Origin of the sequence: Nostoc sp. DedSLP03, assembly GCF_034530815.1 — a bacterium.
Lineage (GTDB): Bacteria > Cyanobacteriota > Cyanobacteriia > Cyanobacteriales > Nostocaceae > Nostoc.
Genome location: NZ_JAVRCK010000008.1, coordinates 81,536 through 139,206, shown reverse-complemented (window position 1 = coordinate 139,206; position 57,671 = coordinate 81,536). Strand labels below are relative to the sequence as shown.

Sequence of the window (57,671 nt, the reverse complement as noted above, 5' to 3'; positions counted from 1 at the left end):
CTAGGGCAAAGTTTTCTAAAATGATTTTGTCAAAGCTAGACCTTTGAGAGTTGATTTCCAGGTTGTTACCATTCTGGGTGAGGCTCAAGTTTCGAGCAGTGAAGCCACTATAGTTTTGGAAATTTAGGGTATCCACTTCGGCTATGACTGCTGCTGTCGGGTTTGTTCCTTTACCTACTCCACTAAAATCGGCGATCGTATTAATGAAGTTTGAGTTCTCATCAAAAAAAAATATATCTTTGCCACCGCCACCAGTTAGGGTATCGTAGTAATCGTTGTAATTTAAAGTACCCCGTAGGGTGTCGTTACCGCTGGTTCCAATGATAATTGTCATAAGTTTTTCCTACCTGAATCGATTTTTTGAGTAATTTTAGTTGTCAATAATCATAGAATATGGCCAAGATTGGTTTTGAATTACTTGCGTGTCCTCTTGGGCAAATGTAAGGGCATCTCCAGGGCGAAGCAAGCAAATCGGTACAGGAGAAGCGATCGCTCCATCTTTGCGGGTTCCAGAGCGCACAGTTGCTACCTGGCAAACATGCTCTGGGGTGGGATCGACTGCCATAATATGTGCTTGCGATCCATCAAGACAAGGACCAAGACCGCGCTGCCAATACCAAGGCGCACCGCCATCAGAGTACGGTACAATTCGTTTGGCATTCCAAATTTCCGCTACGTCAATTAAATCATCGGCATCGCACATCATCTTTTGGCGGACTTGCCAGCTGTTCTGTGGCACAAAAGGAAGATAGCGAGCGACTGATGAAAAGAGATACTGAATTGGATACAGTCCGAAACCTCGATATCCACCAAATAAAGTATCAAGGGAACCATAACGCTCTAAGGCTACGGCTGCGAGTTTTTTGACATCTCCAAGGCAGTCAGTCCCGGAATCTGCGGTGAGCGCAACACGGCGATCGCAATACTCAATTAAATAAGTGTTGCCTTCATTGCGAATCTCTGGGTGGAGGGCTTGAGCAACCGTTGGCTGTTCCCCGTAGAAGGGCAGGGCAATCACTCGCATTCCACCAATTCGAGTTTCGTCAAACCAGCGTAGTGTATGAATATTTTCAAATCCAAGCTGACGCAGCCGCAACGCCATATCAATTGCCAGTACAGATTCTCGCTTCACTTCGGGAACAAAGATTGGTGTGTTAGCAACAACTCGCAGCAAGGTTCCTAAATCAAAATGATCGGGGTGAGAATGGGTGATAAATACTGCATCGGGTTGTCCCATTTCCTCTAAGCTCAGGGGTTGGTAGTTTGGCGGATAAACTTCAGACTTGGGCAATAGAAATGGATCGAAGAGAATGCTAAAGTTGCCATCACTGAGCCGGAGGGTGGAGTGACCGACAAAAGTGGCATGGCCTAGTTGCAGCTTGACGGATAATTCGTTGACTTCAACCAGTGCGCCACAATCATCTAATGCGTTCCATAACTCGCGAGCAATGGTCGTAGTTGGAGCATTACTTCCTTGTTGCCATTCTCCTAGATACAAAGCAAGCTCAGATAGGAGATTGGCAGATAATTTTTGGATGACGATAGTTTCGCCAATATTACGTTCCAGCTCAAGGGCAACGGGTTTAATGGCTTTGGGATCGGGATATAGCCAATCCTCCAAAAGAACATTAGGACGCTGATACAAATTTGCCAGACCACCCGAAACCATTGTCTGTGTCAGTAATTCACGCGCATGAGCCACAACATTTGCAAGACCATATCGATTGCGGTGTGCTGTGATGCTGGCGCAGTAGCGACGGATGGTGTTGTCACATTGTCCAGTCACAGCACTACCAAACTTGGTTTCGTCCTGATAGATCAGTTGAAATTTAATGCTGCTGCTTAATCTTTGACGGATCATAAGCAAGTGATAAATTAAAAGTAAAAAATCTACAATTTAACGTTATACGGCGCTGTACGCCTATTTCTCCTTTCTTAGAACTGACGCAAGACATCTCTGAAACCCTTATTCTCCTCCGTGTCCTCTGCGTCCTCTGCGGTTCGATTTTCGGAAATTTTGTTTCTTTTTCAGCCAGCCACCTTGAGAATCGGCGTTTCATTTCTACGCGGCGACCAGCCATGTTCGGTGCGGGCAAAGGGTAAGGCAAGTTCTGCCATATAATGCTGCCCTTTGGAATCAACTAGCCAAGGTTGATTGACCAACTCTTCTACAATTAACCATTGGGTGTGTTTTTGTAAGTCTTTTTTGAAAAAGGACTCTAGGGCTAAAGGGCTGTCCCGATGTAAAAGCAGTGAAGGTTTATCCTCTATTTGCAAATTGAGTAGCATCGGCCAGCCATACTCAGCAGCTAATTGCTGCCATCTGGCAAAGCGCTCTATTTCAGTCAATTGGGCGAGTTCTGCTAAGACTTGCCCACTCAAAACTGTCCGCCGAGGACGCACGATCGCTTCTTTTGGTAACTGAATACGAGGAGTAAAACGAGGTACAGTCAGTTCAATCTGCATTGGCACTGTGGCAGCGCGAAAGATTGCCATCGGATTATCTTGAAAAGTAGTCCAAAGTAACTGCTCACAGATGGGATCGCGGGCATTAACCGCAGCCAAGGAAAACCAAAACACTGCAACAGGTTTTAGCGAAGCCGATCGCAGTTTTAAAAAAGGCAACTGTGTTTTGGGATCTAGAAAGATTTCTGCATCGACTAGGGATAAACTATCTTGACTCGCGCCCCACAACTCAATTGGAAGAATGTTGAAATTAGGACGAGCTAAAACATTTGGGTTTGGCTCAAAGGGACTTTGTAATTCTGCAACCTGAATTTGATGTTGGCTGGCTAAACAGTCAAGCTTCTGTTGAAACCAAGAATATAATAAATTATTTCCATTGAATAAGTCTTGAAATCGGGCAAAGATTGGCACTGGATCGTCACTAATCCCGTGAACTACCAGTTGGAAAGACTCAAATACACCCGCGAATAAGCAACCGAAAGGAGCTGTGGACAGAGCCGATGGCGAATTACTGCCAGATTCGAGAACGACTACCTCTTGATTTTGCGACAGCGATCGCTCCCACGCCTCCAACCGAGCGATCGCTTCAGGGTGACGATGAGCTGTTCTCATTTCGGAAACCAAGGGAGATTTGAGATCGCCAAGTGCAATACCCGCCGCAAATTCCTGTTTCAGCCGCTCGCGAAACGCCATCCGCATTGCCGAGGCTGGACTCGCGCCCTGAATCCAGCAACGCTCGTAGTCTGCGAGTGTTTGCAGTAAGATGTTTTGCTGCGCCTCATCGATGCCAATGCGAAACGGTAGCCCTAAATCACAGTGCAGCACTAGATCGGATAGCTGAAGGAGTGAAACACCAAGGGCTTGGGCGAGTTCTTGAATATAGGTCTTTGCTTGTTGTAGATAATCCGCAAGTGCATCTAAAGATATAAAATCAAGCTTTGCCGCCAGAGTATCGCAAAGGGAATGCAGTTCTTGAATAGCACTGTTCCAAAGACCGCGATCCGGTTCAATCAGCTTGTCTGCCGCAACTGCTAATGCTTGCCAACAATTTTCAAATCGCTGGGGCAGGTCAAGTCCGCCTAAAAGCACACCTCCATCAATGAAGAGATGTAGAATATCTTGTATTGTGGCTGCATGGTTCCAACGAGGTGAGGCTGCTACTGTTTTGCTTAGTTCGTCTAATGTCCCTAGCTCCAATTTCGTCAGTTCTTCCAAGAGGATGTCTACAATTTCCTGAGACTCGATTTCGCGCTGCTCAACTAATCCATCTGGAGTGCGTCCCCAAAACCGCCAAGAACCATCTGCTTGTCGCTTCAAGGTAGGATTCAATCGCCAAGTTGCACGTTGACGATAAATTGAACGTTGAGCTAGCGATCGCAATATTGTTTGAAAAGGACAAAGGTCGGGTGTAAATGAATACTGAGCCGCTCCCCGATCGTGCTGCGCCGTCTTGGTAAACTCAACTAAACTTACACCAGCCCATAAACCATAAGGCGTAGTTCGTCCCGCAGCGCGCGCTAGGTAACGATACAGCGCCGTCTCCAGATGGCGAATTTTTTTAGTGCGTTTTCCCTGCCTTTGGAAAGCTACACGCTGCACCTCCGTGACCAGGGAAGGATTAGATAACAGCAGGGCTTTCATAAACCATGAATCTGCTGCGGTCATCTGCCAAAGCTGCTGGCGATCGTCTTCATGCACCTGTTGATAGGCTGTTGCATATTCTTTCCAGATATCAGCATCCTTTGTACGGCTGGCTGCTAACGCTAGGCTTGCGAGTTCTTGATTGCCAAAACTTTGAATACTCTCAATTGGCCAAGCAGCAGCCCGCAAAATGCCTACAGGGGCAAGCTCAAATTGTTTGCTGGGATGATTCATCAATCGTTGATATCTCGTCGCGAGCGGGCATATCTAGCTGTAGCCACGCGGCGATGATTGGTGAGCAGTGGCTCGATCGCCCTAGTGTAATGTTGCTCCAACTTCAGTACTGCGGTAAAATCTCGCATTACAGCTGAGTATCCCTCAAGACTCAATCCTGCTTCCTTTAACCATTGCTCTGTATCTTCGCCATCAAGCAAATCAAACTGCTCTCGAAAAGAGTCAGACATTGTTTGAATTTCCGCATCAGAAATCTTCAGCCCCAAACGCTCTGCTTCTTTAACTGCTAAATAAGCCAGTAGAACTTTTTTACTCATCACTTCTTCGTTCTCACCTAAGCGGGTGAGAATCTGAATATCATCGCTACTTTCAAGGGAATTTGATGCTTTCTCCAACTCATCATCAGCCAATTCCGACTCAACCAGAGAAGTTTCTCCAGTTCCCAAATGACGCAGATAGTAAGTAAGTGGGTCTGATGGAAAATCTTCGGGTATTTTCGGCCACTTAGGAGACTCGAAACGATTATTGCGTACACAAACGACTTTTTCATAACTACGAGCCTCACCCGCCAGCCAAAAAATTAGCCCCGGCATTTTACCCGTCATCACATCGTCAACAGCTTGTCCGGCGATGTGGGTAAAGAAGTTTGCTTCTGGATGCTCACCCGCTAACACGGAAAAATCCTGTAAGCGAAAATCAATGGCATAATTTAGCCGTTCTCCATCTCCAGCATGAACCACCAACTGCCAAACAACCTGTTCGATGGGGAAACTAGCCCAACTGCTATCAGCTTGTTTGACTTTTTGTTTGAGCCATGAAATAAAAGATCCTGCTAGCAATGCATCCAGTTTTCGTTGCAAAGTACGCCGTTCTTCAGGTGTGGACAATCCTGTAAGAGTGCTGATATCAATTGGTTCCCAACGCAACTCAAAAGATGGCTTTGCCCGAACAAAATCAGATGACTGTTCGTGTCGCTGCGGGGATTGCCCAGATCGCAGCTCGATCGCATCACCGGGACGCACCGTTATTGCTCGTTCTGGGGAACCAAGCCGACGCTGCAACAAGCGAACTGTTTCCTCTGAACTTAAGGGAAAGGCATAACGGTTAAACCAGGCGTGGCGACCGCTAAAGCACAGACCGGAAGCATAAGGGAAAACCAACGCAGGGTTGCAAGCACAGGCTGCTTCCAACCAACTAACTACCCCTTGTCTATCGAAGGTTGCTCCCATACCGTGCTGATAGCCCATACTGGCACGCACTACCGGCTGATACTTAGTTGAAATTAGATCGATCGCACCGTATTCTTGGGTGATTCGTTCGCCAATTTCCGCCGTTACTTCTGCATCTGCCATGTGCCAGAATGTGCCAGTTGCATCTCGAACTAACAGCCCAAACTCCGGTTCTTCGTGGTCTGAAGGCGTGGGGAGCAAGTAAGTTTGTCCAAGAGCGATCGCTTGCCAAGGCTGACAGATAATTATTTTTGAGAACCCAATCTTTTGCAGCTGTTCGATTAATGCCGGTTCATCCGCAGTAATTACGGGCAGTTCGCGCGGCAGTTTCTCGAGTGTTTCTAAGTGAAAGTGATCGAAGTGTCCATGAGTCACCACCAAAGCTGTTAAGTTTGGCAGTTTGTCCAACTCAAATACCCGACCAGGATAGTACGTAAGCGTGCCCCCGACGAGTGTATCCGAAAAGCATGGATCGAGCAAGATACGTTGATCGATAGTTTCGATGTATAAAGCAGCATGACCACAGATAGTGACACGCATGAGAATTGTTTCCGTAGCTGTACTGTCAAAAAATCCTAGCCGATTTAAACAGCAAAAGATGGAAATGTTTAAAGAAGTTAAGAACTAAATATCAATTGCTAAGATTGGTAGCAAATAATTCCTAAATTCCATTAAGCTTGCATACTCTAATATAGAGCATTACTGAGATTAGATAGTTCTCATTAACATTTCTGGCCATACGTGTGGAAAAGACAATACACAATGTTGTAGTTTTTGGCGGCGGGAGTGCTGGATTTCTCTCTGCCTTAGCGTTGAAGGTGAAGATGCCAGCTTTGAACGTGGTCGTCGTCCATTCCACAACCATTCCGATTATTGGAGTGGGTGAAGCGACTACCGCTTGGATACCTTGGTTCCTGCATCAGTATCTAGAATTAAATCGAGAGCAATTTTATGAAGAAACACAACCGATTTGGAAACTAGGAATTAAGTTTATTTGGGGAGATTCTAGCCAGTCTCACTTCAACTATCCTTTTGTGACTCATCTGGCAGATAAACTCAGTGTTTTGAGCAAAAGCACTGCTTACTATTGTCTTGATTCCACAACAGAATCGAGCCTTTATTCACTGTTGATGGAGCAGTGCAAGTCACCTTGCTTCCGCAGAGAAAATGGCGATTTCGTAGTTGATGAACGCTTTGGATACCATATTGAAAATGTTAGTTTCGTTTCTTATTTAGAAAGAAGATCAACAGAAATTGATATCAAGATTATCGATCAACCTGTTGTAAATATTGAAGTCGCCGAAAATGGCTATATTCGCCAACTCAAGTTTGATGATGGCACAATGCTGGCTGGCGATCTATTTGTCGATTGTTCTGGTTTTCGCTCGGCGTTGCTAGGAGAGATTCTGCAAGAACCTTTTTGCAGTTTTGCCAGCAGCTTGTTTTGCGATTCTGCGGTCACAGGCACATGGATGCGAGATGATGCAATCAACCCTTTCACAACTGCCCAAACCATGCAGAGTGGGTGGTGTTGGCAAATTGATTTGCCGGATAAAGTCAATCGTGGTTATGTATATTCATCGGCTTTTATCAATGATGATGATGCTCTGCAAGAGATGAAACGCCACAATCCTTTGATGAGCGATCGCCATAGTATTGTGAGGTTCAAGTCAGGGCGACATCAACGATTCTGGGTAAATAATGTCGTCGCGGTGGGCAACGCTTCCGGTTTCGTAGAACCTTTAGAATCAACAGGATTACACATGATTGGTGAAACCATCAAATCTGTGTGCGATGTGTTGATTGATTCCGACCAGCAACCCACCCCAGCCTTAATTAATCTTGTGAATCGAGCGATCGCCCAAAAGTGGTATGATATTCGTGATTTTTTATCGATTCACTTCAAATTCAATCGCCGAGTAGAATCAGAATTCTGGCAACACTGCTGGCATCAAACGGATATTGGTGATGCCGAAGCAATAGTAGATTTTTTTCAACACAATGGCCCATCAAGCCTTGGTCAAATTCTGCTCCGTTCCAATAGTGTTTTTGGATACAACGGTTATCTGAATCTGCTCATCGGTCAACGAGTGGCTACGAAGTATCAAAGCCACAATGACAGCTTAGATTTAGATCGTTGGCGACAAATCCAAAATTATTTCACGAAGCAGTGTGCTAACGCCTTATCAATCCATGAGGCGATTCAGGTTGTTAAAGAAAGAAAATGTCAATGGCTGACTTCATAAATACCATTCCCCAGGTGCCTCGCGTTAACCCTAATGCCCATTTAATCCTCAGTGAAACGGGTGAGATTTGTAGCTGGGTGGGCGGCGAAGTGTTCGCCCTCGAAGGCATTAGCCCCAGCACCATCCGCAGACTACTGGCGCTGATCGATGGAGTGCGATCGCTTGAGACAATTTATGCTGAACTTGCAAATTATGACGATCGCAACTACTTACATGAGATCGTCTTGGCTTTAACTAAGTTGCACGTCTTAGAGGAAGTAGTAACTGCAACTGCACCCCCAAATTCTGACTCGAAATTGCCAATAGTTCCCGAACAAGTACGGCAAAAGGCGATCGCTATCTTAGGCAATCACCAGTTACTCGATACTCTCAATCAAGCCTTTACCGCGAATGGTTTTCAAAATCACCGCGCTTTCTCATTCACAGATTTTGCTTCTTGTCAAACGCCGGAATTTCTCGCTCTCCAGCAAGAACGGATACTTCTCAATGGCTCTTGGAAAGTGTCTGCAAATAGTCTAGAGGCTGTAAGTGTTTCTGCGTTATGCGAACTCTTTCAAGAATTCGACTTTGTAATCTGTGCTTTGGAAGGCGTACCGTATCAAGCCCTATTCGATGTCAACAAGTCAGCCCTAGCCAGTGGCACACCGTGTTTATTTGTCACTGCTTCCCCAGAAACAGCACTCATCGGCCCAACAGTCATTCGGGGTGCAACTGCTTGTTTTAGTTGTCGAGTCATTACCTTAGAAGCGATTCCATCGGTTTTACAGGATATATTGCCGCAACTGTCAACCCCCATCCTTAACCAGGCAGATAGTCCACTTTTGCCTTCCATAGCGCAGGTATGTATTGAAGAAGCGATTTCCATCTTAGGTTTGAACTTAACAGCAACTCGCGCCACCAGCGTTGTAAAAATTAATCGGCAAGGCGAGCGCACTGTTAAGCGGCTGCTTCCTAGCGGTGAATGTCAGCAGTGTACATCGCAATTAGATCGACCGTTGGGAGTGTTGCAACGAAATGCGATCGCTGCGGCTGCTCAAGAAATCGGTCGGATCTGGCCGAACTCACCCAATGCTACAATCCGTGCAGCAGCCGATCCTTGCAAAACGGTGGGCATTTTGGGTGGCGGTACGGCTGGTTATCTCACGGCTTTAGCCTTTCGCGCTCTCAGACCAGACATCAAGGTAACTTTGCTGGAATCAAGTGCTATCCCGGTGATTGGCGTGGGCGAAGCAACTACTCCAGAACTGGTTAAGTTTCTCCATAGTCCCCGCTTTTTAGGGCTAGACATCGTTGATTTTTATCAGCGCGTGCTTCCTACATGGAAGTTAGGGATTAAGTTTCAGTGGGGACTGCCCGGTGATTATGAATTTACATTTCCGTTTCAGCGCGGACGCTTGCTAGAATCGCTTCTCTATGATTCAACGCTGAACAATCAGTCATTAGGGGCAATGCTGATGAGTGGCGATCGCGCTCCGATTTTCGATCGGGGCGATGGGACGCCGTTATCTCTACTTCACCAAATTCGCTGGGCGTATCACCTCGATAATCGGCGGTTTGTTCGTTACCTACAAGAGGAAGCGATCGCTGCCGGAATACAGCATATTGACGTGCAAATTTCTGATGCCCAGATATCTGCCGATGGTGAAACCATTACCCATCTAATCGCTGAGGATGGGCGTAAACTAACTTACGATTTATATATTGATTGTTCCGGCTTTCGCTCGTTGTTGCTAGAGCAAAAACTTGGCTCAAAATTCATAAGTTACCAAGATACCCTCAACACCGATCGAGCGATCGCTGCTACTGTCCCTCATAATGGCACCATTAAACCTTACACTCTCGCCGAAACCATGAATAATGGTTGGTGCTGGAATATACCTTTTGAAGATGCCGATCATCGAGGGTATGTGTTTTCTTCAGCATTTTGTAGTGCCGAGCAAGCCTTAGAGGAAATGCGTGCTAAAAATCCGGGGATGGGCGATCCTTGGCTTGTCAAGTTTCGTTCCGGGCGGCATGAGCATTTTTGGAAAGGCAACGTTGTGGCGATCGGCAATTCCTATGGGTTTGTGGAACCCTTAGAATCCACAGCGATTCACATGATCGTTCTCGAATTGGAACTCCTACTTACCAACTTTCCAGCATCAAAGCAAGATGAGGGCGTGAAATCTGTACTCAACCGCAAAATTAGCGATCGTTGGGATGCCCTGCGTTGGTTTCTCGGAATTCACTACAAGTTCAATCACCGTTTATCCACTCCCTTCTGGCAAGCAGCCAATAGAGACACAGATATCTCTGGCGCATTAGAACGATTAGCATTGTTTAGCGAGCGAGCGCCCTTATCTTATCGAAATTCCCTATTTTATACACTGCATCCACCAGAGTTTTTCTCTGACGATCACTCCTATGACACATTATTAGCTGGGCAACAGGTATCCGCCCGCTTTGTGGAACCCGTGGAAGATTTAGCCACTTGGCAACGCCAACTCGCAATTCTCAAAGGGCTGGCTAGCACTGCCATGCCCCAACATCAAGCCCTTTCCTGCTTGCGCGAGCAACGGCAAGATTTGCTTTACGATTTCGCAAAGCGCCAAGATAGTTGGTTACACACCTGGCTTCCTGCGTAGTGCGGGTAGGGAAAAGGTTAAAGGTTAAAGGGAAAAGGGAACTTCATAACTCAATACGCTTGGGTTAAGCAAATTTATCTGTTAAGACAGGCTGTTCTTGAGCAGGGGAGGCTTCGGGAGCAGGGGGAGAGAAAAAAGCTTAACTCAACTGTATTGCTTCATAAGTAAAGTTAGGGGGTTGATATGAGGACGCTGTATTTCTGAGTTCGTAATAAGCATTTCAGTGCTTAAAAATCAAGGACTAAAGTCCTTACTACGAACTTTTTTACCCTTCAGAACTAATGCAATAGCGTAAGTCCTGACTATTTCCTTTTTAAACAATCGTTAACAATCCTTCTTTGAGCAAACGGCCTACTAATACGATCTTGCTATTGTCGCTGGCAAAATCGGGCAGCGATTTGATCTGAAATGCAGCTTCTGACTCAGCAATGAAGCGGAAAGCTGGCTCAACGTATGCTGGCGCTTCAACTCTGTTTTGGGGAAATTGAATCATCACCACATCCCCTTTTGTGACGGTTGTACAAATCATTCCTTGGCGTTTGACAACGTGAGTATCCAAGTCAATCTGTTGCAACTCGTCCAATTTACTGAAATGGTTATCTGCGAGTGGGGACAGTGAGCCAATGAACTTAATAGTCAGTCGTTCAACTGCATCATCAATATCAACGCTACTAGCGAAGGTTTTGAGTAAATCTTTCAATTGATTTTTGGTCTGCGTCCTGGCATCATCGTCACGCACAAAGCTAACGGGAACTGCTTTGCGAAATTCAACATTTTGCTGCACAATCGATGTCAGAGCTTCCTGAATCAGGTCAACCCAGCGATAAACAGGTATACCGACGGTGATATGAAGTGAGGAAGTATCCAACGTCTTGGCTTCATGTACAAAACCACGCGGGATATATAACATATCACCTGGCTTGAGTTCAACTTCATGATTAGGAGCCTTTATTTGCTCCCGTAATACTTCTTGTGGTAATCGTTGAGCATCTTCTGGCATTGGCAAATCCCAGTAGGAATCATAGGTGCGCCAGAGTTTAGTTCCCGAAAGCTGAAGAACGAAAACATCGTGTGTATCAAAGTGGGGAGGAAATCCTTGAGCAGTTTTAGGGGTTAGGTAAAGATTGACATTCGCGGGATGATGAAGATATTGTTCCAGATTTCTGCAAAGTGTGGCGATCGCTTCCCAATGCTGTTGTAGATGAAAGATACACAAGGTATTTCCTTGATTATAGGCATCATAAAATTGATAAATACTAGGTGATGCATTGGGATTTATAGAGCCTTTCCCCCCTAATTTATTCGCTTGATTAGAAAAATCATCTGCCACTTTCGATACATTAAAGTCAGAATAGCGAATGCCACTAAAGCGAATGAGCGAGTCAACATCTTTCATGGAAAACAGACCTGAATAGTAATCTGTTTCTTTTCGTGAAACAACAAGGCACTGCCGCTCCCAGTATTCTTTAAAGAAGGTTACGGTATCGATAGGCTGAATTAATTTCTCAAAATCAAAGTTAGTGCTAAACATTTTTGGAGTTCCCTCGAAAACGGATGAAAATTTCTTTAATTTTGAATTTTGTTAGCGCAGCGTTAGCGAGTCCGCGAGCGTCATTTTGAATTTTGAATTTTAAATTTTGAATTTTGAATTGAATTCTGCCTTATACTTAGTTCTTTCACAAATTCTTCTGGTTCGCTAAAATCTAGCCAAAAAGCTACTTGGGTAATGTTACATACCTGGGGAAAGGCATTTAACTGACACCAGTTTCTCAGATCGGTTTCCCAGCTTTGTGCTTGTTCAGCCAGATGAACTTTTTTACTTAAAATTGGATAAAATCCAGACAGCCTTAAGGCATCGGGAAGAAAGCACTCAGTGACTGAAAAATAGTTGCTCATGCCTCGCCCCCACCATCGGGGTACATTAACAAATCCCTCTAGCCGCGCGATCGCTTCCATCATCTGAGAAAATTCCCCTGGAGTGAAGGAATTACTTGATAGCCAAGCCGGAAATTCAGCCTCGTTAGTAACTCCCTTTTCTTGGAAAAAATGTTGCGTAATTTTTTGAGTAATGCTGCTTCTCAAACTCGCTTTTGATTGGCTGTTTGTCTGTTCGGCTAAAGCCCAGAGAATAGCAACCTGACGATACAATCTACGTTCACAACTCGCTAATGCAGTTACAATATCTGCATCCGCGTTAGTTGTCTCTTGCTCAAATGAGGAGATATCTTTACCAACAATTATCAAGACAAATTGATGCAATTGCTCAACCTTTTTGGCAAAGGTATCGTCTGCACTATGAAGTTTCAGCAATGCTTGAATCCGACCCAAACGTTCAACTAAGACTGGTATTGCTGAGGCATCCACGTCTAACTCTAGTTCATTAGCATGAGAACTGTAAACGTCAGTTAAATCAGCCTCCAAGGGTTGCAAGTTCTGTTGTTGGGCTACAGCATCACACCAACGAATTAATCCAGCGAGATTACGCAATTGGATGTAAACTCTGCCGAGAAATCGGGCTTCTTGGCTTAATTTTTCAGTCAGAGGCAACCAGGAATATGCTGTCCGTAAGGGACGAATAGCAACTCTAGCTTGAAGTTCCTCTATGAAAATGGACTTGTTGAGTTGAAACTTTACTTGTTGATTAGCAGTAGTACCATCACTTTCTCCAACCATAGCGGCCAGATGTTTCAGCAGTTCAATGGCATCTGACTGTTTTCGATCCACATAGCCACCATTTTGCACAAATTCCAAAAACTGGGCTAAAACCTGGCGATCGCCTCCCTGTACCTCTGCATCAGCCACTGCTTGGCTCAAATGTCGTTGAGTGAAGAACTGCCGTTTTGCACAACTGATAATTAAACTAGCGATCGCTGGCTCAATAATATTTTTGTCTACCGCCAGCTGAACTGTAGCGCGGATGTTTACTAAGGCATCAGTTAAGGGTTGGTATTGGAATTGAGGGCTACTATGCAAAATTGCCACTTCATCATCCCCGATGTACTGTCTTTCTCGGTAGGCTGCAAAAATAGCTCCAAATCCCTCCATGCCAAAGGCTTCAAGTTCAGCGGCTCGAAGCGCACCCATGCTACTTGCCCCAAATACTCGCACTCCTGCTTCTAATGCCCAGAGAATCTCCTTATGCCAAACTGAAGCGCTACGGTCAAAAAAACCGTCAATAATGACAATTACACGCGGCTGTAACCGCAGACAGGCAAGAATATCGCCACAACGCACAGGATCGAGGTAACGGGCCGGTAAGATTTGACTGGCTTGGGTAACAGATAGGGTGGGGCCAAGAAAAATGAGAATTTGACTAGGTTCCAAAGAATTCGAGTGCATATTGAATTTTACAAAGACGAAGGGAGATGCATACCCGGTACAATCACATGCACCACTGGAATGCCATACTCCGGTCGCGTATGATTGACAAAGACAGCTTGCTTAAATCCCTGAGTACTCAAACAATCGAGAATTTGTTGAATTTCTTCTGCAAACGTTGGGGTAAAAGCTAGCTCAGGCTGAGTTTCAAAATCTATCAGGGTAGCAATCGGTCTTTTGCTGCTAGACTCGATCGCTGGGCTACCTGGCATCCTGATGCGTCCAAGGGCATAACTATCTGGATGAATGTCATCTCGGCTACCTGCAATCACCGTTACTCGTGATTGAGCCGCTTCAGTAATCGCCCGTGCTAAAGCAATTTCTTTGGAACTGTGGCATCCCCACCCTGCTGCTGTCGGTCGTCCATGCCAGTTTTCCCGATCGCTAATCAAGCATTTATAGGTAGGTGTTCCGATAGTTGAACTTAAATCAGTAATTACGGCTGTTGCCCCGGCAAGTTCAACTTGATAGAGTAAAGATTGCAAAAGCGGAGACTGGATAGTTTGACTATCAACCAAACAGTTAATCCGTTCCTCCAGAGGTAAGCGCCACCAACGCCACTCAGCTTCGCGCTCAATGACTTCAAATAATCCATGAGCGATCGCTTCTAGTAAATGGTTTCCTGATGCTAGTCCATTGCTAGAAGTGCTGAACAGATTGGTATCGCGTTTTTCAGTTGTGGTGTCTAAATCAAGATACGCCTGTGGTACGTAAACAGGTTCGCCCGTAAATAAATCGGTTCCACAAATCCAATCTAGCGGTATAGCAGGATGATAAAACTGCGATCGCTTACCTGGCTCTAAAACGCTAGGATCGATTGCCTGGTGATGTCGGCAAACTTCCTGATAAGAGGCAACTATCTCTGGTTGGGGGAGGTTTTCTGCATGATAAGACTCCACAGATTCCATCACTGCCGAGATCATCGCCAGCTGAAGTGAAATTCCCTTGCCTTGAGAACCAGAAAAGGCTTTTCCGTTAGGACGAATCGCTTGAGCAACAGGAATACCAATGCAGTCAAGACCAGTAATGTCTGCAACCCGCGTGATGCCAAAAGCAGTCAGAAATTCTTGTAGCTTCTCCCAAGTAGAATTAGGTTCTTCTGTCCGAAACGTGCCATTAAGATTCAGCTTAGGAGCATTCAGATTTTGCCACATTCGCTTGTTTCTTTCCCTAACCATTGCTGAGAGTACTAATAAATACTCAATTTTTAATGTACTTAAGTGTCGATCGGTGTGTTCTATTAAGCACGCGACACATGAAGTTATAATTGCGCCTTTGAAAATTGCGATATCACAATCATTAAAGTAAAAGGTTAGCGTTGCAATTTAGCAACGCCTTCCCTTCACAGATACCGCAAGCCTCAAATCAAGGCTACCAGCAACACATAACTGTCTCTTTAACTGTGGATGAAGCCAGTCCACCAGCTACACTTTCTAACTCATCTTCTGACAATTCTCGGTTAGCTGGTCTTGCTTTAATACCATTAACGCTATTAATAGAACGGATATTCACAGATGGAGAAGCAGTTGACAAACCTAGAACCTTTCTTTCAGCAGAAACCATCACGGCTTTCACATCATCAGCGTTAAAATCAAAACCGTTTGTCTGACCTTGTTCAACAGCGATTCTTGCAAACTCACCTGCTTCCGTAGCATCCAACGCTTCACGTAGCGGCGAATTGGCTGGTTGAGCTAAAAAATTTTCATAGTATTCGACAAAACTTTGCTGAGACATTATCAACTCTCCTTAAGATAAGATACTTGGGCTTTCCCTTGAAGTAGGTAACTAAATCTGAAAGCTGGGTGATTAACTTCAAAAGTATTGTTCCCAATCGCTAGGCAACAGAACAATCACTGAAGTTTTAGTATTGTTAAATACAATAATTGCTTGAAGTATCAGCTAATGTCCAGATCGCTTAAGTCAATTTTTGTAACTAATAAAACATCTTTTTTGTATAAAGAAATACAAAACTTAACATTGAAATTGACAAGTTAGGGCCGCTTGAACCTTAAAATATTCCATAATCATCGTCTAAAAATCTTTAATCTTTTGGCCAATGAATAGATTGTAGGAATTTCATCTTTTTGCATTCTTTTCCTCAAGGGTTCGGATTATCGCTTCAATTAGCCTTCCTGAACGATGCGAATCAAACCCGTGGCGGTGAAAATTGAACATCGCAACTGCGGCTAAGATGTCAACTAGATCCTGAGTCAATTGACCAAGATGCTGGAGATTAAGTAATTCCTTTGCAAGTATGTCGTTAGCTGTGGCATATTTTTGCAATATCTCTGCTTCTGGAAAGTCATACAAAGTTTCGAGAGAAAGTAGTTCAACTGTTGGAATTGTGCCTTCAGGAGGTGTGGAAATTAAAGCCGCTAAACTGTGCCAGGTTGCGAGAATAGCTACCGGATCTGACAGAGTACGGGTAAAGAGATCGTGCAACACAGTTGGCACAAGTAAATCTTTGGAGATAACACCAAGGTTATGTCGATTGAGATAGTCAAGCATGAGCCACAATGAAGTGTCTGCGTCGAAGTGCTGATGAACCAACTTCATGGCTTCTAGTCCGCCAAATCGATCGGTTTCAGGCTCGTAGTCACTAAAGAAAAATAAATTAATCAAATTCTCACGCCGAAGTGCATACATGAGATCGGAGATATCAGCGATCGCTTGTTGCCGTTCCACTGTTGTAAAAAAACGCACCCGAACATCTGGCGGTTTTCTCATAAAGAAGAAACAGCGCAACAAATCATTACTTTGCCAGTAAGTAACTAACGGTTCGAGTCGGGCAAACAGCGCACGGGCACTCGATAGTGCATTACCTTGATGCCTGACGAGTCCCACATTAAGTTGCACCCAATCTCCATTTTCCCAGTCCTGACAACTAGCTTGTGTAGTTGAAGTTGATTCGTCGGTCATGAAATAACTTTTACCACAGTTCAACGGGTCACATCCAGGATTCCCCAACTTCAGCTAAAGCTTGAAGGTGAGTAATGGGTTTTCCGGGACTGGGTAATGAGAAAGAGTCTTTTTTCCAATTTAGTTGGGGTTTGAATTCCCAATCCCCAATCCCCAATCCCCAATCCCCAATCCTCAATCCCCAATCCCCAATCCCCAGTTCACTGATGTTAAATCAAGAAAAGAAAGGTTGACAATAGAAGCTGGCCTAAAGCAGCATTACGGCATATTTAGCAATCAAAAAACGTGGTTCTCGACAACATCGACCGTATCGAAGCACCTCCAGCAGATATCTTTTACCGAGAGTATATTCTGCCCCAGCGTCCAGCGATTATCACCAATCTCTTTGAAAATTCACCACTGCGTCCAATGGATAGCCTTGAAAAGGTAAAAACAGGGCTAACTGACATCCCAGTTCAAATCTGTGCAAATTACATCGCCAATCTGCTAAATTCGACATCCGCTGATGTTCCCCGAATGATGAATTTAGGTGCATATCTTGATTTCCTACAAGCACAACCCACAACTCTTGATATCTGTGTTGAGTATCCTACGCCCCAAAAGCTACTTCAGTTATTGCCTTTGAATTCATACCAACATTTAAATGATGAAAGCGACTTATACTCCAACATGTTTGTCGCTGCCAGCAATAATTATGCTCATTTGCACTATGATGCCGATCAACGTAATGTTTTGTTGTTTCAAGTTTTTGGCACAAAGCGATTTGTATTGATTCATCCGCGTGAAACTCAAAAGCTAGATGCGATCGATCGGCTTAATCTCTGCCGTACCAGTGGTATTTTCCTGGAAAATTTCTCAGAAGCCGAGAAAACGGATTTTCTCCGATATACCAACGCTTATGATGCAGTACTTTATCCTGGTGAAACTATTTTCATGCCAATGATGAACTGGCACTACATTGAGTACTTGGAACCAGCCATGTCAATTGCTTATCGTTTGGGACGCAACGCTTATAATCGGCGATTGGCTAAACTTTTTCCAGCCCCCTCGGTTGATGTTCAGTCCCTATCACTGTTGCTGCAAGACGAGACACAAGCGCGATCGCATCATCTAGAATGGTTAAATAAATTAGAGGCTGTAAGCGATTCATGGTCGGGGAGTGAAAGCGATCGCAGGGACACTTTAAACTACCTTTGCCTAAGAATTCGGGGGCAATATCTTGGTCTTGAGCCGATCAAGAATATTCGAGAGTTGAGAAGACGTGAAGCCATGCTAAGTAAGTCGGTGAAATAAACCAAAATATGTTAGGAAACGTAAATGGGCTTAAAACCCTTACTAATGACAAAAAACAAATGACAGCATCCGCCAGTTAGCTTTAATTGCGCCGACCCACTTAAACACTTGTTTGCTCTGACCGAATTAACCTTGCATAGGAACCATCAAGCTGCAACATTTCTTTGTGCGTACCGCGTTGCACTACTTTACCCTTTTCTAGAACAATAATTTCATCACAGTCGCGGATGGTACTGAGACGGTGAGCCACAATAATGCAAGAACAGCCCCGATAGCGCAGATTTCGGTCAATAATTTTTTCCGTATCAGCATCTAAGGCACTGGTTGCTTCATCCATAATCAGAATTGTGGGATCGTTGACTAATGCACGGGCAATTTCTAAACGCTGGCGCTGTCCGCCACTGAAATTAGCAGCACCCTCAAGTAAGTTACCTTCATACCCTCCAGATAAAGCTAAAATGACTTCATGAATAACTGCATCTTTACAAGCTCGGACTAATTGAGAATTAGACACTGTATCATCCCATAAAGTCAAATTATCTCGGACACTGCCAGCGAACAGAAAAATTTCCTGTTCTACCATTGCCAAAGAATTAGAAAGTATCGCCCTAGTAATTTGCTCTCTGGGAATACCATCAAAGAGAATTTCTCCCGACCAAGGTTGATACAGCCCCGCTACCAATTTGGCAACTGTTGATTTACCAGAACCACTACTACCAACTAGGGCTACTCTCTGTCCTGGTTTCAGTTGAAGACTCAGGTCTTGAATTAGAGGCCCATCTGTCCGTGAGTAGCCAAATGTGACATTTTTTAATTCGACATATCCCTTGAGTTCGCAAGCTGAAGCATACTGTGAGGTATGTAAATTATGATTATCCAATTCGGAATCGGTTGCGTTTTGCAATACATCATCCAGGCGATTTAAGTCTCCTTCTAGTTCCTGTAAGGTACTGCCGAAATTTACTAGAGAGTTGACTGGAGTCAAAAAGCTAGTCATTAAACTTTGGAAAGCAATCAACATTCCAATGCTGAGATGCCCATCCATGACTCGTAGACCACCAATCACTAAAACTGCTAAGGAGCTTAAACTAGTTAAGAAAACAGGTAAAACTCCTAGTACTTGATTAGTAATACCTAACTCTTGCTGACCGTTAATAAATTTTGTATAGTAACCCGACCAACGGGAGAAAAAATCAGATTCCAACGCTGATGCTTTGAGGCTTTCCATACTCTGAAGGGCAGCAATTTCTGTCCCTGCAACTTTGCCTCGGTCTTGGATGATTCGCATATAAATATCTGTGCGTTGTCGGGAAATCCACTGCAAAGTCAAGATATTAATCGCAGCAAAACAGATACCGATCGCAGTCAACACTCCATCATAAGCAAACATGACTAAGGCATAAAATACCACCATGACGGTATCAATTATAGTCCTAGCTAACTGTCCTGATAGTACTTCGGCAACTTTAGTATTGATATTGATTCGACTGCTAATTTCTCCGGCAAATCTTTGGGCATAAAACGCCACTGGCAAGCGAAGAATATGGTGGATGAATTTCCCTGACATTTCCACTGATAATTTGATATTTAGTTTTCTCAGAAAACGTCTTTGTAGTAATGTCAGTAAAACCTGAATAATGACTGTGATTGTCATACCCAAAATCAATGGACGCAACCAGTCTGCGCGATTTTCTACCAAAATGTTATCAACAAAAATTTGATTAAAGACTGGTAAAACTAACCCTGGAATGACTAGAAAAAATCCTGCTAATAAACAATAGAGAATAGCTCCCCAAGAACCCCGCAAGCGGTCAAAGAGTGCGCCTATTAAGCTCGGTTTGCGACCCCCGCGTTGGAATTCTGGGCCTGGTTCCATTACCAGAACAACCCCTGTATAGGCTTCATCAAATTCTTTAAAGGAGACTCGCCTCGGCCCGGTAGCTGGGTCATTGAGATAAACCCAATCTTTTTTAAATCCCTCTACTACTAAGAAATGATTAAAATTCCAGAAAACAATGTATGGCGGACGAAGTTCTTGTAATTGCGCCAATTGCTTTTTAAAACCTTTGGCTTGCATTCCATAGTTTCTCGCAGCTTTGATCATGTTAGAGGCTTTGCTACCATCACGAGAAACACCGCAATTTTGCCGCAGTTCTGCTAAAGGCACAATTTTACGATGGTAGGCCAAAATAATCCCGAAAGCTGCTGCTCCACACTCCACCGCTTCCATTTGCAATAGAGTGGGAGTTTTGATGCGAGAAAAGATGTGACTTGATGCCGTTTCTAAATCTAATAATGGGGCTTTTTGACGTAAGGGATTAAGTTTTTGAATTAAGGATATTAACAGCTGAATCAATTGCACAAGAGCATTCCCCTAAGAGGTTGTTTGAAAAGTATTTTGCTGTGACTTTAGGCACTTGTTGCTCCCCCCTAACCCCCGATAAATTGGGGGAAACTGAAATCAAAGTCCCCCTTTTTAAGGGGGATCTAGAACATTTTGCTCCCAAGAAGAGGACTTTTCAAACATCCCCTAAAACTTCAGTTAATGCCAGTAAATTCTCTGAGAATAGGCAAGACATAAGTAATTGGTGCTTGCTCTGCTACTTTAACCCGAACGCTGGTAGTTGTTCCGGGAGAAATGTTTAATTTTGGCCCCTGGGAAGAAGACCAGCGATAACCGCTAAAGTTGGATGGAGCTAGTTCCATTTCTGTTCGCACTTCTATGTCTCCGCCCCCAGTTAGCAAGATGTTTGTGACTAGATCGGGATTGCCAATCACAGACTTTGCGCCTTCTTTAGTCACAGGTAAGGGAGAAACAGAGGTAACTTTACCGACAATACCGCCAAAGCGTTCTCTTTTCACGGAAGTGGGCGTGATTTGCACGAGCATTCCTGGTTGAATTTGTTTACCATCTTCGACACGAAAGTAGGAGACGGCAATTAGTGAAGTTTTTTTGTCACCAACGTTTAAGGTGACAAGCGGAGTTTTCGGACTAGTAACTTGTCCGACAAAACCAGCCACTTCTAATACACAGCCGCTACTAGGGCTAAGAATTTGACTATTTTCTAATATTTGTTTTTCTAGTTGCGCGATCGCTCGATTAACTTCTTGAATTTGATTAATTTTGGTATTAAAATTTTCTACGTTTTCTTGATCGATACGTTGGCTCTTAGTCTCTAAGTCTTTTAACTGCGCTTGCAGTTCGCCTACAGAACTCAAATTTTGTAAGTATCTCTGCTGGGCTTCTGTTTCTTGTACATCTAATTGCTTGAGCTGCACTTTGATATCAGATACGGTTTGCGTTGCCTGTTTATATTCTTGCTCTGCTTGTAAATATGTATCTTTGGCAATGGCTCCCACATCTACGAGTTGCTGGCGCTTCTGTAATCGATCTTTGAGTATAGGTACGACAGTTACAGCATCATTCAGGCGTTGCTGCAAACTAAGGCGCTGTTCGCGAATGGCATTTAAACCTTTTTCATAAAATGCAGGCGTGAGAGTTTGAGTATCCCGCAAACGTTGAATATAACTAGCTTTAGCAGAAGCGATCGCCTCTTTTTCTTTAGCGGTACGTTGTCGCTGAAGCAGGGATGAATTTTGTTCTTGTGTTTGTAATTGCCCCAGTTTTGAGCGTTGCAGTTGCAATTGCTGTTTGAGATCCGTCGGATCGATCGTTGCTATGACATATCCTCGATCTATACATTGTCCTGTTTTCACATTCAGATTTTTTAACTGTCCTGAGATTGGTGACTCAAAAGTGACAACTTGATTCGGTTGAATAAGGATTCCCTTTCCTGTGACTGTGACGGGAATACGTCCAAAAATACTCCAAATTAATCCCAATAAGACAAAAGTACCCAGCGTCACCAAAGGTAGCCAATCTACGGGATTGACTACCTGCATTAACCGATCCAATCTTTCTGGAGAAGATAAACGTTCCAGTGATTCTTTGCGAAATATACTATCTTGTTCTTCAGCCATTCGCTTGAGGGATTGGGGATTGGGGACTGGGGATTGGGGCGCACGGAAAGTTTTTTGACTGCGTTTTTGCGTCCTCTTCTCCTGTCTTCTTTAAGATTCCCGATTCAGACGTTTAATCATCCAGTCAAATCTAGCACCTGCTAAGGCGGTGTTGTCTAATGTATCTAAGTTGAGTTCATCTTCAACTTCGATATCTTCTGCTAAGAGTCGATCTAGTTGATAAGCCAATTTTCCAAATCCACGGCGGAAGAGGCGATCGCGAATTCGATCTACTAAAACTACAGCGATCGCTCGATAAAAACGGGCTGTGAATCCTGTATTTTGCTTTAATTGTTTAGCTAGTTTCTCTTGTGGTAAAGCTAGTAATATAGAAGATTCTATCGCCTTGACTGTGGCAGAGGCAGTTGTTGCTTCTACAAAAGACATTTCCCCTAAAATTTCACCTTTTACAGATTGAGCAATTTCTTTTTCGGCAACTTGATTCTGTGGGGTGGAAACAAAAATCCCTAACTTCCCATCTAATAATATATATAATGCTTCAACAGGTTTCCCTTCTTCAATTATTACTTTACCTGGATTAACTTTAGTTCTTACTCCTTGAGAAATCATCCAATCAATATCGCTATCGTTCAAAATAGCAAACACAAATAAAACCTTTCGCAGTGATTCTCCTGGAACTACTTTGTTTTTGGCCAGAAAATCAGTGAGTCCCCGCAACTGCTGTGACAGCAAAACAGCAATTATTTGATAAAAATGCGCAGCAAATTCTGTATCTTGCTCCAGTTTTTTGAGTAATAATTCTCTTGGCAGTGCTAATATCCGTGAGGATTCTAGAGCGATAAAAGTAGTAGACGGAGGACGATTATCTATAAAAGATAAAGTTTCTACAAATTCCCCTGGCGATACGCGATCGATTTCTTGTGCGTCTTTGACATTACCTGTGAGAGAGACACAAATGCTTAAAGCTCCCTCTAATAAAATTTCTACTGTATCAATAATTTCTTCACCCTCTTGAATGAGAATTTGATTAGGAAGATGCTCTTTATATCTGCCTACACTGAACATCCAATCAATATCACTTTCCTTAAAGGTAGAAAAATGGGGAGTATTAACCAGCATTTCTTTAAACATAGAATTTAAACTTGATTAGGAGGGAAATTCATTTTTTACAGCAAAACCCAGCCTTTTATTAGTTTTATAGAAGTTTTTAACCTGGCTGACAGAAGTAGTAAAAAGTTAGTAAAAACAAGGTTTTTCATAAAAGAGGTGGACTTATATGAACAGGTAAAGTTACTAGACAATTAGCTTATTATTGATACTAAGTAGATAATTTTGCAAATTGGTAGCCAATTTAGGTTTTAAATTTCAAGGCATAGACGCTTTACTTCCTCCAAGTTAGGGGTACAGAGTTTCGCATATCGGCGCGCGAAGCTTGTTTCGGTTAATTCGCTATGAATTCATAGAATAGCGTGCTAAGTTATACTTACTTCAATTTTTGGTAAAATCTTTAACAAAGCTTTTAGACAAAAGTTAATATAGATTTTATCACTGGTAGTTAATTTAACTAAATATCGCCTTTTCGTGCGATCGCAAATATTTATCTTTGTTAGATACTTGAAAATTAATAGGACTTAATATGAGTTGGATACAAAAATTTATAAACATGGCAGCAGTTCCTATATCTATGACAGTATTGGTAATGTCTAGTTTGCCCAGAATGGCGATCGCTGAATCACCGGTAGCACTTAAATTCCAAAAATTTCAGAATTGGCAAATTAGTCAAAAGTTTATCCCACCAAATCGAAATGCGCCACAAACTACCTCTGGTGGGGCGACTCGTCGCGGTTCCCGGTATTTAGAAAGTAAAGAAACTTTAACTGCCTTAATGCCTCTAAATAAAATAGGTTTAACCCTTGCAGAACGTCCCACATTTTACTGGTTTATACCGCAGATACCAGTAGAAACTGCTCGCTTTTCACTTCTAGATGGTGAGGATATAGTTTATGAGACGACTTTTAAACTTCCTAGACAATTAGGAATTATTGGTTTTACTCTGCCAACAAAAGCACCAAGTCTGAAAGTAGGTACTAAATATCACTGGTATATGTCAATCGCTGACGGTTCGGAAGAAGTAGGAGAGGGAATCACTGTGGATGGTTGGGTAGAACGAATCCAACCTACTAATGATTTATCAAAGCAGCTAGCCACAACAAATCTCAAGCAGCTTTCCCAAGTGTATGCTGCATCTGGAATTTGGTATGAAGTGTTACATACATTAGTACAGCAACGTCTTAGCGATCCGAGCGATCGCACAGTCATGGCTAATTGGCAAGCATTATTAGAGTCAGTGGAGTTAAAAAATTTAGTTTCCAAACCTTTAAGTAGATATTTGGAATGCCAAGACTAAATAATTTATCAAAAAAGATAGGTTTAAAACCTCGCCCCTTGTGGGCGAAAAAATCCTTGTCTCACCGAAGAGGTAGAGGGGAAGGGGGCGGGGAGCAGAGGGAGCAAGCCCTTCCAGCGTTGCGGAATATGGGTATGAAGCCCCGCCCTTCCCTTCCAGGGCGCTTGGCTGAGGCAAAGTACAAGCTCCTTCTCAGCCTCTCCCCTGCCTATTTTGACAAGGCAGGTAGAAACCCCACCCGCAAGTGGTGTGACTGTATTTAATTTTGAATACTTCGACTACGCTCAGTACAAGTTTTGAATTTTGAATTTTGAATTGATTCATGTGGAGTCATATCAAGCAACAACTTTGGCAATATCGTGGTATCTTCATTGCTGCTCCCAGTGCGGCAGCATTAGTATTCATCCTGCGCTTGAGTGGATTATTACAGATGTTGGAATTGGCAGCGCTGGATCAAATGTTTCTGTTACGTTCTCCAGAACCTATTGATACGCGGATTGTCATTGTAGAAATTAATGAATCTGATGTGCAAAAACTTGGTAAGCGCGGTTATTGGCCTTTGCCTGACAAGTTGCTGGCACAAGTTTTAGAGAATTTAAAGCAGCAAAAACCCAGTGCTATTGGTTTGGATTTATATCGAGATTTACCAGTAGGTTTTGGACATCAATCATTAGTTAAGGTGTTTGAGTCTACACCAAATTTAGTTGGCGTACAAAAAGTAGCTGAAAGTGAAGATAGCTCGGCGGTAGCACCACCACCAGCCCTGAAAAAACTCGATCGAGTCGGTGCAAATGATTTTCCCTTAGATGGGGATGGAAAAATTCGCCGCAGTTTGATGTATTTGTCAGACAAAAATGGCGAAAATGTGTTTAGTTTTGCTTTTAAACTTGCCTATCTTTATTTGAGCGATCGCCAAATTGATGTCGGACAAACAAAAGATTATTTGGTAAAAACAGGTAATGTTGTTTACCCATTATTTCAAGGTAATGATGGTGGTTATATTCGGGCTGAAGACCAAGGTTATCAAGTACTAATAAATTATCGGAGTTCTCAAGAAAAATTTCAGCACATATCTATTATGGATGTGTTAGATAAGCGGATACCCAAGGACTTAGTAAAAGGGCGAATTGTGTTGATTGGTTCCACAGCCGAAAGTCTCAAAGACCTATTCTATACACCATACAGCAGTACTATATTAACAGCACCTAAACGAATGGCTGGTGTAACTATTCACGCTCATGCCATCAGTCAAATTTTAAGCGCTACTTTAGATCGCCGCCCGTTAATCAGAACATGGACTAAATTAGAAGAATGGTTGTGGATTTTTATTTGGTCACTGATTGGTGCAATATTAATCTGGCAACAAAGATATAGCGGCAGTTATAAAATAAAATCATTATTACCTTTGATTAGTATTTTGCTAGCTGGATGCTGTCTTATCGGTAGTAGTTATCTAGCCTTTATAGCAGGTTGGTGGATTCCTGTTGTCCCACCATTCCTGACATTAATTGGTTCGGGAATTGCTGTGACTGCCTATATTGCCAGAACTGCGGGAGCAATTCGTAAAACCTTTGGTCGTTATCTCACCGATGAAGTCGTCGCTAATTTATTAGAAAACCCTGAAGGTTTAAAACTTGGTGGTGAACGCAAGAAAATTACTATTCTCACTTCTGATTTAAGAGGTTTTACAGCTATATCTGAGAGATTATCTGCTGAAGAAGTAATTAAAATAATTAATCTTTATTTAGGATATATGGCAGATGTTATTACTCACTACCAAGGCACGATTGATGAATTTATGGGTGATGGAATTTTAGTTTTGTTCGGCGCTCCCATCACTAGAAAAGATGATGCGACAAGAGCGATCGCTTGTGCAGTGGCAATGCAACTAGCAATGGAATCAGTGAACAAAAAAATCCAGCAAATGGGATTTCCAAAGCTAGAAATGGGTATTGGCATTAATACAGCAGAAGTAGTTGTCGGTAATATTGGTTCGGAAAAACGGACTAAATATGGAATTATCGGCGATCAAGTTAATTTAACCTATCGCATTGAATCGTATACAGTCGGCGGACAAATTTTTGTTTCGCAATCAACTATTAATGAGACTGGTTCCATTGTCAAAATTATTGGCTATAAAGAAGTACAAGCAAAAGGGGTGAAACAACCGATAAAAATTTATGAAGTAGGTGGAATTACTGGAGAATACAATTTATATCTTGTTCAAGACGAAGATAAAATTTTCTGGGAACTGCCAGAAGCAATTCCCTTAAAATATACAGTTTTGGATGGAAAAGATGTAAATAACACTGTCATGGAGGGAAAGTTAGTAAAGCTGTCAGCTAGGGGGGCGCAAGTATGTTATGACTCTCAAGTAAATTATCTAGCTTTACAGCCCTTTACTAATCTGAAACTGAACTTATTTATGCAGGGTAATTCCCAAATGAGTGAAGATATTTATGCTAAAGTCTTAGACAAAACGACAGAACAAGATAATTTTTATATTCGTTTTACTAACATTCCACTAGAAGTAGAAGGGCAATTTAATGCTCTACGCCTTTGCCAAAGAACCATTGCACCTCTAACTCCAGATGAGTAATTCCAAGCTACTGCTTACAGATAATCAATCCTTAGTATTAGATAATCCCCTAACAGTTTGGCAAATTGAATCCGGTGCGATCGCTGTGTTTGCTATTCTTGTTGACGAAGGTATTGAGGGTACTCGCCGTTATCTATTTAGTGTCAATGCGGGAGAAGCATTGTTTGGAATATCGGCTAATAACCATAAACTTTTGGCGGTATCCATAGAAGATACTGTGTTGTTGCAAATATCTGCACAAGAATGCGAACAATGGATAAGTCAAGAGAAAGACGAGGCAGAAAGTTTTATTAAGTTAGTGCAGACTTGGGAGCAAAATATTCAAAATTGTTTAGGCGATACCTTCTCTACAAGACTCTACGATAGGCTGCGCGAACGCGAACGCTTTTCAATTGTGCCAGTTTTTTCTCACACTGAAAAACTTCCCAACTCCAACGAGATCCAAGTTACTCTGAGCGAATTACACAGCGATTTTTGCGAAATTCTGACTCAAATAGAACAGGAAGAATTGGCAGCAAAATGGACTCAATTCCAAGCACGGCAACAACTTAACTCTCAGGTAAAAGTTAATGCTTTCGGAGAGTTAGCCTCAGTTCTCAAACCTAAGCAAGCCGAACTGATGCAGTCAGGTACACCGCTGCTGATTGCCGCAGGTGCAGTGGGAAGGGCATTAGGAATTAAGATTCTGCCACCTGTGCGTTCTGAAGACATGAAGCGGATTAAAGAACCATTAGAAGCGATCGCCCGTGCATCCCGAATTCGTATCCGACGGGTATTACTCAATGACCGATGGTGGCAAAAGGATAGCGGCCCTTTATTAGCATATACTAATCAAGATAATTTTCCTGTTGCATTGCTACCAGCAGGGGTAGGAAAGTACGAAATCTTTGACCCAGAGAAGCACGTGCGCATACCTGTAAACAATCGCACTGCTCAACAACTAGCTCCCTTTGCCTATGTATTTTATCGTCCCGTACCCGAAAATAATTTAACTGCGATCGCCTTACTTCTGTTTGCCTTTAAGGGGAAAATTCGAGAACTGATTGTTATCTTCCTCACTGGCGTTGTGGGTGCATTGTTGGGAATGTTAACCCCCTTGGCAACTGCTATCCTCATCGATTCCGTTATTCCCGATGCAGATAGAGGATTGTTAATGCAAATTGGCTTGGGTTTGATAGCCGCCAGCTTTGGGACGATAATTTTTCAAATCGCCCAAGGTTTTGCCGGTCTGAGATTAGAAAGTAAAGCCAGTTTAGACTCTCAAGCAGCCTTATGGGATAGATTGTTTAATTTGCGGGTATCTTTCTTTCGTGAATATTCAATTGGGGATTTGCAATCTCGTGTTTCCGCCATCACTCAAATCCGCCAAAAACTCAACGACACAGTGCTACGCACTATTTTTACCAGCTTCTTCTCTCTACTAAATCTGGCACTATTATTTATCTACAGTTCCAGTCTAGCTTTAGTTGTCGTCGCAGTAGCGTTGATAGCGATCGCCTTCACTACCATCTCAGGCTTACTTAGCCGCCAAAAGTTGCGTTCTTTAGAAGAAATAGAAGGAGAAATTTTTGGTTTTACTGTACAGATGGTTGCTGGTGTGTCCAAACTTCGAGTCACCAATGCAGAAGACCGTGCTTTTGCTTATTGGGCAAAAAAGTATAGTCAGCAGCTACAATTCAAGCTGAGTACAGAGGTAATTGAAGATATCTTAGCGATATTTAACACTGCTATGCCAACTGTCAGCTCGATAATTATCTTTTGGCTAGCAGTTACGTTAATCGCCCAAGCCCCATCTGAAAGCGGAACAGGATTATCTACAGGTACATTTTTAGCATTTAATGCCGCCTTTGCCATATTTATCGCTGGGGCAACTCAGCTGAGTAATACCATAGTCAGCATATTAGATATCAGCATTTTTTGGGAACGTGCAAAGCCCATCTTTCAGGCTAAACCGGAAATCGACCTGAGCAAAAGCGATCCAGGACGATTAACGGGTAAAGTAAAAGTCGATCGCGTAACTTTCCGCTACCGCGAAGATGGCCCCCTGAATTTAGACGCTCTGACAATTCAGGCAGAACCAGGAGAGTTGATTGCTTTGGTTGGGCCTTCTGGTAGTGGCAAATCAACGATTATTAGGCTGTTATTGGGATTTGAAACGCCAAAAGATGGCACGATTTACTATGATGGTCAGGACTTATCGGGGTTAGATATATCAGCAGTGCGCAGACAGATTGGTGTAGTGCTGCAAAATGGTCGCATCAATAGCGCCTCAATTTTTGAAAATATTTCTAGTGGCGCATTAGTAACAATGGAAGAAGCCTGGGAAGCAGTACGGATGGCTGGGTTTGCCGATGATATTAAGTCAATGCCAATGGAGATGCACACAGTCATTTCGGAGGGGGGTACAAATCTCTCTGGTGGACAACGTCAAAGGCTATTAATTGCTCGTGCTTTAGTCTTAAAACCGAGAATTATAATTTTTGATGAAGCTACCAGTGCTTTAGATAATCGTACTCAAGCGATAGTTAGTAGCAGCTTAGACCAGTTAGGAGTAACGCGCATAATTATCGCCCATCGCCTCAGCACCATCCGCAACGCCGACCGAATTTATGTGATTGAAGCCGGTCGAGTTGTTCAGCAAGGTAAGTTTGAAGAATTAGTGAATCAAAAGGGCTTATTTGCTAATCTGATGGCACGACAAATGGCGTAAGCGCCAGGGAGAGGGTTTGCAGCTTTTATTACCATGAATATGGTGCAATTTAAATGACGATTAGCTTATGCATAGTTTACTTCACCAAAGGAGTATACTAAACCTCATCTATGTTGAAACCTAGAGTTTTTTAAAAGATATATTTATGTAGGTTGGGTGGAGTGAAACGCAACCCAACATTACCACCAAATTTTATGTTGGGTTACGCTATCGCTGCACCCAACCTACAAAACTGGCTTTCTTAATTTTGAATTTTGTTAGCGCTGGCGGCAAGCGAGTCCGCGTTCGCTTTTAGCGTCTCGTAGAGAGCGTCATTTTGAATTTTGAATTGTTATAACTTACTTACCTAAATCGACAAGATTGGTTTACAGTCGGAGTCTTTTCAAATTGCACCATTATTAAAACAGCTGGCGCATCGCCTACTGTTCCAGATAAGTGACCTTTATGACCTTGCGCGTCTGTTTTCGTACCCTGATCTTCTCCAAAGGAAATTTCGCCTTCCCCCATCTCGACTCGCTGACCGTCCATAGTCTCCACAAACCAGCGTCCTGACAAAGGTATAATCCACTGGGGTTTGGGGTTTTCATGCCAGTTACCAACCCATCCCACAGGTAGCACAGTAAAGGTAATTGTAGCACCGGACTGCTTCAAATTAGAAAGCCACTGCGGTGAAGTATCCGGGGCTATGCCTTTTTCGATAAAGTCTTCAATTTGACAACGGGATTGATGACTTATACCGTCGTTGTCAGTCCAGACGTGCCAGTATTCAATTGTTGGTTTGGATGATGAGTTATTCTGCATAATAATGGCTCTTTTCGATCCGAAATGTATTGAAAGGCAAATTAGAAATTAGGAATTACGAAATTCTAACCGTATAATTGTGTCCTTCCCATTTGCTGCTTTCAATCCAGAAAAAGGTAAAGTTGATTGATTGTTGCTGATTCTCAGAAATAGAAATATCGACAAAATTCACTCCTAACTTTGTAGAAGTAGAAAGCATATCTTGTGTAGTTTGCCAATCATCATCTGACCAGTGCAATTGAAAAGATGCTAAAGCGTCAATTCGCAATGTCTGACCTTTTTTTACTTGGCTGATTTGTCGGTTAAACTTCCAAATTTCCAATGATTTACACTGCTTTCTTTCGCCTAGATAGCGATTTGCCACTTCTGGAATAAAATCAAACACTTGTCCGTCATCAGTTGACCGTAGCAGCTTGATATACTCTGCGTGTGCCCACATTAAAGGCATCGCTGAACCTGTTGGTTTTCCTAAAAACATATAGATATCAGGGATATCTGCCTCATCCCAAACCTGTTCTGGTAGCAAACAAGTATCTGAAGCAAATCCTTCCATCGCCTTAATATATGTTTTGACATCGCCGCCAGCAGCTAGTTCATAATGTCCTCGTTCTCCTGCCAACAGAGGCCAAGCGCGTCCCTTACCCCAACCAATATAAGGACTTCCGTCTTCTTGCTGGCCGTAGCCGTCGTGGTTGTAACGATGCCAACAAGGGCCAACGGGTGTATCTACTTTTAAAACTGCATCAATTACTTTGACAGAATCAACAATAATCGGGTCATCAGGTTTGCGAATTCCATAGCGTACTAATTGGAGAAATCCGCCATCGACAATTTCCTTGGCGGGAAATTCTGCTGGTTCACCAGGTGGTTGACTGCTGATGAAAAGAGTTCCTTGGTTAGGATTTTCGTCGGCTTGAGGATTATTAATATCTGAAGGAGTAATTCGGATATAATGCCGTTTGATGCCAGGAACTAAAGTTCCTTCAGTAGTAACTGTCCAAGCTTCAATGTGAGATTCTAAAAAATCTGCGTATTCTTCTATAAACTTTGCTGTTGCTTCATCTCCACGTTGACGAACAAATTGAGCAGCACAGATTAAGGCGGCAATATTGGATGCTAGTGTTGATGGTGAATAACCGCTATTTTCTTCCCAGCGTTCTTGTTGAGTAACCGGGCCGTTACGAATTAAATAACCCGCCGCCCGCAGAACCATCGGATAAATATCGAATTTTAAACAAGTCTTCTGCTGGTGCAATAGCCATGCAAGAAGAATCGGAAATGCCACTTCATCTAGTTGAATACCTTTCCAGTAAGGTTCGCCATCAACCCAGAAATTTTGCGCAAAACCGCCATCTTCTTGCTGGCTGGTTGCAAGATAAATTAGCGATCGCACTGCTGTTTCTGTTTCGCCAGCAGCCACTAAACCTGATACACTGCTAACCATATCCCGCGTCCAGACAAGGTGATATCCTCCTTGGTCTTGGTCGTTTTTGGCTTCACCCCAAGGAATCGCCAGGGATGCAATCAACGCACCGGGATAAATTTTGTCTTCATGTGCTAACAACAAACTAATGCTGTTGTGATACAACTTTCCATCATTGCATGAAACATATTCTAGCGGTCGGAGATTGCGGCGCGATCGCTTCCACTGTTCGTTGTATTGCTGCTTCTGCTGTTCAAAAGGAATATTGAGCGACTGAAATAGTGTAGAAATTGCATTATGCAAGTTTGTACCAAACGCCAATCCTAAAGTAAACTCTTTAGTACTATCTAAATTTAATTTTCCAGTCAAAGCCAGATTGCCATCTACAGCATTATCAAACTCCCAATCCATCTGGAAATTATCAGCTAAATCTGTCCAACCATCACTTTCACCGACGTAACCACAAGAAAGGCGGCTAAAGGGAACTGTTGCACCCAGCGCTAGCCATGTTCCTTGTTTCTCGGCTATCAAAATCCGATGTCCAGCAGCCTCTACAGCGTAACCATTATTACCCATACCTTCAACATCCAGATGCGGCGCACACAAAGCATATAAATGGAGTTGGGAAATAAAATCGCTTTCTCCTGTTAATGTGGTGTGCTGTAAGATACAGGGAAAATGCGGGTCGGCAATCACTTCTTTGATTACGGCATAACGTCCTTGGGGATCTGAATTAGTGATGCGGTATCCTAAACCATGAGTCCACATCGGTTCCACTTTGGATTCGAGATGGCGTTTCTCTTCGTGGAAAAAGCTTTTCCCATCAGAAATTAGATACTGCAAATCCCGAATTTGAGGTTTGTCTACTGTGGGATGGTAGATTTCAGTGACAATACCGTTCCAAAGAGTAAACCAAATGTTACTAGAGGTAGAGTAAGCTGTTCCGACTCCATCTTTATTAGCATGAGTCCATCGAGGCTCAATACCTGGTGAGCCAAAAGCTTTTGCTCGATCAATAATCTTTACCATACTGCATTGTTGTGCCGATAAGCTTTGAGTGCATTGAGAAAATGCTGTGTTTGATATTTATGCAATTATAAATTTATTGAGAAGTTGGCGAAAATTTCCGAGCGGCAGTTAAGGATTTTGCTTCAATAAAAATTTGTTTGATTTCAGGATGCTTTTGGCGAATTGTTACTTCTAAACTTTCTACAGTTAAGGCTATTTCCTCACCTGTAAGATTTTTAGCAAATTGGATTTCTAAGTTAAGTAATACTTCTTTGGGAGCAAGCTGCATTGTTAGCACCCGGATAACTTCTTGCACTCCTGGTTCTGTTTTGGACAAAGACCGGATATTGGCTATAGTTTGCGGATCGGCACTTTCACCAACTAATAATCCTTTGCTTTCTCTCGCTAATACCACTGCTACTATAGCCAAGATAATGCCAATAATAATCGAAGCAATGCCATCCAAATAAACATTATTAAATAAATGTCCTAAGAAGATTCCGATTAAGGCCACGAATAAGCCTAAAATTGCCGCCGAATCCTCAAATAATACTGTAAATACTGTGGGATCTTTACTATTTTTGATTGCTTGCCAGAAATTTTGTTTACCCTTAGTCGGCAAAAACTCTTTTAAAGCTACAGTCCAAGAAAACCCCTCCAATAATATTGCAATAGCTAAGACAATATAATTCCACATTGGGTTTTCTAAAGGACTGGGATGAATTAAATGAGTGATTCCTTCATAAATTGACATCCCGCCGCCAAGGGCAAAGATGAGGATAGCAACGATAAAAGTCCAGAAATAAAGTTCTAGACCGTAACCAAAGGGATGCCTATCGTCTGCTGGCTTTTGGCTTCTTTGAATTCCCAGCAAAAGTACTAATTGATCGCCAGTATCTACCAGCGAATGAATCCCTTCAGATATCATGGCGGAACTGCCAGTAATGGAGGCGGCGATAAATTTAGTAATAGCGATCGCTAAGTTAGCGCCCATCGCTGCAAATATAGTTTTATGAGATGAATCAGATGCCATGAGAGTCAATAATAATTATGCAGAAATTTCTAATTCACCATCTGGATGGGTAACTTTCCATTGGATTTGTGCCAAAACGTCTTCTACAGCTAAATTTAATCGTTGATTGTTATCAAACCAGGGTTAACACTAACTTTTGTAAGCATTATCAATTAACCATTGTCTGCAAAACCTGGATACAAGGTCATACCACCGTCTACAAATAGAGTTGTACCATAGACATAATCAGAGTCATCAGAAGCCAACCAAACCGCTGCTTTAGCAATATCTTCTACATCACCCACACGTTTTGCTGGAATCAGTTTTAATAACTTTGCTTCTGCCTCTGGAGTATCCCAAGCTGATTTATTAATGGGGGTTTTGATTGCACCAGGGGCAATACTATTAACGCGAATTTTATGGGGTGCAAGTTCTTGAGCAATACTTTGCATCATCATATTTATACCGCCCTTACTTGCAGCATAATTAACATGACCCGCCCAAGGAATTACCTGATGTACTGAACTTATACAAATAATCTTACCTGCGGCAGATGAAATATCGGGCTGTATACCCCGACGCAAGAATTCCTTTGCAGCTTCCCTAGCACATAAGAATTGTCCTGTCAAATTAACGTCAATAACTCTATTCCATTGATCGAGGGTCATATCTACAAACGGTGAATCTTTTTGAAGACCTGCATTGTTTATCAAAATGTCAATAGTGCCGAATCGCTCGATTGTCTGGCTAAACATCGCCTTGATTTCGTCTTCTTTGCTAACATCAGCTTGAATCGCAAATGCTTCACCATTAGCCGCTTTGATGTCATCAACAAGTTTTTGGGCTGATTCAGCTTCCGAACGATAATTGACGGCTACTGCTGCACCCGATAAAGCTAAATAGCGAGCGATCGCTTGACCAATGCCAGAACTAGCACCTGTCACAAGTGCTTTTTGACCTTTGAGCAGGTAAGGGGAATAGCTCATAATGCTTTCGATATTTTTAAAACTTGTATTCGTTGTGAATATCTCAATATTTGCAAGACCTTCATGATAGTTTTGCTTTTTGCGTATAGTAGTATTACCCTGACAACTTTAATTTTTAAATCAGGAAATTATGGATTAAAAAAGTTTTGCTTTTTTAATGATTTTAAAAAGCTTTAGTATTTTTCTAATCTATCTAGAGAAAGATAAACAGCATATTTTTTACTAAAAAATATTGAAATCCCTTGTCATTTCTGTGACAATAGTATGTTTTTCTTTTTAAGATTTGTAAAAATGTGACTTTCAAGCTTATATCAATCTCAAGAAAGATTTATGGTATATTCAAAGCAAGTTTGATTATTGATGAAAGTAAATTTTTTAGTTAATCAGAGAACTATATAAGACGTTAAATATTTTTTACGCACCTCTTAAGCGTCTGATTAGATTGGCTATTAACAATCCCATCTAATCCAAAATAAAAACTTTATTTTTTTGAAATACTAATCAAGATATGATACCAATCAGAAATGTAGTTGTTTTAGTGAGTTTTTACCTTTGGAGAAAATAATTACTGAAAAATAGTAATTATGTATTCTATTTCAAAAGCTACTTGAAAAATTGCAGTGTATCGGAAATTGTCAATGTTATTTAATTGGTCGAACTGTGACGTTAGCGCAGTATTCTGGAAAATATGAATGGTGCATTAAGCGGATGGCAATTCCATGCAACGCATATATATTTGACTTATGAAGGAGAAAGCGATGCTTGCTCTGTCTCTGAATAACCAAAATTTACCATACCCTGACCCTCTACATCCGATTGTTGTTCACTTCGTAATTGCGATGGTGCTTTTTTCTTTCGTGTGCGATGTGCTGGGTTATTTTACCCGTAACGTGCGGTTGTTTGAGGTGAGTTTCTGGAATATGTTTGTGGCCTCAGCAGCTATTTTTTTAGCAGTGATTCTTGGTCAGTTTGAAGCAGGTCTGGCGAACATCTACCCAGCAGTCCAACCAACAATGAATTTTCATACGGTGATGGGTTGGTCGCTGGCGGCTATTGTTGTTGGCATTACAGCTTGGCGTTTCGTGATTCGCAAACGCACTCCCCGGAAAGTACCACCTGCTTACCTTGGTGTAGCAACGTTTTTAGTATGCTTAGTGTGCTTGCAAGTCTATCTAGGAAGCAAGCTAGTTTGGGTGTATGGGTTACATATCGAGCCAGTTGTGCAAGGAATGAAGCAGGGAGTTGTGCCATGAACTGGCAATTGATTGACCAGTTGAGATTGAGGCTGAATGCTAACGGATTACCTTATGAAATTCCCATACATCCGCAACTGGTGCATCTAACATTGGGTTTATTCATTCTTGCGATTATTTTTGATATTGCGGGAGCGCTTTTTGCTTTAGAAAAACCAATCTTCAAATTTTTGGGTTTGCCTACCCTGCGTTCTGGTTTTTTTGATGTCGGCTGGTATAACCTCATTGGAGCAGCTTTTATTACTTTTTTCACTGTTGCAGCTGGTTTTTTCGAGTTATTGCTAGCAAATCCACCAATCGATCAAAAGAGCGTTTGGGGGTTAACTGCTGGTTGGACGATGCTTTTGCATGGCTTGGGTGGCATTTCATTGTTGGGGATCGTTGTTGCCATGACAGTATGGAGAGGTTTACAACGTTATCGCTGGCGCAAGGATGCTTCTAGGCAGGTACAGTGGAGTTACTTATTAGCAGGTATTGCAATATTGGGTATCTTGTTTGTCCACGGAACTTTGGGGGCGCAATTGGGAGAAGAGTTTGGAATACACGTTACTGCTGCGAGGTTACTCCAAGAAGGTAAAAACCCAAATTTACTACTCAAATAATCAAGTGGGAAGCACTCTCTTCAATTTTGAATTTTGAATTTTGAATTTTGAATTGTTAATATGTTTAGTTTTTGGGAATATGTACTAATAGCGTTTTATGTCGCAGGGCTGCTGATTGTCAGTCGGTGGATTGGACAACAGGCCTTTTCTTGGATGCCTCCCCAGGCGACAGCAGAAGCACAACGAGTAGATGATTTATTTAGCTTTTTAGTCTCAATTGGAGCATTCATCTTGCTGGGGCTAGTTGGTGTGATTGTGTATGCGATCGCCTTTCATCGCGCCCCCCCAGAAGACTACAGCGAGGGACACCCTTCTAGAGGTAATGGAAAGTTAGAAATATTGTGGACAGCGACGCCAACTTTGTTAGTAATATGGATTGCCTTTCAAAGCTTCAATATTTATCAGCAATTAAATATTCTCGGTCTAAACCAAATTGTGCATTTGCACGCGCCCCTAGAATCTGCACCCGCCTATGCCGCAACCGTTAGCGATGTCCCCAAACCTGCATCTGAAACAATTGATGTTTTCGTTAGGCAGTGGGATTGGTCTTTCCACTATCCAAATAATCTTACTAGTAAGGAATTGCACTTGCCGCTCGATCGCAGCACTCGCTTAAATATGCAAGCCGAGAAAGTAATCCACGGCTTCTACATTCCTGAGTTTCGCTTAAAGCAAGATATTGTTCCAGGGCGGAACATTGATATTGTGATTACACCGATTCGCCCAGGTAAATATCGACTGAAAGATTCTCAATTCAGTGGTGCTTATTTTGCCTTGATGGAGGCAGATGTATACGTTGAATCCCTTACTCAGTATAATCAGTGGCTCGCGCAAACAGTCTCTAGCGAAACTACAAACACTAAAAATCAGGCAGTTACCGAAAATATCCAACCACCAAAGACATTATTCAAAAGCGGCTGGTACACCGTCGCACCTGCTCAAACAGCTGTAGCCAATCAAAGGAAGATAAATAATGACACATGATTTGAGTGAAGCTATAGCCAACAATAGAGAACGTGAGAATAACTGGCGGGAATATTTCAGCTTCAGCACCGACCATAAGGTAATCGGTGTTCAGTACATGGTGATGACCTTCATTTTCTTTCTTCTCGGCGGGCTGTTGGCGATGATTATCCGGGCTGAATTGCTCACCCCGGAAGCAAATTTAGTTGACCGCCCCCTCTACAATGGTTTATTCACCATGCACGGGACAATCATGATTTTCCTGTGGGTTATTCCCTTCAATGCAGGTCTTGCTAACTATCTAGTACCGCTGATGATTGGAGCGCGGGATATGGCTTTTCCCCTGCTCAACGCCATCTCTTTTTGGATTTTGCCACCAGCCGGTCTGCTACTACTGTCTAGTTTCTTACTACCAAGCGGGACTGCACAAGCTGGCTGGTGGTCTTACCCACCAGTGAGTCTGCAAGTTCCAGCCGATCAGTTGATTAACGGTCAATTTATTTGGATAGTTAGCCTAGTATTAATCGGCATCTCTTCAATTATGGGGGCTGTCAACTTTGTTACCACTATCTTTTGGATGCGATCGCCAGGGATGACATTTTTTCGGATGCCCGTCTTTGTGTGGTCAGTTTTTAGCGCCCAGTTGTTGCAGCTGATTAACTTACCTTCCTTGACAGGTGCATTGATCCTGCTGTTGCTTGACCTCTCCTTCGGTACACAATTCTTTAAACCGGAAGGAAGTGGCGATCCAATCATTTACCAACATTTATTTTGGTTCTACTCACATCCCGCAGTGTATATCATGGCGCTACCGACCTTCGGTATTATTGCGGAAGTTCTCCCAGCCTTTTCTCGCAATCCTTTATTTGGCTATCGGTCAGTTGCTCTTGCTTCTTTAGGTATTGCTGTAGTCAGCATCTTCGTTTGGGTGCATCATATGTTCACCAGTGCAACCCCCGGCTGGATGCGGATGACCTTCATGGCCACCTCAATGTTAGTTGCCATACCCACAGGTGTTAAAGCATTCGCTTGGACTGCCACAATCTGGAGGAGCAAATTGCACCTAGAGACACCAATGCTCTTTGCGATGGGAGGTGCAGCGATGTTTATTTTTGGCGGTGTCACTGGTGTGATGCTTGCCGCCACCCCATTTGATATCCACGTCAATAATACTTACTTTGTAGTAGGTCACTTCCACTACATCGTTTTTAATACAATTACAATGGCAATCTTTGCCGGAATTTACTTTTGGTTTCCCAAAATAACTGGCAGGATGTACGCCGAGGGTTGGGGTAAGTTGCATTTCTGGTTAACCTTTATTCCTGCCAATATCACCTTTTTCTCTATGCACCCATTAGGTTTGCAGGGGATGCTACGCCGAATTTCCTCCTACGATCCCCAGTATCAAGGTTGGAACGTCATCGCTAGCCTGGGATCGTTCTTACTGGGAGTATCCACACTGCCCTTTATTGCTAACATTGTCGGTTCCTGGCTATATGGAGTCAGAGCAGTTGATAATCCCTGGCACGCGACAGGATTGGAATGGACAACTTCTTCACCACCTCCGCGAGATAACTTTGAAGAGATTCCTGTTGTCAACAGACCTCCTTACGACTATGGCGATCCAAAATATTCATTCGTGGAAAATTCTGATAATGGTGAATCTCACTAGGAAATGGGGAGCAAGGGAGAAATCAATTCAAAATTCAAAATAAAAAAACTTCCGCCTTTTGCCTCCTCTTTCTCAATGACTAATGACTAATGACTAATGACTAATGATTAATGACCAAAATCATGCAAAGTCCCAGAATCCATATAGATGAAAGTCCGATCCGTTTCGATCGGTGGCGACGACGCTTACCGAATTGGTTACAGCGCTTTTTGCCAAGTGGTGGCGGAAGTCATGAAGATCATCATGGCAAAGGAATGTTTGGGTTTACTGTATTCCTGTTGTCGGAAAGTATCATTTTTTTGAGTTTTATCTTTACTTATGTTGCTTTACGACTGAATACTAATAACTGGCTACCACCTGGGGTTTCTGGGCCAGAATTGTCTAAGCTCGTGATTATTAATACGGTAGTTTTACTTTCTAGTAGCTTTGTGATTCAACCAGCAGAAAATGCCCTCAAACGAAATCAATTGAGTAAATTTCGCTGGCTCTGGTTGATAACGATCGCAATGGGAATCTACTTTTTAATTGGTCTATTAATTGAGTGGAAAAATCTCGATTTCAAGCTCACTACGGGATTAGTTGGTTCTACCTTCTATTTACTAACAGGTTTCCACGGTTTACACGTTCTAGCTGGTGTAGTGCTTCAGATAATTATGCTGATTCGCTCATTCATTCCAGGCAATTATAATAAAACTCACTTTGGTACAAGTGCGACTACTCTATTTTGGCACTTTGTTGATGTAGTTTGGGTCTTCCTTTTCTCGCTTCTCTACCTTTGGCGGGCATAAAGATTTTCAGTTCACTAAGTATTTTCAGGAGTAACTTTATGAAATTATTCATCCAAGAATTACCAGCCTCAGAACTCGCGCCAAAAGCAGTTCAAGAAACTCCCGCACCAGGTAAAGATCCACTCATTGCACGTGGGTTACAAAAAGAGCAATATATTGGCATTATTGGGCTAGCGATCGCTCTAATTGCTGCTGTGGGATTTTTTAGTCGCAGAGTCGAATACGCTATTGCTTTCGCTTTATTCCTCAGCGTCTTTTTAATTGCGTTATTTTTATTCGTATAGCTAATTAATCATTTGTCATTTGTCATTTGTATTTTCGCAAAAATCTTAATTGTGATTCTTGCTTTGCACCTATGCGTGAGACAGAAAATCTGATTTAAATGCGTAATACCAATTCACTAAAATTATGAAACAGATGTAAACCCTGAAAAGCTAGCTATCTTTAAGTTTTTTAATTGCGAATTGTGAATTGGTATAACATCCTGGCAAATTCATTGATTTGACAATACTTTGGAGATATTTTATGAATAGCCCAGTTTATCAAACTGTGATTCTTGGTGGTGGCTTCACTGGCTTATTTACAGCCTTACACCTGGCTCACGAACATTATCCTCGCTCTGTAATTTTGATCGATCGAAATGAAAGCTTTTGCTTTAAGCCATTACTCTACGAATATTTCAGTGGCGAGATGGATGCTTTTCAAGTAGTACCGCGTTTTACAGAATTGCTTAAAGGTAGTGGTGTAATTTTTGTTCAAGATGTAGTGGAATCGATCGACTTGCACCAACAACAAGTCAAATTAGCTTCGGGAAACTCATACAACTACAGTAACTTAGTCTTAGCTTTGGGTAGTGTTACTGCTTATCATCATCTTGAAGGTGCTAAAGAATACGCTTTTCCTTTTTGGACACAAGCAGATGCGATCGCTCTCGATCGGCATTTAGGCGATTGTTTGCAAAAAGCAATCAAAACTGAAGATCCAGAACAACGTCGTCAACTGCTAACAGTAGTTATAGTTGGTGGTGGTGCAAGTGGTGTAGAAATGGCAGCTACCCTAGCTGATTTACTCCCACATTGGTATAGCGCTATGGGAGGAAATTCTAGTGAAATCCGTGTAATATTGCTCAATCACGGCCAAGAAATTCTCAATGGTGATATTAACAATCCTCTGCGCCCAATTGCTGAGAAAGAATTACAAAAACGCACAATTCCAATTGAAATACTTACCGGAGCTGAAGCCACTACTATTCATGCCAATGCCATTGAATATAAACGCAATGAGCAAATTGAAACATTGCCAACATACACCGCAATCTGGACAGCTGGCACTTCTATTCACCCACTAATTAAAGATTTACCAATTTCTCAAGAACATCGCGATCGCCATAATCGCCTCCTAGTAACTTCTACAATGCAATTACTCGACTTTCCAGAAGTATTTGCAGGCGGGGATTGTGTAGCAGTTCAAGATAATTCACTACCGCCAACAGCCCAAGTTGCTTATCAGCAAGGAGCCAATATTGCCCAAAATCTAAAAGCATTAGCTTTAGGCGAAAACCTCAAACCAGTAAAGGTAAATATACGCGGAACTCTCTTAAAATTAGGGTTAAATGATGCTGCCGCTAACCTTTTCAATATTTTTGAAGTTGCAGGAGAATCCGGGCATTTAATTCGTCAAGGAACTTATTTAACGCTATTACCAACACCAATTCATGACTTTAAAGCAACAACTGAATGGGTGGATGAAGAGATTTTCCATCACCATCTCGATCCTCATGATGTGGGCAAAAAAGTTGTTCAAGGAGTAGAGGTGGTTGGCGCAGGAGTTATGGGCGTTTTAGCTGCCAGAAAATTATTGAAAATGTTGGGTTCGGAGGATAAAAGAGATTAGTACAGTACGGCGTAAATAAACCACGCATTCAAAACCGAATGGCACGCTTGTAAAGCCCAAACACTTATTGTATCCTCGTTCCCAGCCTAGAGGCTGGGAACGAGTTCCAAGAGGCTCTGCCTCTTGTCAAGAAAGAGGAGGCTCCGCTTCCGAGAATGGTTTCCCAGCCTGGAGGCTTGTTCTAGTTGGGAGCCTCCAGGCTCTTAACCAGTTGGGGCAAGGACTGTATCTTAACAAGTGTGCCATTCCATTCAAAACCAATGAAATGCTTACGCTATATTAATTTTTAATTTTTAATTTTTAATTCCGCCTTGCGGTACTAGCACAATTTCGTGCGACATAAATTTTAATACATTTAGTCATGGTTTTGTCACAATTTTGCAATAGCTTTGTCAATACGACGTGTGATGCTATAGCTCTGGCTTCGGAAATAGTCTCAGACTAGACCCACACACCAGAATCTACAGAAGAGAATCACTTAAGGCACAGTACCTTATGAAGATGATTCTTCAAATAGAAATTGCAAAATCTCATACAGTTGTAAGGAACAAGAAAATGAATTGGAAAGTACTTGCTTTGCTCCCTGCGTTGACTCTAGCTACTGCTGTACCTGCTTACTCTTTAACTAATAATAAAAGCCAAAATTCGGCTACTGCTACCCACATTGCCCAAAGTACTCAGCAAGGCAATACCATGAAAAAGCCTAATGCTGTACCAAAGCTTAGTGCCAAGCACAAGTCTAATCATATGGCAAAGCGTAGTACTGGTACTGTACTGACAGTAGGCAGCAAAGGAGAGACAGTGAAAACTGTTCAGAATTCTTTAAAACAGCAAGGATTCTATACGGCAAGTGTAAATGGTGTGTTTGATAATAAGACTCGTGCAGCTGTGATCAAATTTCAGAAATCTAAAGGATTAAGAGCAGATGGAATAATTGGACATCGAACTTTAGCCGCTCTTAAATAAAATTGTTTACTAATATCCTCATTGCTAAAACGCTGTAAAGACAAAAGGCTAGGAAAGAAATTCTAGCCTTAAAATACTAACCCAACTTTATTCTATTCTATCTGTGTAGGTCGGGGAGCCACTACATTGTCGAGTCAGCGCGGTTTTCTCTACTTGTTCCCTTTTAGCGTTCTTGTTCAAGATGCTTAAAAAATTCCTTTAGTAATTGATAGCAATTGTTCGTAATTCGTTGGTGTATCAATATCTATATCCCCTAATGGAAACGGAATAGAAAACACTTCATTCAGGTGATGATTAATAACTTTTTTTGCTCCTGAAGTTTCCTTTAAAGCGGCAAGTTCTGAAAAAAATGTCTGACTGAAGAGAGCAGGTACACCTAATGTATCTCCATATTCACAAGCAATAATCGGTTTTTTTGTCAAATAATATGTATCAACAAGTTGATTGATAATTTGGGTAGAAACAAATGGCTGGTCGCAAAGTGTAATAACTACTGCTTCTATTTTTTGCGGAAGATTGTTTAACAATTCAATACCACTCTTGATTGAGGTACTCATTCCACAAGCCCAATTGGAGTTTTTAACTACTTTAACAGGAAGTTGTTTAATTTGGGGATGAATCTGTTCTGCGTTGGCTCCAAGTACTACTACCACAGGTTGACAAACTGAAGCGATCGCTATTTCTGTAATATATTGTAAAAAACTACGCCCTTGGTAAAGCAATAGTTGTTTTGGTGTACCCATCCTAGTAGATGCACCAGCAGCAAGAATCATAACGGCTATGGTTGATTTCTCGTTGTCTATAGCAGTCATAAAAACTATGGGGTAAGTAGCAAGTTTGAGTTGCTTTCATCGTATTGGTGAATCGGTTGATTGCGATTTTTTAAAAAATTACCATTGCGGTTTGTTAGCACTGCTTGAATTTCTGCAATAATCGCGATCGCTATTCCTTCAGGTGTATCTGCTCCGATATCAATCCCAATCGGGCCATGCAATCTGGTTAATTGTTCAGTAGTATAAACCATTCCTTGCGAACCTAAATCTGCAAGCAATCTTTCAGTACGTGCTTTTGGGCCTAAAACCCCTATGTAACGTGCGGGAGATGGCAGCAATGTTTGCAAAATTTCCAGGTCATCAAGATAATTATGCGTCATCACTACGGCAACTGTCTTGGCATCTATAAATACCTGTTTTTGGACAATTTCTCGCCGAGTCAGAATCACATCACAAGCTATTGGAAATCGCGCTTTAGTTGCCTCATTAGCACGACAATCGACTACAGTAACGTCCCAACCTAATGCTTGAGCAAACTGTGCTACGGGTACAGCATCATAACCTGCACCAAATATAACTAAAGGCGTGGGTGGTTGGATGACTTCAATAAAAACTTCTGCACTGCCTAAAGGTAACTGATAGTTTTTTACACTAGACTTTTGATTAGTAAAAGCTGCTTGAGTATCTACTTGCAGAGATTGAATTAAATTTGGATCTTTGATGTCAGCGATAATTTTGCCATCAGGATACAGCAGTAAACGCGACCCAAGTTTCACATCTACCTCGCCTTCCAAGGCAAAGACTGTAGCAATAATACCTAAATGTTTTCGCTCAAAGCACTCTTGCATAAAAGCGATCGCATTTGGTGAACTTTCTTTTTCCAGACGTTCGATCAGAACTTGCACTGTCCCATTGCACCCCAAACCAAAGCCCCAAAGAATATCTTCTGAGGCGGTGTTATCGTAAGTCACAACAATTGGTTCGCCGTCCGACATTCGTTGTTGAGTATGCTCAAATACATCATTTTCCAAGCAACCAGCGCTGATTGTTCCGATCGTCCGACCTGTATCTGTCATCAACATTTTGGCACCTGGTCGGCGATAGGTTGAACCTTGAGTTTTGACTACAGTCGCAAGAAAAGTAACTTCACCATTTTTTTGACTTGACTGGAAGCCTTCTAAAATTGCTTGTAATTCGTTCATTTGTTTCTGTTTCTAGCAGTTTATGAAGTTGAGTAGGCAGTCTCAATGCAAACAATATGATGACTGTGCCATTGTGCATCGCTGCTAGTGTCAAACACTCCTGAGATTTGCTGTTCTTTAACGATTACAGTATATACGTTAGATTGAGGTGCGTTCCCAGTGTTATGCTATCCAAGATAAACGAAAACATCACTGAAATCATGCCCCAGAGGATAGTTGTCAACTTTAGTTATTTATCTATCACAAGAGTTAGCACGAAATACTGATTTTCCCTAAATTACAGTTTTGGCAGAGTACTTTAAACTTGTTGCAAAAGTCTTAATTTGAGACTCTTTATTTTTATAAGAAGTCTATTGTGTTTAGTTAAAATATCTATCTACAGGCTGAATTTAGTTTGAACATTTAGCTGGCATTCAATCCGAAAGATGCACATTTTGTTTGGAAAAAATGGCGTTGCCTACACCCCCGCAGATAACCTTTCAACGGTTAAGTTGCATGACTACGGAAACAACCCCAATCGAATCCATAATTGCCGTGCTGCTACCTGAGCAGGACTGTTCATCGTCAAATACTCTACTGTAACTTCTCCAACTGGAGTCATTCCCCTAATTTTGCCAGATTCAACATCAACCTGAAAATGTTCACTCCACTGATTTTCTTTTGGATGAAATAACCGAACTTCAGTATTGGAATCAGGCAAAGTGCCATTGATGCGAGTTCCTTTACGGAGATTACAGGAGCGACACGCAAGGGCTAGATTTGCTTTATTATTTGCACCTTGCCGAGAAATTGGAATAATATGCTCCACCTCAAACGGAAAATTGAAAACAACTTCAGGAGCTTGGCAATACTCACAACGATGGTTAGCACGCCCAGCGATCGCAGTATAGTACGGATTCATGAATTCTCTGGCTGCATCAACGCAGCAGTACGGGCTGTCGCCGCTCTCAATTCAGCCTCAACCAAGTCATCCAGCTGTGCCTGTTGTTCTGGTAGCAATTCTTGTCCCCGATCCCGTGCCGATCGCCATAATCTCATCAACTCTGATAACCGTTTTTGTTGCTGGGCACTAAAGAATGTGTCAGGACGAAAGCTTTGAATGACTAGTAGCGCACTAAACTCAGTCTCACCCAACTGGGCAGTTAACGCATCTAAAGCTTGCCCCGCAGTTTTGCCAACCGAATGTTTATCTCCTGCAATCGCACGATAGGATTTCTCACCGCTAGCGTCTCTTGTTGGTAAAATTGCTACAGTAGTCATACTTCTAGCCTCAAGTGCTGCCTCAAATTATAGCTTTCCGCCACACTTTAGCTGATAGCAAATAAATTGCGATCGCGCACGGACGCTGATTTTTATCGCACTATGTGGCGGGTATTATCTTCTTTTTTATTCGACCTATTTAAAAATAGGGGCTTTATACCTTTTGGGGAAAAGTTTTTTCTTTTTCCCTTATCCGCAAATCCATTCCCCTCTTCTTCTTGGTAAATAGGATAAACATTAAGCTTTGGTTAAAAAATATAATTTTAATTGTAGAGCGTGACACTTTCTACCTTAAAATATGAATCGAATTTCATATGAATTGCTATTTATTTGCGAGAGCAGCAGTTGTTAATCTTCGCTGAACACGAGAGCGTTCGTCCTTGACGTTGCCGGAGGCATCGCTGCAACCTAACTTCGGAAACAAGAAAAACTTATTCCTTTAGAGGCAATGAAAAACAGTAGCAAGAAGCAGGTTGACTGCGTAGAAAAGTTGAAGGTACTGGCAGATGAAACTCGTTTAGCAGTATTAGAACTCTTAATCGATAGTCCCAAACACGTGGGAGAGATGAATGCAATTTTGGGATTGGAACAAAGCCTACTATCCCATCATTTACAAGTTCTGCGTCGCTCCCAGTTGGTTGTGCCCTCGCGTGATGGAAAAACAGTTCTCTACCGTCTGGCTCCAGAGGTGGAAATAACTACAGGCAAAGCTTTGAATCTTGGCTGTTGTGTCCTCTGTTTTAATTAAAAACCCTAATTCGGGTTGAAAAGTAACTAATGAAAAATTCTCAAATCTTACCTCTGGCAATTGGGTTGGCTACCTGTATTTGGTTACAAGGCTGTTCATCAGCGAATCGAGATGCAAATAATCCAAATCAGCTTCAGGGAAAACTAGTACTTACAGGCTCCAGTACAATTGCGCCGTTAGCGGCTGAAATTGGCAAACGTTTTGAATCTCAGCATCCAGGTGCGCGAGTTGATGTGCAATCAGGGGGATCTTCGCGTGGGGTTTCTGATGCTCGTCAAGGTGTCGCTAATGTTGGCATGGTTTCCCGTGCCTTGAAGCCAGAAGAAAACGATTTAAAAGCATTTTCTATCGCTCGTGATGGAGTGACGGTAATTCTTTACAAAGACAATCCAATAAAATCGCTCAACGATAAGCAAGTTGTAGATATTTACACAGGCAAAGTGACGAACTGGAAACAAGTGGGAGGTAAAGATGCAACGATTACAGTTGTTAATAAAGCCGAAGGACGTTCCACTTTAGAATTATTTACCCATTATTTCAAACTGAAAAATACAGACATCAAAGCCCAAGTAGTAATTGGTGACAATCAGCAGGGAATTAAGACAGTAGCAGGAAACCCGAATGCAATTGGTTATGTATCGATTGGATCGGCAGAAAATAGTGCAGCCAATGGAGTAGCTATTAAGCTGCTACCTGTAAATGGGATAGCTGCAACAACAGCTAACGTGCAGAATGGGACTTTTCCGATTTCTCGTCCACTTAACTTAGTAACTAAAACCCAACCTCAAGGATTGACAAAAGCATTTCTTGATTTCGCGCAATCACAACAGGTAAATGACATTGTTCAAAAGCAAAACTTTGTCGTCGTCTCCAAATGACTTTTGGTTAATCTGGATACTGCGTTTTCTAGGGATAATAGCAGGAGCGATCGCACTTTTAATTATCGTCTTTCTAATTCTGGAGTCTCTACCAGTCCTCAATCATGTCGGAATAACACGTTTTTTTACAGACTCTTCTTGGAACCCAACCGCCGGATTATACAATCTCTTCCCGATGTTATTGGGTACATTTTTGGCAATGGTTGGCTCAGTAGCGATCGCGACACCAATCGGAATTCTATCTGCGGTTTTTTGTCAATTTTACGCCCCACCAGTAATAGCTCGGTTATACCGTCGCTTAATTGAACTCTTAGCAGGAATTCCTTCTGTAGTCTACGGTTTTTGGGGATTAGTGGTGCTGGTTCCGATGATTGGTAGGATACATCCACCGGGGCCAAGTTTACTCGCGGGTATTGCCATTCTCACAGTGATGATTTTGCCAACAATAGCGCTTGTAGCCGATGCTAGTTTAGCGAAAGTCCCAACTTCCTATCTTCAGGGAGCAGCAGCTTTAGGATTATCCCGTTGGGCAACTATCTCTAGAATCGTGCTTCCTGCTGCCAAATCTGGATTATTCACAGGCTTAATTTTAGAAACAGGTCGAGCAATTGGCGAAACAATGGCTATTTTGATGGTGTGTGGCAATGTAGTCCAAATGCCAAAAAGTATATTTGATCCCATCCGCACGTTGACGGCAAATATTGCTCTGGAAATGGCTTATGCCACAGCAGACCACCGTTCGGCGTTGTTTGTTAGCGGTTTAGTTTTGATGGGAATGATTTTGCTGTTAGTTGCGGTTGCAGAAGTCATCAGTCAAGGAAAAATATATGGGTAAACCTGTTGTAAGTCTTAAAGATTGGTTGCCAACAATCATTGTTTGGACAACTGCTGCCCTAGTTACTGGTATCTTTCTTTGGATACTCAGTGATATCCTTTGGCATGGTATAGGACACTTGACGTGGCAATTTCTGACAACTGAACCAGAAAATGCTGGTAGAGAAGGGGGAATTGCCAGCATTCTGGTTTCCACTTTTCTGATTATGGCAGTGTGTATGGCGGTTTCTATCCCTATTGGTGTTGGTACAGCCGTTTTACTGGCAGAATTCACCCCCGTGGATAGTTGGTTTGGTGGGTTGGTGCGGCGTAGTTTAGATGTACTGGCAGGAGTTCCTTCTATAGTTTTTGGGTTGTTTGGCAACGTCTTCTTTTGTCAAGTTTTGGGGCTGGGATTTTCTATTTTGTCGGGAGGATTGACCTTGGGATGTATGGTGTTACCAATCTTGATTCGCTCTACAGAAGAAGGATTTCGCGCTGTTCCCAATGAGTATAGATTGGGAGCCGCAGCCCTTGGTTTTTCCCGCACAACAACGCTATTTCAACTGTTGTTACCTGCTGCTGTCCCTGGTTTGGTTGTGGGATTAGTGCTGGGTATTGGTCGAGCGATCGCAGAGACGGCGGCTTTAATTTTTACTAGTGGTTACGTAGATAGAATGCCAGAATCACTGCTAGATTCCGGGCGTGCGCTTTCGATTCATATTTTTGATTTATCAATGAACGTCTCTGGGGGAGATGCCAATGCTTACGCCTCAGCATTAGTCTTGCTGGTATCACTGCTGCTGATTAATGGTACAGCAGCATGGATTGCAGATCGTTGGTTGCACAGGAGAATTTTTTCTGGATGAAATCAGCAAATATTGCTACTGGAATTGTCGAACCGTTGATTGAAACGGAGAACTTAACTCTGCAATACGGGCAAAAAACTGCATTTGCTAATGTCAATTTGAGTGTGAATCTAGGGGAAATTTTGGCATTGGTGGGGCCTTCTGGTTGTGGAAAAACTAGCTTTTTGAGTTGCCTAAATCGTTTAACAGATATGATTCCCCAGTGTCGAGTCCAAGGGCGGATTCGTATAGGTAGTTTAGACGTGCTAAATACCAAAACGAATGCAAACGCGCTCCGGCGGCAAGTTGGGATGATTTTTCAAAAGCCTAATCCTTTTCCTTTATCAATTTGGAAAAATCTGGAATTACCTTTGCGAGAACATGGTATCCGTAAAGAACAAATCGATGCGATCGTCGAGACAAGCCTGAAAGATGTTGGACTTTGGGATGAAGTCAAAGACCGACTGCAAACCTCTGCTTTAGGACTTTCTGGCGGACAACAGCAAAGGTTGTGCATAGCTAGAGCCTTGGCTTTGCAACCAGAAATCCTGTTATTGGATGAACCTTGTAGCGCCCTCGATCCAATTGCCAGTGGAATAGTTGAAGACTTAATTACTAGTTTGCGTCAGCGTTATACCTTGCTGATTGTGACGCATAATCTAGCGCAAGCCAAGCGCATCGCCGATCGAGTTGCTCTGTTCTGGGTGCAGTCAGCTGTTGGGCAATTGATTGAGTCAGGTACAGTAGAGCAAATTTTTGAGTACCCCCAACATCCCTTGACAGCAGCTTATGTCACGGGTGCAAGGGGTTGATTTGAAAAATATAGAAATAGAGAATTTTATGTTATCATTCGTGCCGCAGGAAATGAAAGACCCTGCTCCTTACCATCTATTGACAAGCATCGTTGCTCCTCGCCCAATTGCCTGGGTGTCTACAATTAGTGCCTCTGGAATTGCCAATCTTGCCCCGTATTCGTTTTTCAATGCAGTAGCAGGTTTTCCACCAACTATTATGTTCTCAGTCGCATATCGTAGACATGAGTCAAAAGAAAAAGATACGTTACGCAATATTCATGAAGTTGATGAATTTGTGTGTCATGTGGTCGATGAAACACTGTCTCAGGCAATGGCTCAAACCGGAACAGAATTTCCCTATGGAGTTAACGAGTTTGAAAAAGCAAACTTAAAAGCTATTCCTGCTACAGATGTCCGACCATTGCGGATTGAAAGCTCACCTGTGGCAATGGAGTGTAAAGTCACACAAATAGTTCCAGTGGAAGGAACCAATAATGTGATGGTATTGGGTCGAGTGTTACGATTTCATGTGCGTGAAGACTTATACCGCCAAGATTTGGGGTTAGTTGATACTGTAAGGATGCAGCCGATTACGCGCTTAGGTGGCCCAGTTGAGTATACAAAGATTGGGCAACTATTTGAGATGACAACTCCAAAGGTATGAGCGGATGTTAATTAACAGGAGTTGCACGTAGGTTTTTTGTAGCTTGTAAAATTCACCCTTAACTTATATCCTAGATTCGCTATTGTTGAAAATAAGCCGATTGGTTTTCAAGCCAATCTGGACATTCAACTTGTTTAACGTGAGTTCGAGAGTGCTATTTTAACCTCTCCCCCACCCCCTCTCCTACGAGGATCTACGGTGTACACACAAGTCTCTCGATCTGCAACTTTGTTGCATCGCCTTGCACGTTTGTTGTATCAACTCGCACCTTTGTTGCATCGCCTTGCACGTTTGTTGTATCAACTCACACCTTTGTTGCATCGCCCTGCACCTTTGTTGCATCGACTCGCACCTTTGTTGCATCGCCCTGCACGTTTGTTGTATCGACTCGCACCTTTGTTGCATCGACCTACAAAAATTAACCCACCCTATGTTCCGCAGCAACTTTAAAAGACTTGTGCGTACACCGTAGCCAATATATTGGGGGATTAAGGGGGGTAATTGACTTGTGTGTACACCGTAGCCTACGAGCAGAGGGGAGCAAAAACCCTTTCATCTCGTTACTCCTTCCTCTCCTTACCCAGACGCTACGCGTTCGCCTTTTAGGAAAGGAGGCTGGCCGGGAGAGGTCTGTCGAACTCACGTTTGTTTAAGAATATCCTGTTTTCAGTCTTTTCTAAGCTTGTGCTTCTTGGGATTAGCGAGCATAAATCATGTGAGAAATAACTGGGGGTTCATCGCCTTGATGAAAGGCAAAAACCTTTTCGCGAATTTCTCGATCTGCCACCGTAAACCGCTCATATTGACGTAAATGATCTACCCAAGACTCGACGATAAACGTCTCTAAGTAGCGATTTGGCACAGATGTATCGTGAAAGATGCCCCAGCGAATCGCACCATCTCGTAGCCGCACCACGCGTAGGGCATGAATTTCAGTAATGAATTCCTTTGCTTGAGTTGGGTCAATACAATATTCAAGTGTGACTAAAACTGGCCCTTGTTCTGGTTGCAATTCAATCACTACCAGCGGTTCTGCTCGCCGTAATGCTGGGCCTAAATCCAGTTTTCCTGATAGCAAGCGATAACGCCGCGCTGTAAAGGTTCCCCCTACTAAGCCGATCGCAGCAATGAATAAGGCAGTCCGCATACCCCAATGCTCTGCTGCTACACCCCAAACAATACTACCAATTGCTGAACCTCCTTGAAATACCATTTGATAAGTTCCTAGTGCCCGCGCCTGCACCCAAGCGGGAACCGCAAGCTGCACTGTAATATTCAAGCTGGATGTCATACTTGTCCAGGCAATTCCCGCCGCTAGCAAAGCCAGCAACACCAAAGGTACGTTGTGAATGAATGCCAGAATTAAGGTCGCAACTGCAAACACCAGAGTTCCGGCAATCACAACTCCATCGGCTGTGAGATGTTGACGCACTTGTGGCAGCAAAATTGCACCGAAAATCGCCCCCAATCCAAAGCAACCGAGTAGTAAACCATACCCACCTGCTCCTTGTTGCAAATCTTGTTGTGCTACCAAAGGCAGCAAGGCTAACAAAGCACTTGTGCAACTGGTTAAAACAGCCGCACGAATTAACACGGCTTGCAGGGCGGGAGAAAAACGGACATAGCGAATACCAGCTCGCACAGAACCCAATACTCGCTCTGCGGGCAGGGCGCTTTCATAAAGCGGTTGGCGCTGCCAACGATACAGGATGTAAATCACCCCGATAAAAGAAAGGGCATCAATCAAAAAGACGACTCCCGCATTTGCCGCCACCAATATAAAACCTGCGATCGCCGGCCCAACTGCTCTGGCAATGTTAAACCCAGCACTATTTAATGCGATCGCAGCCATTAGTTCCGATCGCGGTACTAATTCTGGTACAATAGCTTGCCAAGCTGGGCCATTCATTGCCGCTCCCAAGTTAAGCAAAAACGTCAGCGCCAACAGTGACCACGGTGTAATCTTACCTGCAAAAATCAATCCACTCAAGATCATTGCCGCAACCAGCATCCAGAATTGCCAAAACAGCAGTAACCGACGGCGATCGAAAATATCTGCCGTTGCTCCGGCTGGTAATCCTAACAACAGCACTGGCAAAGTTGCGGCTGTTTGCATCAGTGCCACCAACAGAGGAGAGGTGGTGAGAGAAGTCATTAACCAAGCTCCCGCCGTGTCCTCCATCCAACCGCCAATGTTGGAGACAATCGAGGCAATCCAGCGATCGCGAAACAAAGATTTACGGAGCGGACTCCAAGCAGAGGTTGTCATAACTGCGGTATGCACATCTTACTTCAGCATTCGCGGAGCGGGGCCACGAGTGGTATCTAATCCTGACACACGAGGTAGAGCGATGGTTTTGCCTGTATGTGCTGCTTCGTAAATCACTGCCATTAATCTTTGGTCTTGCAAACCTTCTTCCCCTGGTGTATGAGGTTGCTTGTTGTGAATCACACAATCTGCCATGTGATCGATTTCCAAGGCGAACTGATTCTTCTCACCTATGCGCACTTCGCTAATGTTTTCTGCCATGCTGTTGGTTGGGGATTTGCGCGAAATCATCATTCGCAAGCCATTGTAGGAGAACGCCGGATCGAGTTGTCCCCAAGCATCAGAGCCGAAAACGCGAAACCGCCGCCCTTCGTGAAAGCCGTAGCTAGTGGAGCAAATCCCTAGTATCCCACTGGGAAACCGCAGCTGGAAGGTGACATTTTCTTCAACTTCTTTGAAGCGCGGATCGCCGGGAGTGCTGAAGATTTGAGCGCTAATTGCGATCGGTTCCTCTCCCGTTAAATAGCGAGTTGCATTCAAGCAATAAATTCCTACATCCGGTAAAGAGCCACCTCCAGCTAAGGCGCGTTTCAATCGCCACTGATTTAAGTCACCTCCCTGGTTTTGTCCGTTATCTGCCTGAATCACCTTCACAGTTCCCAATTCTTTGCTACGGATCATCTCAATCATGGCGCGATGGTGCGGCTCATATTGGCAGCGATAAGCAATCATCAGTTTGCGATCAGCTTGTTTGCACGCGTCGATCATTTGTTGAGCATCTTCGACTGTGGTTGCCATTGGCTTTTCACACAAAATATGCTTTCCAGCTTTCGCACCACGCACCGTATATTCCCGGTGCATACTGTTAGGCAGTACGATATAAATCACATCAACGTCTGGATTGTTGCGGAGATTGTCGTAATTCTGATAGTTGTAAACGTTCTGCGGTTTGATGCCATACTGCTGGGCAACAAGATTTGCTTTGGCAGCATCACCACTCACTAATGCAGTTGGCTTTGCTAGTTTACATTCTGCAAAGGCAGGCATGATTTCTTCTAATGTCAGTCTGCCAAGTCCAACGATCGCAAATCCCAAACGTCGCTCTGGAGGTAATGCAGTTGGTGGCCCACCCGTATCAACCTCAGTTTTTTCTGAGATGGGTGGAAACTCAATCTGAGGCGGCAACTCGCCTTTGCGGGGAGTGGCTTGTCCTGTTGGCTGTTGGGCAGTAACCTCTTCGCCCATACTACCAATTGCGGCGGCAGAAACGGCTCCTAATCCAGTTGTAGTTAGAATCTGCCGACGAGAAATTTTTCCTTTAAACAATTTAGACATCGTGGTTCCTTAAAATTCTCCTGAATGACGAAATTTTGGGCTTACAGCAGAAATCATGTATTTGAACCACATCTGTCATCGGGGCACAGCATTAGACTTCTTGGCATAAGTCGGGGAAAGGGTAAAGGGTAAAGGGATGGAATTTCCTCTTACCCTTTTCCCTACAATGCCAAGAAGAAATGCTTAACTGAACTCTATTGCCTTACGGGGTAGTAGTTGGAGTTGGGGTGTTAGTTGGAGTTGGGGTGCTAGTTGAACTTCCAGGATTAATAAGGGAACGAACTTCTTGCAGGTGGTCTTGGAGAATTGGTAGAGTTTGACCGGCAAATGTTTTCACGTCTGCATCTTGTCCTTGTTCAGCTTCAGTTTGAAATAGAGAGACATCTTTTTCATGATCTTGAAGCATCTGATTCAAATATTGGCGATCAAAGTTAGTACCAGAAAGTTTGGATAAACGTTGCTTTACTTGCTGATTTTTAGTGCCAATAGTAGTTGGCAGCGTGACACCTTTTTGAGTCGCCAACTGTTTGAGTTGATTATTTGCCAGGGTATGATCTTGAACCATACGCTGTCCATACTGTTTTACCGCATCGCTAGTTCCACGTTGTGATGCTAATTGTCCTAGTTGGACTTCTGCTAAACCACCTTGAGCGGCTTCAGTTATGAACTGTCTGTCTGCCGAACTGAGGTTATTTTGCCCTGATGGAGTTGGTGAGGTAGTTGGTGAGGTAGTTGGGGATGGACTCTCAGTTCCTTGTACAGGTACAGCAACTGGAGCTTCAGATGTAGTCTGGTCGTGCGGAGTAGTCGGCGTGCAACCAGTCGCCAGAGATAAAGCGATCGCTACTATACCAGTAGAAAATATTTTGAAATTGGACATAATTAGTGTTCTCCTTGGATAAAGCTATACTTTGAAACGTTGAATGAAAAACTAAGGGCGATCGCACAGTTGAGTAAGCTACAAACAAAGCTGATTAATGTGAAGTAGATGCCGCTGGTGCAAATTGTGTAAATAAATTCAAGATTTATCGATTGAATGCAGGTATATCATTTGGTTGAGTTCTGTTTGGGCGAGGAGCAGTTGCAAAAATCCTTCTGAAACTGTAATGCTGCCACTAATCTCGAAGCAGAAGCAGTTTTTAACAAGCTGCGTCTACTAATTTCCATAATTGTCTCCTACAAGCACCACCAACAGGAATGAGCCGTATATTATCACTGCTATCTGGCACAGAGACTCTAGCTAAGGTGTGCTTTTAAATATATTCCGCAAGATGCATTCACAATGCAAATCGATGCATTCTTAATGCAAGCCAATGCATTTACAAGGGTAAACAAAAAAAGGTGTGGGAGAATAGTTAGTGGGCGTTATCCGCTAACTATGCTCAAGGTGCTAGGCATAGTGACTTTGGCACTGCCGTAGACAATAGAGTAAAAGCCTTCTTCGATAAGTATCTACGTAGGCAGCGCGTAGAGGTTTTGATTGCAACGATCAATTGGCGTAAGTTTTAGGAGAACTAAGATGACAAATGACCTAAATTCATACTTACCTGTACCAACTAAACGAAAATTCGCAGCCACTTTCGGTGTAGTAAGACCAATTAGCTTTTGGGTACAGTTAGCATTAGGCACTGTTTCTATCTTGGCTTTGTTACTGGCTATATTTAGCCGTAACGTCACTGCCCAAACAACGACAAATTCGGTTATGGGTTTTGGAGTATTTTTGGGAATTATTGGAATTTTAGTGCTGTGTTTCCGACTCTACTGGATGAACCGCTACAGGCGTTTAAACAAACTTTTACAGTTGCCTAATCGAGAATTACATCCAAGTAAACAGGACGTAATTCAAGTATTACAAATTGGGTTAATTGTCAGTTTTATAGGGCTATTTTTAGCTTTTTTAGCATCTGAAGTGACTGTTATTGCTGTATTAGCGAAAACGCTAGCTCTGCCTCAAACAATAGGAGTCTATAGACCTGAAAATGTCATTCGGTCTCTAGATGTTTTTGTGGTTTTGGCCAATGTCAATCTGATTGGCGCTCACTTTGTCGGAGGCGCTACTTCACTTGGGCTGCTTAACTGGTTAGAGCAATAGTCACCAAAGCAAAAAGTCAGTTGCGATGGCGTAACCGACTGCTAGAAGGGATCGCAAGTTATCAACTTAATTGAGTTTAGAAATTAGCGATCGCCAATCGTATGATTGAGGTTTCATCGTTTCGGCGATGCCTACGGTGGTCACTGAGCGGCTGGTGAGCGGAGTCGAACCATGCCGTTGGCGCAGCCTTTCGTAAAGAAGTGCTGGCTACGCCTACGCATTTGCAGTATTCGGCCTTGCAGTTTATGAGAGATGCGATCGCTCCCTCTTCTATCTTCCTTTGCGCTCTTTGCGGTTCGATTCTCATGCCCCCTCATATCCAAAGTACAGTAAAAAATAGAGCGTAGGGGGTAGCCCGTTTATGTACTTGACACCACTTTGCGGGGCGCTAAAAAGCCAAGGACAATTGCTACCAAGAATAATGCTGGAACATCACCAAACAGGTGTCCCTGTTCAACAGGGTCAATTACTGCATGTACCGCCATAATCAGCCCGTGGACTGCACTTGATATAACGGTGAACCAGATTAAACTGAGGTGAGCTTCTGGTTGCTTTGAAGCTAACAGCAAAAAGACACCAAGCGTCGCATAAACACCAATAATCATCTGTTCGTATTCGTGCTGACCTGGTTGCCATAACCAGCCTGATGCCCAGACCTGAGTTAGCGGATATATAAGTAGAAAAGCTATACCAACAAGAACCAGAGCGATTTGTAAGTAGCGATCGCGCTCATCCATTGCTTTAACCTCCCCTATTTTCTAGTGCAGTCTTTACTAACAAAACTGCATCATTTTCTGATTGTATTCCGACTAGTGACACTTCAGCTTTAGAGTGTTAGAAATTTTAATGCTTCTCATGGTTTTTAGTGTCGTCTTACGGTTTTGTAATTGCATCGGTCTGT

Annotated in this window: 47 protein-coding genes (1 of these 47 cut by a window edge); 22 read left to right on the top strand and 25 right to left on the bottom strand. The window is 42.8% G+C overall.

Annotated elements, in window-relative coordinates; genetic code table 11:
- From RM368_RS06185 to RM368_RS06170, 4 genes are all read right to left on the bottom strand, one after another.
- Positions 1-334: the 5' end (the start) of a calcium-binding protein gene (locus tag RM368_RS06185; protein ID WP_322693254.1), read on the bottom strand. 1,883 nt of this gene lie to the left of the window's left edge; 334 of the gene's 2,217 nt are visible here — the first part of the coding sequence; it begins with the start codon at positions 332-334; its stop codon lies beyond the left edge, outside the window.
- Positions 335-370: 36 nt separating this feature from the next.
- Positions 371-1,861, bottom strand: coding sequence for an MBL fold metallo-hydrolase (locus RM368_RS06180; protein WP_322693253.1), 1,491 nt, complete (start codon positions 1,859-1,861; stop codon positions 371-373).
- A 167-nt stretch (positions 1,862-2,028) separates the two neighbouring features.
- Complete coding sequence (locus tag RM368_RS06175) at positions 2,029-4,341, bottom strand: lantibiotic dehydratase (RefSeq protein WP_322693252.1); 2,313 nt, start codon at positions 4,339-4,341, stop codon at positions 2,029-2,031.
- Positions 4,341-6,110 carry an MBL fold metallo-hydrolase gene (locus RM368_RS06170; protein WP_322693251.1) on the bottom strand — a complete coding sequence of 590 codons (1,770 nt, stop codon included), beginning with the start codon at positions 6,108-6,110 and terminating at the stop codon, positions 4,341-4,343. The genes RM368_RS06175 and RM368_RS06170 overlap by 1 nt, the downstream gene beginning before the upstream one ends.
- A gap of 203 nt (positions 6,111-6,313) precedes the next feature.
- Here RM368_RS06170 and RM368_RS06165 point away from each other — a divergent pair, with 203 nt between their 5' ends.
- Positions 6,314-7,816 carry a tryptophan 7-halogenase gene (locus RM368_RS06165; RefSeq protein WP_322693250.1) on the top strand — a complete coding sequence of 501 codons (1,503 nt, stop codon included), beginning with the start codon at positions 6,314-6,316 and terminating at the stop codon, positions 7,814-7,816.
- Positions 7,801-10,440, top strand: a complete 2,640-nt coding sequence (locus RM368_RS06160; RefSeq protein WP_322693249.1) for a tryptophan 7-halogenase — start codon at positions 7,801-7,803, stop codon at positions 10,438-10,440. Before RM368_RS06165 ends, RM368_RS06160 begins: the two co-directional genes overlap by 16 nt.
- Before the next feature lie 313 nt (positions 10,441-10,753).
- Here the strand turns inward: RM368_RS06160 and RM368_RS06155 are convergent, their stop codons facing one another.
- The 5 genes from RM368_RS06155 to RM368_RS06135 all read right to left on the bottom strand — a co-directional run bounded on the left by RM368_RS06155 (position 10,754) and on the right by RM368_RS06135 (position 16,737).
- A complete protein-coding gene (locus RM368_RS06155; protein WP_322693248.1) occupies positions 10,754-11,971 on the bottom strand; it encodes a cupin domain-containing protein in 1,218 nt (405 codons plus the stop codon).
- 80 nt (positions 11,972-12,051) lie between these two features.
- Positions 12,052-13,779 carry a TfuA-like protein gene (locus RM368_RS06150; protein WP_322693247.1) on the bottom strand — a complete coding sequence of 576 codons (1,728 nt, stop codon included), beginning with the start codon at positions 13,777-13,779 and terminating at the stop codon, positions 12,052-12,054.
- Between the two features lie 8 nt (positions 13,780-13,787).
- Positions 13,788-14,972: a YcaO-like family protein gene (locus RM368_RS06145; RefSeq protein ID WP_322693246.1), complete on the bottom strand. Its 1,185-nt coding sequence runs from the start codon at positions 14,970-14,972 to the stop codon at positions 13,788-13,790.
- A 217-nt stretch (positions 14,973-15,189) separates the two neighbouring features.
- Positions 15,190-15,552: a hypothetical protein gene (locus RM368_RS06140; protein WP_322693245.1), complete on the bottom strand. Its 363-nt coding sequence runs from the start codon at positions 15,550-15,552 to the stop codon at positions 15,190-15,192.
- A 342-nt stretch (positions 15,553-15,894) separates the two neighbouring features.
- Positions 15,895-16,737, bottom strand: coding sequence for a thiopeptide-type bacteriocin biosynthesis protein (locus RM368_RS06135; protein WP_322693244.1), 843 nt, complete (start codon positions 16,735-16,737; stop codon positions 15,895-15,897).
- 285 nt (positions 16,738-17,022) lie between these two features.
- Here RM368_RS06135 and RM368_RS06130 point away from each other — a divergent pair, with 285 nt between their 5' ends.
- Positions 17,023-18,030, top strand: a complete 1,008-nt coding sequence (locus RM368_RS06130) for a cupin-like domain-containing protein (protein ID WP_322693243.1) — start codon at positions 17,023-17,025, stop codon at positions 18,028-18,030.
- Between the two features lie 100 nt (positions 18,031-18,130).
- Here RM368_RS06130 and RM368_RS06125 read toward each other — a convergent pair whose 3' ends face one another.
- From RM368_RS06125 to RM368_RS06115, 3 genes are all read right to left on the bottom strand, one after another.
- Entirely contained in the window at positions 18,131-20,260 is a 2,130-nt protein-coding gene (locus tag RM368_RS06125) for an NHLP family bacteriocin export ABC transporter peptidase/permease/ATPase subunit (RefSeq protein ID WP_416212215.1), read from the bottom strand.
- A gap of 308 nt (positions 20,261-20,568) precedes the next feature.
- Entirely contained in the window at positions 20,569-22,011 is a 1,443-nt protein-coding gene (locus RM368_RS06120; protein WP_322693242.1) for an NHLP bacteriocin system secretion protein, read from the bottom strand.
- 90 nt (positions 22,012-22,101) lie between these two features.
- Positions 22,102-23,142 (bottom strand): cyclic nucleotide-binding domain-containing protein, encoded by a 1,041-nt coding sequence (locus RM368_RS06115; RefSeq protein ID WP_322693241.1) that lies wholly within the window; start codon positions 23,140-23,142, stop codon positions 22,102-22,104.
- Between the two features lie 532 nt (positions 23,143-23,674).
- On the opposite strand from RM368_RS06115, the gene RM368_RS06110 reads away from it, so the two are divergent.
- The 3 genes from RM368_RS06110 to RM368_RS06100 all read left to right on the top strand — a co-directional run bounded on the left by RM368_RS06110 (position 23,675) and on the right by RM368_RS06100 (position 29,727).
- A complete protein-coding gene (locus tag RM368_RS06110) occupies positions 23,675-24,418 on the top strand; it encodes a DUF928 domain-containing protein (protein WP_322693240.1) in 744 nt (247 codons plus the stop codon).
- A 322-nt stretch (positions 24,419-24,740) separates the two neighbouring features.
- Positions 24,741-27,017 carry an adenylate/guanylate cyclase domain-containing protein gene (locus RM368_RS06105; RefSeq protein ID WP_322693239.1) on the top strand — a complete coding sequence of 759 codons (2,277 nt, stop codon included), beginning with the start codon at positions 24,741-24,743 and terminating at the stop codon, positions 27,015-27,017.
- The gene (locus RM368_RS06100) at positions 27,010-29,727 is read left to right on the top strand and encodes an NHLP bacteriocin export ABC transporter permease/ATPase subunit (RefSeq protein ID WP_322693238.1); all 2,718 of its coding nucleotides are present in this window, start codon (positions 27,010-27,012) and stop codon (positions 29,725-29,727) included. Before RM368_RS06105 ends, RM368_RS06100 begins: the two co-directional genes overlap by 8 nt.
- A gap of 342 nt (positions 29,728-30,069) precedes the next feature.
- Here the strand turns inward: RM368_RS06100 and RM368_RS06095 are convergent, their stop codons facing one another.
- From RM368_RS06095 to RM368_RS06080, 4 genes are all read right to left on the bottom strand, one after another.
- A complete protein-coding gene (locus RM368_RS06095; RefSeq protein WP_322693237.1) occupies positions 30,070-30,528 on the bottom strand; it encodes a cupin domain-containing protein in 459 nt (152 codons plus the stop codon).
- A 55-nt stretch (positions 30,529-30,583) separates the two neighbouring features.
- A complete protein-coding gene (locus RM368_RS06090) occupies positions 30,584-32,980 on the bottom strand; it encodes a glycoside hydrolase family 15 protein (protein ID WP_322693236.1) in 2,397 nt (798 codons plus the stop codon).
- Between the two features lie 73 nt (positions 32,981-33,053).
- Positions 33,054-33,992, bottom strand: a complete 939-nt coding sequence (locus RM368_RS06085; RefSeq protein ID WP_322693235.1) for a cation diffusion facilitator family transporter — start codon at positions 33,990-33,992, stop codon at positions 33,054-33,056.
- A 152-nt stretch (positions 33,993-34,144) separates the two neighbouring features.
- The gene (locus RM368_RS06080; protein ID WP_322693234.1) at positions 34,145-34,957 is read right to left on the bottom strand and encodes an SDR family oxidoreductase; all 813 of its coding nucleotides are present in this window, start codon (positions 34,955-34,957) and stop codon (positions 34,145-34,147) included.
- Between the two features lie 758 nt (positions 34,958-35,715).
- On the opposite strand from RM368_RS06080, the gene RM368_RS06075 reads away from it, so the two are divergent.
- The 8 genes from RM368_RS06075 to RM368_RS06040 all read left to right on the top strand — a co-directional run bounded on the left by RM368_RS06075 (position 35,716) and on the right by RM368_RS06040 (position 43,094).
- Positions 35,716-36,210 (top strand): DUF2231 domain-containing protein, encoded by a 495-nt coding sequence (locus tag RM368_RS06075; protein WP_322693233.1) that lies wholly within the window; start codon positions 35,716-35,718, stop codon positions 36,208-36,210.
- Positions 36,207-36,812: a DUF2231 domain-containing protein gene (locus tag RM368_RS06070; RefSeq protein WP_322693232.1), complete on the top strand. Its 606-nt coding sequence runs from the start codon at positions 36,207-36,209 to the stop codon at positions 36,810-36,812. Before RM368_RS06075 ends, RM368_RS06070 begins: the two co-directional genes overlap by 4 nt.
- 60 nt (positions 36,813-36,872) lie before the next feature.
- Positions 36,873-37,796, top strand: coding sequence for a cytochrome c oxidase subunit II (locus RM368_RS06065; RefSeq protein WP_322693231.1), 924 nt, complete (start codon positions 36,873-36,875; stop codon positions 37,794-37,796).
- Positions 37,786-39,447 (top strand): cytochrome c oxidase subunit I, encoded by a 1,662-nt coding sequence (locus RM368_RS06060; protein ID WP_322693230.1) that lies wholly within the window; start codon positions 37,786-37,788, stop codon positions 39,445-39,447. The genes RM368_RS06065 and RM368_RS06060 overlap by 11 nt, the downstream gene beginning before the upstream one ends.
- A 110-nt stretch (positions 39,448-39,557) precedes the next feature.
- Positions 39,558-40,235: a heme-copper oxidase subunit III gene (locus RM368_RS06055; RefSeq protein WP_322693229.1), complete on the top strand. Its 678-nt coding sequence runs from the start codon at positions 39,558-39,560 to the stop codon at positions 40,233-40,235.
- Between the two features lie 38 nt (positions 40,236-40,273).
- A complete protein-coding gene (locus tag RM368_RS06050) occupies positions 40,274-40,519 on the top strand; it encodes a hypothetical protein (protein ID WP_322693228.1) in 246 nt (81 codons plus the stop codon).
- Between the two features lie 241 nt (positions 40,520-40,760).
- Entirely contained in the window at positions 40,761-42,128 is a 1,368-nt protein-coding gene (locus tag RM368_RS06045; protein WP_322693227.1) for an NAD(P)/FAD-dependent oxidoreductase, read from the top strand.
- 495 nt (positions 42,129-42,623) lie between these two features.
- On the top strand, positions 42,624-43,094 hold the full coding sequence (locus tag RM368_RS06040) for a peptidoglycan-binding domain-containing protein (RefSeq protein ID WP_322693226.1): 471 nt from the start codon (positions 42,624-42,626) through the stop codon (positions 43,092-43,094).
- Positions 43,095-43,279: 185 nt separating this feature from the next.
- On the opposite strand, the gene RM368_RS06035 is transcribed toward RM368_RS06040, so the two are convergent.
- The 4 genes from RM368_RS06035 to RM368_RS06020 form a co-directional block, all read right to left on the bottom strand.
- A complete protein-coding gene (locus RM368_RS06035; protein WP_322693225.1) occupies positions 43,280-43,906 on the bottom strand; it encodes a nucleotidyltransferase family protein in 627 nt (208 codons plus the stop codon).
- 5 nt (positions 43,907-43,911) lie between these two features.
- On the bottom strand, positions 43,912-45,069 hold the full coding sequence (locus RM368_RS06030; protein ID WP_322693224.1) for an XdhC family protein: 1,158 nt from the start codon (positions 45,067-45,069) through the stop codon (positions 43,912-43,914).
- Positions 45,070-45,568: 499 nt separating this feature from the next.
- Positions 45,569-45,970 (bottom strand): HNH endonuclease signature motif containing protein, encoded by a 402-nt coding sequence (locus RM368_RS06025; protein ID WP_322693223.1) that lies wholly within the window; start codon positions 45,968-45,970, stop codon positions 45,569-45,571.
- Entirely contained in the window at positions 45,967-46,329 is a 363-nt protein-coding gene (locus RM368_RS06020) for a hypothetical protein (RefSeq protein WP_322693222.1), read from the bottom strand. The genes RM368_RS06025 and RM368_RS06020 overlap by 4 nt, the downstream gene beginning before the upstream one ends.
- Positions 46,330-46,777: 448 nt before the next feature.
- Between RM368_RS06020 and RM368_RS06015 the strand changes: the two genes are divergently transcribed.
- From RM368_RS06015 to RM368_RS05985, 7 genes are all read left to right on the top strand, one after another.
- Positions 46,778-47,077: a metalloregulator ArsR/SmtB family transcription factor gene (locus RM368_RS06015; RefSeq protein ID WP_322693221.1), complete on the top strand. Its 300-nt coding sequence runs from the start codon at positions 46,778-46,780 to the stop codon at positions 47,075-47,077.
- Between the two features lie 29 nt (positions 47,078-47,106).
- On the top strand, positions 47,107-47,955 hold the full coding sequence (locus RM368_RS06010; RefSeq protein WP_322693220.1) for a phosphate ABC transporter substrate-binding protein: 849 nt from the start codon (positions 47,107-47,109) through the stop codon (positions 47,953-47,955).
- Positions 47,912-48,790: a phosphate ABC transporter permease subunit PstC gene (gene pstC / locus RM368_RS06005; protein WP_322693219.1), complete on the top strand. Its 879-nt coding sequence runs from the start codon at positions 47,912-47,914 to the stop codon at positions 48,788-48,790. Before RM368_RS06010 ends, pstC begins: the two co-directional genes overlap by 44 nt.
- Positions 48,783-49,637 carry a phosphate ABC transporter permease PstA gene (gene pstA / locus RM368_RS06000; protein WP_322693218.1) on the top strand — a complete coding sequence of 285 codons (855 nt, stop codon included), beginning with the start codon at positions 48,783-48,785 and terminating at the stop codon, positions 49,635-49,637. The genes pstC and pstA overlap by 8 nt, the downstream gene beginning before the upstream one ends.
- Positions 49,634-50,428 carry a phosphate ABC transporter ATP-binding protein gene (locus RM368_RS05995; RefSeq protein WP_322693217.1) on the top strand — a complete coding sequence of 265 codons (795 nt, stop codon included), beginning with the start codon at positions 49,634-49,636 and terminating at the stop codon, positions 50,426-50,428. The genes pstA and RM368_RS05995 overlap by 4 nt, the downstream gene beginning before the upstream one ends.
- A 28-nt stretch (positions 50,429-50,456) precedes the next feature.
- Positions 50,457-51,074 carry a flavin reductase family protein gene (locus tag RM368_RS05990; RefSeq protein ID WP_322693216.1) on the top strand — a complete coding sequence of 206 codons (618 nt, stop codon included), beginning with the start codon at positions 50,457-50,459 and terminating at the stop codon, positions 51,072-51,074.
- A 198-nt stretch (positions 51,075-51,272) separates the two neighbouring features.
- Entirely contained in the window at positions 51,273-51,524 is a 252-nt protein-coding gene (locus RM368_RS05985) for a hypothetical protein (protein WP_322693215.1), read from the top strand.
- 247 nt (positions 51,525-51,771) lie between these two features.
- On the opposite strand, the gene RM368_RS05980 is transcribed toward RM368_RS05985, so the two are convergent.
- The 3 genes from RM368_RS05980 to RM368_RS05970 all read right to left on the bottom strand — a co-directional run bounded on the left by RM368_RS05980 (position 51,772) and on the right by RM368_RS05970 (position 55,558).
- Positions 51,772-53,343, bottom strand: a complete 1,572-nt coding sequence (locus tag RM368_RS05980) for an MFS transporter (RefSeq protein ID WP_322693214.1) — start codon at positions 53,341-53,343, stop codon at positions 51,772-51,774.
- Positions 53,344-53,361: 18 nt separating this feature from the next.
- Positions 53,362-54,678: a Gfo/Idh/MocA family oxidoreductase gene (locus tag RM368_RS05975; protein ID WP_322693213.1), complete on the bottom strand. Its 1,317-nt coding sequence runs from the start codon at positions 54,676-54,678 to the stop codon at positions 53,362-53,364.
- Positions 54,679-54,880: 202 nt separating this feature from the next.
- Positions 54,881-55,558 carry a DUF4142 domain-containing protein gene (locus RM368_RS05970; protein WP_322693212.1) on the bottom strand — a complete coding sequence of 226 codons (678 nt, stop codon included), beginning with the start codon at positions 55,556-55,558 and terminating at the stop codon, positions 54,881-54,883.
- Between the two features lie 639 nt (positions 55,559-56,197).
- On the opposite strand from RM368_RS05970, the gene RM368_RS05965 reads away from it, so the two are divergent.
- Positions 56,198-56,770 (top strand): DUF3611 family protein, encoded by a 573-nt coding sequence (locus RM368_RS05965; RefSeq protein ID WP_322693211.1) that lies wholly within the window; start codon positions 56,198-56,200, stop codon positions 56,768-56,770.
- A 76-nt stretch (positions 56,771-56,846) separates the two neighbouring features.
- On the opposite strand, the gene RM368_RS05960 is transcribed toward RM368_RS05965, so the two are convergent.
- Together RM368_RS05960 and RM368_RS05955 are read right to left on the bottom strand one after the other, a co-directional pair.
- Positions 56,847-57,077: a hypothetical protein gene (locus tag RM368_RS05960; protein ID WP_322693210.1), complete on the bottom strand. Its 231-nt coding sequence runs from the start codon at positions 57,075-57,077 to the stop codon at positions 56,847-56,849.
- A gap of 52 nt (positions 57,078-57,129) precedes the next feature.
- Complete coding sequence (locus RM368_RS05955) at positions 57,130-57,507, bottom strand: DUF6632 domain-containing protein (RefSeq protein WP_322693209.1); 378 nt, start codon at positions 57,505-57,507, stop codon at positions 57,130-57,132.
- Positions 57,508-57,671: the final 164 nt, after the last annotated feature.

Coding starts and splice junctions, on each gene's coding strand:
- RM368_RS06180 (WP_322693253.1), bottom strand. CDS start 1,861: ATGATCCGTCAAAGATTAAGCAGCAGCATTAAATTTCAACTGATCTAT.
- RM368_RS06175 (WP_322693252.1), bottom strand. CDS start 4,341: ATGAATCATCCCAGCAAACAATTTGAGCTTGCCCCTGTAGGCATTTTG.
- RM368_RS06170 (WP_322693251.1), bottom strand. CDS start 6,110: ATGCGTGTCACTATCTGTGGTCATGCTGCTTTATACATCGAAACTATC.
- RM368_RS06160 (WP_322693249.1), top strand. CDS start 7,801: ATGGCTGACTTCATAAATACCATTCCCCAGGTGCCTCGCGTTAACCCT.
- RM368_RS06155 (WP_322693248.1), bottom strand. CDS start 11,971: ATGTTTAGCACTAACTTTGATTTTGAGAAATTAATTCAGCCTATCGAT.
- RM368_RS06150 (WP_322693247.1), bottom strand. CDS start 13,779: ATGCACTCGAATTCTTTGGAACCTAGTCAAATTCTCATTTTTCTTGGC.
- RM368_RS06145 (WP_322693246.1), bottom strand. CDS start 14,972: ATGTGGCAAAATCTGAATGCTCCTAAGCTGAATCTTAATGGCACGTTT.
- RM368_RS06140 (WP_322693245.1), bottom strand. CDS start 15,552: ATGTCTCAGCAAAGTTTTGTCGAATACTATGAAAATTTTTTAGCTCAA.
- RM368_RS06135 (WP_322693244.1), bottom strand. CDS start 16,737: ATGACCGACGAATCAACTTCAACTACACAAGCTAGTTGTCAGGACTGG.
- RM368_RS06125 (WP_416212215.1), bottom strand. CDS start 20,260: ATGGAAGCGGTGGAGTGTGGAGCAGCAGCTTTCGGGATTATTTTGGCC.
- RM368_RS06120 (WP_322693242.1), bottom strand. CDS start 22,011: ATGGCTGAAGAACAAGATAGTATATTTCGCAAAGAATCACTGGAACGT.
- RM368_RS06115 (WP_322693241.1), bottom strand. CDS start 23,142: ATGTTTAAAGAAATGCTGGTTAATACTCCCCATTTTTCTACCTTTAAG.
- RM368_RS06110 (WP_322693240.1), top strand. CDS start 23,675: ATGGCAGCAGTTCCTATATCTATGACAGTATTGGTAATGTCTAGTTTG.
- RM368_RS06105 (WP_322693239.1), top strand. CDS start 24,741: ATGTGGAGTCATATCAAGCAACAACTTTGGCAATATCGTGGTATCTTC.
- RM368_RS06100 (WP_322693238.1), top strand. CDS start 27,010: ATGAGTAATTCCAAGCTACTGCTTACAGATAATCAATCCTTAGTATTA.
- RM368_RS06095 (WP_322693237.1), bottom strand. CDS start 30,528: ATGCAGAATAACTCATCATCCAAACCAACAATTGAATACTGGCACGTC.
- RM368_RS06090 (WP_322693236.1), bottom strand. CDS start 32,980: ATGGTAAAGATTATTGATCGAGCAAAAGCTTTTGGCTCACCAGGTATT.
- RM368_RS06085 (WP_322693235.1), bottom strand. CDS start 33,992: ATGGCATCTGATTCATCTCATAAAACTATATTTGCAGCGATGGGCGCT.
- RM368_RS06080 (WP_322693234.1), bottom strand. CDS start 34,957: ATGAGCTATTCCCCTTACCTGCTCAAAGGTCAAAAAGCACTTGTGACA.
- RM368_RS06075 (WP_322693233.1), top strand. CDS start 35,716: ATGCTTGCTCTGTCTCTGAATAACCAAAATTTACCATACCCTGACCCT.
- RM368_RS06070 (WP_322693232.1), top strand. CDS start 36,207: ATGAACTGGCAATTGATTGACCAGTTGAGATTGAGGCTGAATGCTAAC.
- RM368_RS06065 (WP_322693231.1), top strand. CDS start 36,873: ATGTTTAGTTTTTGGGAATATGTACTAATAGCGTTTTATGTCGCAGGG.
- RM368_RS06060 (WP_322693230.1), top strand. CDS start 37,786: ATGACACATGATTTGAGTGAAGCTATAGCCAACAATAGAGAACGTGAG.
- RM368_RS06055 (WP_322693229.1), top strand. CDS start 39,558: ATGACCAAAATCATGCAAAGTCCCAGAATCCATATAGATGAAAGTCCG.
- RM368_RS06050 (WP_322693228.1), top strand. CDS start 40,274: ATGAAATTATTCATCCAAGAATTACCAGCCTCAGAACTCGCGCCAAAA.
- RM368_RS06045 (WP_322693227.1), top strand. CDS start 40,761: ATGAATAGCCCAGTTTATCAAACTGTGATTCTTGGTGGTGGCTTCACT.
- RM368_RS06040 (WP_322693226.1), top strand. CDS start 42,624: ATGAAGATGATTCTTCAAATAGAAATTGCAAAATCTCATACAGTTGTA.
- RM368_RS06035 (WP_322693225.1), bottom strand. CDS start 43,906: ATGACTGCTATAGACAACGAGAAATCAACCATAGCCGTTATGATTCTT.
- RM368_RS06030 (WP_322693224.1), bottom strand. CDS start 45,069: ATGAACGAATTACAAGCAATTTTAGAAGGCTTCCAGTCAAGTCAAAAA.
- RM368_RS06025 (WP_322693223.1), bottom strand. CDS start 45,970: ATGAATCCGTACTATACTGCGATCGCTGGGCGTGCTAACCATCGTTGT.
- RM368_RS06020 (WP_322693222.1), bottom strand. CDS start 46,329: ATGACTACTGTAGCAATTTTACCAACAAGAGACGCTAGCGGTGAGAAA.
- RM368_RS06015 (WP_322693221.1), top strand. CDS start 46,778: ATGAAAAACAGTAGCAAGAAGCAGGTTGACTGCGTAGAAAAGTTGAAG.
- RM368_RS06010 (WP_322693220.1), top strand. CDS start 47,107: ATGAAAAATTCTCAAATCTTACCTCTGGCAATTGGGTTGGCTACCTGT.
- pstC (WP_322693219.1), top strand. CDS start 47,912: ATGACATTGTTCAAAAGCAAAACTTTGTCGTCGTCTCCAAATGACTTT.
- pstA (WP_322693218.1), top strand. CDS start 48,783: ATGGGTAAACCTGTTGTAAGTCTTAAAGATTGGTTGCCAACAATCATT.
- RM368_RS05995 (WP_322693217.1), top strand. CDS start 49,634: ATGAAATCAGCAAATATTGCTACTGGAATTGTCGAACCGTTGATTGAA.
- RM368_RS05990 (WP_322693216.1), top strand. CDS start 50,457: ATGTTATCATTCGTGCCGCAGGAAATGAAAGACCCTGCTCCTTACCAT.
- RM368_RS05980 (WP_322693214.1), bottom strand. CDS start 53,343: ATGACAACCTCTGCTTGGAGTCCGCTCCGTAAATCTTTGTTTCGCGAT.
- RM368_RS05975 (WP_322693213.1), bottom strand. CDS start 54,678: ATGTCTAAATTGTTTAAAGGAAAAATTTCTCGTCGGCAGATTCTAACT.
- RM368_RS05970 (WP_322693212.1), bottom strand. CDS start 55,558: ATGTCCAATTTCAAAATATTTTCTACTGGTATAGTAGCGATCGCTTTA.
- RM368_RS05965 (WP_322693211.1), top strand. CDS start 56,198: ATGACAAATGACCTAAATTCATACTTACCTGTACCAACTAAACGAAAA.
- RM368_RS05960 (WP_322693210.1), bottom strand. CDS start 57,077: ATGAGAATCGAACCGCAAAGAGCGCAAAGGAAGATAGAAGAGGGAGCG.
- RM368_RS05955 (WP_322693209.1), bottom strand. CDS start 57,507: ATGGATGAGCGCGATCGCTACTTACAAATCGCTCTGGTTCTTGTTGGT.